At 73.2% G+C, this 56,767-nt stretch carries 51 protein-coding genes and 1 pseudogene (2 of these 52 cut by a window edge); 35 read left to right on the top strand and 17 right to left on the bottom strand.

What is annotated here, in order from left to right; all coding sequences use genetic code 11:
* From dapE to ACIPW5_RS22540, 4 genes are all read right to left on the bottom strand, one after another.
* Nucleotides 1-405: the start of a succinyl-diaminopimelate desuccinylase gene (gene dapE / locus ACIPW5_RS22525; RefSeq protein WP_401247609.1), read on the bottom strand. Its footprint begins 654 nt before the window's first position; the window shows 405 of its 1,059 coding nt (coding positions 1-405); its start codon is at nt 403-405; the stop codon falls past the left edge of the window.
* An 86-nt stretch (nt 406-491) separates the two neighbouring features.
* Nucleotides 492-1,841: a hypothetical protein gene (locus tag ACIPW5_RS22530; protein WP_401247612.1), complete on the bottom strand. Its 1,350-nt coding sequence runs from the start codon at nt 1,839-1,841 to the stop codon at nt 492-494.
* A complete protein-coding gene (locus tag ACIPW5_RS22535) occupies nt 1,838-3,199 on the bottom strand; it encodes an MFS transporter (protein ID WP_401247615.1) in 1,362 nt (453 codons plus the stop codon). Before ACIPW5_RS22535 ends, ACIPW5_RS22530 begins: the two co-directional genes overlap by 4 nt.
* Nucleotides 3,200-3,523: 324 nt before the next feature.
* Nucleotides 3,524-4,522, bottom strand: coding sequence for a helix-turn-helix domain-containing protein (locus ACIPW5_RS22540; RefSeq protein ID WP_401247617.1), 999 nt, complete (start codon nt 4,520-4,522; stop codon nt 3,524-3,526).
* A gap of 460 nt (nt 4,523-4,982) precedes the next feature.
* Here ACIPW5_RS22540 and ACIPW5_RS22545 point away from each other — a divergent pair, with 460 nt between their 5' ends.
* The 11 genes from ACIPW5_RS22545 to ACIPW5_RS22595 all read left to right on the top strand — a co-directional run bounded on the left by ACIPW5_RS22545 (nt 4,983) and on the right by ACIPW5_RS22595 (nt 17,650).
* Nucleotides 4,983-5,369: a hypothetical protein gene (locus tag ACIPW5_RS22545; RefSeq protein WP_401247620.1), complete on the top strand. Its 387-nt coding sequence runs from the start codon at nt 4,983-4,985 to the stop codon at nt 5,367-5,369.
* Nucleotides 5,370-5,465: 96 nt separating this feature from the next.
* Nucleotides 5,466-5,663, top strand: a complete 198-nt coding sequence (locus tag ACIPW5_RS22550; protein ID WP_401247623.1) for a hypothetical protein — start codon at nt 5,466-5,468, stop codon at nt 5,661-5,663.
* Nucleotides 5,664-5,914: 251 nt separating this feature from the next.
* A complete protein-coding gene (locus tag ACIPW5_RS22555; protein ID WP_401247626.1) occupies nt 5,915-6,640 on the top strand; it encodes a TauD/TfdA family dioxygenase in 726 nt (241 codons plus the stop codon).
* Nucleotides 6,641-6,725: 85 nt separating this feature from the next.
* Nucleotides 6,726-7,760 (top strand): diiron oxygenase, encoded by a 1,035-nt coding sequence (locus ACIPW5_RS22560; RefSeq protein ID WP_401247628.1) that lies wholly within the window; start codon nt 6,726-6,728, stop codon nt 7,758-7,760.
* A gap of 62 nt (nt 7,761-7,822) precedes the next feature.
* Nucleotides 7,823-9,133, top strand: a complete 1,311-nt coding sequence (locus tag ACIPW5_RS22565) for a KamA family radical SAM protein (RefSeq protein ID WP_401247631.1) — start codon at nt 7,823-7,825, stop codon at nt 9,131-9,133.
* On the top strand, nt 9,130-10,629 hold the full coding sequence (locus tag ACIPW5_RS22570; RefSeq protein WP_401247633.1) for a GNAT family N-acetyltransferase: 1,500 nt from the start codon (nt 9,130-9,132) through the stop codon (nt 10,627-10,629). Before ACIPW5_RS22565 ends, ACIPW5_RS22570 begins: the two co-directional genes overlap by 4 nt.
* Nucleotides 10,626-11,777, top strand: coding sequence for an Ldh family oxidoreductase (locus ACIPW5_RS22575; protein WP_401247636.1), 1,152 nt, complete (start codon nt 10,626-10,628; stop codon nt 11,775-11,777). Before ACIPW5_RS22570 ends, ACIPW5_RS22575 begins: the two co-directional genes overlap by 4 nt.
* Nucleotides 11,774-14,275 carry a GNAT family N-acetyltransferase gene (locus ACIPW5_RS22580; RefSeq protein WP_401247638.1) on the top strand — a complete coding sequence of 834 codons (2,502 nt, stop codon included), beginning with the start codon at nt 11,774-11,776 and terminating at the stop codon, nt 14,273-14,275. Before ACIPW5_RS22575 ends, ACIPW5_RS22580 begins: the two co-directional genes overlap by 4 nt.
* Nucleotides 14,272-15,192: a branched-chain amino acid transaminase gene (locus ACIPW5_RS22585; protein WP_401247640.1), complete on the top strand. Its 921-nt coding sequence runs from the start codon at nt 14,272-14,274 to the stop codon at nt 15,190-15,192. Before ACIPW5_RS22580 ends, ACIPW5_RS22585 begins: the two co-directional genes overlap by 4 nt.
* A gap of 101 nt (nt 15,193-15,293) precedes the next feature.
* On the top strand, nt 15,294-16,553 hold the full coding sequence (locus ACIPW5_RS22590; protein ID WP_401247642.1) for an ATP-grasp domain-containing protein: 1,260 nt from the start codon (nt 15,294-15,296) through the stop codon (nt 16,551-16,553).
* Nucleotides 16,550-17,650 carry an alpha-hydroxy acid oxidase gene (locus ACIPW5_RS22595; RefSeq protein WP_401247645.1) on the top strand — a complete coding sequence of 367 codons (1,101 nt, stop codon included), beginning with the start codon at nt 16,550-16,552 and terminating at the stop codon, nt 17,648-17,650. The genes ACIPW5_RS22590 and ACIPW5_RS22595 overlap by 4 nt, the downstream gene beginning before the upstream one ends.
* Before the next feature lie 22 nt (nt 17,651-17,672).
* Here the strand turns inward: ACIPW5_RS22595 and ACIPW5_RS22600 are convergent, their stop codons facing one another.
* The 3 genes from ACIPW5_RS22600 to ACIPW5_RS22610 form a co-directional block, all read right to left on the bottom strand.
* A complete protein-coding gene (locus tag ACIPW5_RS22600; protein WP_401247648.1) occupies nt 17,673-18,836 on the bottom strand; it encodes an oxygenase MpaB family protein in 1,164 nt (387 codons plus the stop codon).
* Between the two features lie 66 nt (nt 18,837-18,902).
* Nucleotides 18,903-19,955: a polyprenyl synthetase family protein gene (locus ACIPW5_RS22605; RefSeq protein WP_401247650.1), complete on the bottom strand. Its 1,053-nt coding sequence runs from the start codon at nt 19,953-19,955 to the stop codon at nt 18,903-18,905.
* Nucleotides 19,948-20,229 carry a polyprenyl synthetase gene (locus ACIPW5_RS22610; RefSeq protein WP_401247653.1) on the bottom strand — a complete coding sequence of 94 codons (282 nt, stop codon included), beginning with the start codon at nt 20,227-20,229 and terminating at the stop codon, nt 19,948-19,950. The genes ACIPW5_RS22605 and ACIPW5_RS22610 overlap by 8 nt, the downstream gene beginning before the upstream one ends.
* A gap of 502 nt (nt 20,230-20,731) precedes the next feature.
* Between ACIPW5_RS22610 and ACIPW5_RS22615 the strand changes: the two genes are divergently transcribed.
* The 6 genes from ACIPW5_RS22615 to ACIPW5_RS22640 are packed head-to-tail and all read left to right on the top strand — an operon-like array spanning nt 20,732 to nt 26,255.
* A complete protein-coding gene (locus tag ACIPW5_RS22615; protein ID WP_401247656.1) occupies nt 20,732-21,811 on the top strand; it encodes a polyprenyl synthetase family protein in 1,080 nt (359 codons plus the stop codon).
* Complete coding sequence (locus tag ACIPW5_RS22620) at nt 21,808-23,217, top strand: cytochrome P450 (RefSeq protein WP_401247659.1); 1,410 nt, start codon at nt 21,808-21,810, stop codon at nt 23,215-23,217. The genes ACIPW5_RS22615 and ACIPW5_RS22620 overlap by 4 nt, the downstream gene beginning before the upstream one ends.
* A 25-nt stretch (nt 23,218-23,242) precedes the next feature.
* Nucleotides 23,243-24,010 (top strand): glucose 1-dehydrogenase, encoded by a 768-nt coding sequence (locus tag ACIPW5_RS22625; RefSeq protein WP_401247662.1) that lies wholly within the window; start codon nt 23,243-23,245, stop codon nt 24,008-24,010.
* Between the two features lie 37 nt (nt 24,011-24,047).
* Nucleotides 24,048-24,434, top strand: coding sequence for a nuclear transport factor 2 family protein (locus ACIPW5_RS22630; protein WP_401247665.1), 387 nt, complete (start codon nt 24,048-24,050; stop codon nt 24,432-24,434).
* A 44-nt stretch (nt 24,435-24,478) separates the two neighbouring features.
* On the top strand, nt 24,479-25,201 hold the full coding sequence (locus tag ACIPW5_RS22635) for a hypothetical protein (RefSeq protein WP_401247667.1): 723 nt from the start codon (nt 24,479-24,481) through the stop codon (nt 25,199-25,201).
* Nucleotides 25,188-26,255 carry a terpene synthase family protein gene (locus ACIPW5_RS22640; protein ID WP_401247670.1) on the top strand — a complete coding sequence of 356 codons (1,068 nt, stop codon included), beginning with the start codon at nt 25,188-25,190 and terminating at the stop codon, nt 26,253-26,255. Before ACIPW5_RS22635 ends, ACIPW5_RS22640 begins: the two co-directional genes overlap by 14 nt.
* Nucleotides 26,256-26,291: 36 nt before the next feature.
* Here the strand turns inward: ACIPW5_RS22640 and ACIPW5_RS22645 are convergent, their stop codons facing one another.
* Nucleotides 26,292-26,768 carry a cupin domain-containing protein gene (locus tag ACIPW5_RS22645; RefSeq protein ID WP_401247671.1) on the bottom strand — a complete coding sequence of 159 codons (477 nt, stop codon included), beginning with the start codon at nt 26,766-26,768 and terminating at the stop codon, nt 26,292-26,294.
* 143 nt (nt 26,769-26,911) lie between these two features.
* Between ACIPW5_RS22645 and ACIPW5_RS22650 the strand changes: the two genes are divergently transcribed.
* Nucleotides 26,912-27,775 carry a DUF3592 domain-containing protein gene (locus ACIPW5_RS22650; protein WP_401247674.1) on the top strand — a complete coding sequence of 288 codons (864 nt, stop codon included), beginning with the start codon at nt 26,912-26,914 and terminating at the stop codon, nt 27,773-27,775.
* A 75-nt stretch (nt 27,776-27,850) separates the two neighbouring features.
* Here ACIPW5_RS22650 and ACIPW5_RS22655 read toward each other — a convergent pair whose 3' ends face one another.
* Nucleotides 27,851-29,125 (bottom strand): hypothetical protein, encoded by a 1,275-nt coding sequence (locus tag ACIPW5_RS22655; protein WP_401247676.1) that lies wholly within the window; start codon nt 29,123-29,125, stop codon nt 27,851-27,853.
* Between the two features lie 538 nt (nt 29,126-29,663).
* On the opposite strand from ACIPW5_RS22655, the gene ACIPW5_RS22660 reads away from it, so the two are divergent.
* Both ACIPW5_RS22660 and ACIPW5_RS22665 read left to right on the top strand, forming a co-directional pair.
* Entirely contained in the window at nt 29,664-30,983 is a 1,320-nt protein-coding gene (locus tag ACIPW5_RS22660) for a DNA/RNA non-specific endonuclease (RefSeq protein WP_401247679.1), read from the top strand.
* Between the two features lie 31 nt (nt 30,984-31,014).
* A complete protein-coding gene (locus ACIPW5_RS22665; protein WP_401247681.1) occupies nt 31,015-32,055 on the top strand; it encodes a hypothetical protein in 1,041 nt (346 codons plus the stop codon).
* On the opposite strand, the gene ACIPW5_RS22670 is transcribed toward ACIPW5_RS22665, so the two are convergent.
* Complete coding sequence (locus ACIPW5_RS22670) at nt 31,964-32,728, bottom strand: YitT family protein (protein WP_401247684.1); 765 nt, start codon at nt 32,726-32,728, stop codon at nt 31,964-31,966. The genes ACIPW5_RS22665 and ACIPW5_RS22670 overlap by 92 nt on opposite strands.
* 62 nt (nt 32,729-32,790) lie before the next feature.
* On the opposite strand from ACIPW5_RS22670, the gene ACIPW5_RS22675 reads away from it, so the two are divergent.
* Nucleotides 32,791-34,209, top strand: coding sequence for a PLP-dependent aminotransferase family protein (locus tag ACIPW5_RS22675; RefSeq protein WP_401247686.1), 1,419 nt, complete (start codon nt 32,791-32,793; stop codon nt 34,207-34,209).
* 183 nt (nt 34,210-34,392) lie between these two features.
* On the top strand, nt 34,393-35,457 hold the full coding sequence (locus tag ACIPW5_RS22680) for an NAD-dependent epimerase/dehydratase family protein (RefSeq protein WP_401247688.1): 1,065 nt from the start codon (nt 34,393-34,395) through the stop codon (nt 35,455-35,457).
* Nucleotides 35,458-35,613: 156 nt separating this feature from the next.
* Here the strand turns inward: ACIPW5_RS22680 and ACIPW5_RS22685 are convergent, their stop codons facing one another.
* Nucleotides 35,614-36,723 (bottom strand): sensor histidine kinase, encoded by a 1,110-nt coding sequence (locus tag ACIPW5_RS22685; protein ID WP_401247691.1) that lies wholly within the window; start codon nt 36,721-36,723, stop codon nt 35,614-35,616.
* A complete protein-coding gene (locus tag ACIPW5_RS22690) occupies nt 36,716-37,549 on the bottom strand; it encodes a response regulator transcription factor (RefSeq protein ID WP_401247694.1) in 834 nt (277 codons plus the stop codon). The genes ACIPW5_RS22685 and ACIPW5_RS22690 overlap by 8 nt, the downstream gene beginning before the upstream one ends.
* A gap of 123 nt (nt 37,550-37,672) precedes the next feature.
* Between ACIPW5_RS22690 and ACIPW5_RS22695 the strand changes: the two genes are divergently transcribed.
* The 3 genes from ACIPW5_RS22695 to ACIPW5_RS22705 are packed head-to-tail and all read left to right on the top strand — an operon-like array spanning nt 37,673 to nt 39,659.
* Nucleotides 37,673-38,386, top strand: a complete 714-nt coding sequence (locus ACIPW5_RS22695; RefSeq protein ID WP_401247696.1) for a glycosyltransferase family 2 protein — start codon at nt 37,673-37,675, stop codon at nt 38,384-38,386.
* Nucleotides 38,383-39,003, top strand: coding sequence for a DUF2064 domain-containing protein (locus ACIPW5_RS22700; RefSeq protein ID WP_401247699.1), 621 nt, complete (start codon nt 38,383-38,385; stop codon nt 39,001-39,003). Before ACIPW5_RS22695 ends, ACIPW5_RS22700 begins: the two co-directional genes overlap by 4 nt.
* The gene (locus tag ACIPW5_RS22705; protein ID WP_401247702.1) at nt 39,000-39,659 is read left to right on the top strand and encodes a methyltransferase domain-containing protein; all 660 of its coding nucleotides are present in this window, start codon (nt 39,000-39,002) and stop codon (nt 39,657-39,659) included. Before ACIPW5_RS22700 ends, ACIPW5_RS22705 begins: the two co-directional genes overlap by 4 nt.
* An 83-nt stretch (nt 39,660-39,742) precedes the next feature.
* Here ACIPW5_RS22705 and ACIPW5_RS22710 read toward each other — a convergent pair whose 3' ends face one another.
* Complete coding sequence (locus ACIPW5_RS22710) at nt 39,743-40,150, bottom strand: hypothetical protein (RefSeq protein WP_401247705.1); 408 nt, start codon at nt 40,148-40,150, stop codon at nt 39,743-39,745.
* Entirely contained in the window at nt 40,147-41,289 is a 1,143-nt protein-coding gene (locus ACIPW5_RS22715) for a molybdopterin-dependent oxidoreductase (protein WP_401247708.1), read from the bottom strand. Before ACIPW5_RS22715 ends, ACIPW5_RS22710 begins: the two co-directional genes overlap by 4 nt.
* Nucleotides 41,290-41,403: 114 nt before the next feature.
* Between ACIPW5_RS22715 and ACIPW5_RS22720 the strand changes: the two genes are divergently transcribed.
* Nucleotides 41,404-42,864: a glycosyltransferase 87 family protein gene (locus tag ACIPW5_RS22720; RefSeq protein WP_401247711.1), complete on the top strand. Its 1,461-nt coding sequence runs from the start codon at nt 41,404-41,406 to the stop codon at nt 42,862-42,864.
* Between the two features lie 238 nt (nt 42,865-43,102).
* On the top strand, nt 43,103-44,209 hold the full coding sequence (locus tag ACIPW5_RS22725; protein ID WP_401247714.1) for a C40 family peptidase: 1,107 nt from the start codon (nt 43,103-43,105) through the stop codon (nt 44,207-44,209).
* Between the two features lie 65 nt (nt 44,210-44,274).
* On the opposite strand, the gene ACIPW5_RS22730 is transcribed toward ACIPW5_RS22725, so the two are convergent.
* The 3 genes and pseudogenes from ACIPW5_RS22730 to ACIPW5_RS22740 all read right to left on the bottom strand — a co-directional run.
* Nucleotides 44,275-45,063: an SDR family NAD(P)-dependent oxidoreductase gene (locus ACIPW5_RS22730; RefSeq protein WP_401247717.1), complete on the bottom strand. Its 789-nt coding sequence runs from the start codon at nt 45,061-45,063 to the stop codon at nt 44,275-44,277.
* Between the two features lie 194 nt (nt 45,064-45,257).
* Nucleotides 45,258-46,355, bottom strand: coding sequence for a glycosyltransferase (locus ACIPW5_RS22735; RefSeq protein WP_401247719.1), 1,098 nt, complete (start codon nt 46,353-46,355; stop codon nt 45,258-45,260).
* A 520-nt stretch (nt 46,356-46,875) separates the two neighbouring features.
* Nucleotides 46,876-47,106 (bottom strand): annotated as a pseudogene (locus tag ACIPW5_RS22740) (polysaccharide deacetylase family protein); the annotation flags it as partial.
* A gap of 143 nt (nt 47,107-47,249) precedes the next feature.
* Here ACIPW5_RS22740 and ACIPW5_RS22745 point away from each other — a divergent pair.
* The 8 genes from ACIPW5_RS22745 to ACIPW5_RS22780 form a co-directional block, all read left to right on the top strand.
* Nucleotides 47,250-47,447 (top strand): hypothetical protein, encoded by a 198-nt coding sequence (locus tag ACIPW5_RS22745; RefSeq protein ID WP_401247775.1) that lies wholly within the window; start codon nt 47,250-47,252, stop codon nt 47,445-47,447.
* 963 nt (nt 47,448-48,410) lie between these two features.
* Nucleotides 48,411-49,475 (top strand): guanitoxin biosynthesis L-enduracididine beta-hydroxylase GntD, encoded by a 1,065-nt coding sequence (gntD, locus tag ACIPW5_RS22750; RefSeq protein WP_401247721.1) that lies wholly within the window; start codon nt 48,411-48,413, stop codon nt 49,473-49,475.
* 10 nt (nt 49,476-49,485) lie between these two features.
* The gene (gene vioD, locus ACIPW5_RS22755) at nt 49,486-50,640 is read left to right on the top strand and encodes a capreomycidine synthase (protein WP_401247724.1); all 1,155 of its coding nucleotides are present in this window, start codon (nt 49,486-49,488) and stop codon (nt 50,638-50,640) included.
* Nucleotides 50,637-51,884, top strand: a complete 1,248-nt coding sequence (locus tag ACIPW5_RS22760; RefSeq protein ID WP_401247726.1) for an MFS transporter — start codon at nt 50,637-50,639, stop codon at nt 51,882-51,884. Before vioD ends, ACIPW5_RS22760 begins: the two co-directional genes overlap by 4 nt.
* 119 nt (nt 51,885-52,003) lie before the next feature.
* The gene (locus ACIPW5_RS22765) at nt 52,004-52,693 is read left to right on the top strand and encodes a thioesterase II family protein (protein WP_401247729.1); all 690 of its coding nucleotides are present in this window, start codon (nt 52,004-52,006) and stop codon (nt 52,691-52,693) included.
* Complete coding sequence (locus ACIPW5_RS22770) at nt 52,690-53,526, top strand: SDR family oxidoreductase (protein WP_401247731.1); 837 nt, start codon at nt 52,690-52,692, stop codon at nt 53,524-53,526. The genes ACIPW5_RS22765 and ACIPW5_RS22770 overlap by 4 nt, the downstream gene beginning before the upstream one ends.
* 49 nt (nt 53,527-53,575) lie before the next feature.
* Nucleotides 53,576-56,446 carry a non-ribosomal peptide synthetase gene (locus tag ACIPW5_RS22775; protein WP_401247734.1) on the top strand — a complete coding sequence of 957 codons (2,871 nt, stop codon included), beginning with the start codon at nt 53,576-53,578 and terminating at the stop codon, nt 56,444-56,446.
* A 78-nt stretch (nt 56,447-56,524) separates the two neighbouring features.
* On the top strand, nt 56,525-56,767 hold the start of the coding sequence (locus tag ACIPW5_RS22780) for a pyridoxal-phosphate-dependent aminotransferase family protein (protein ID WP_401247737.1). Its footprint extends 915 nt past the window's final position; the window shows 243 of its 1,158 coding nt (coding positions 1-243); its start codon is at nt 56,525-56,527; the stop codon falls past the right edge of the window.

The raw sequence follows: 56,767 nt of genomic DNA on the forward strand, positions 1-56,767 counted from the left end.
GAGGTGGTGCATGCCGCTGAGGTGGCTGCCGGACTCCTCGCGGTCGTAGAAGACCAGGGTGCAGTCGTACCGGGCCCCGGCCACGGCGTGCTCGGCGAGTGCGAGCAGGACCGCGAGTCCGCCCTTCATGTCGACGGCGCCCCGGCCGGTCACCTCGTCGCCGTCGAGCCCCGTGGGCTGGGGCGGTGCCGTGGCGGGCACGGTGTCCAGGTGCCCGGCGAGCAGGACCCGTGCGGGGCGGCCGCGGTCGCTGCGGGCGATGACGCAGTGGCCCAGCCGGACGACCTCCAGGTGGTCCAGCCTCCGCAGCCGGTCTTCCACGAAGTCGGCGATCGCCGACTCGTCGCCGCTCTCGGACGGTATGTCCACCAGGCGCAGGGCGAGTTCACCGAGTGCCCCGGCCATGTCCGCGCTGTCGGCGGCCCGGGTCCCGGGGGCCGGGGTCCTGGGCGCCGTGGCTCCGGGCGCCGTGGCCCCGGCGGGCGGCGGCGTCACACCGCACCGCTCTCGTCCTCGCGGTGGAAGCAGCAGCCGACCCGCGCTCCCGCCCCCATGCTCACCACGCTCACGTCCGGGTCCCCCACCCCGCGCACCACGGACCCCGCGTAGTGGTCACCGGCCATGAAGACGCCCCAGTTCAGCACCTGCGACCCGGTCTCCCCCTGGCCCGGGAAGGGTTCGGGGGCGGGCACCACCCTGCGCTGCACGACGAACGGGTTCCGGAAGGCCTCGTCGAGCGCTTCGCGCCACTGCGCCGGGCTCATCGACCAGCCGGTGGCGACACCCGCGCCGCCGTGCAGGAGGCTGGGCTTGAGCACGAGGGACGCCTGGTGGTCCAGGCAGTAGGACTCCAGGTCGACGTGCTCCCCCGCCACTTCGACGGGGCCGCGCCGCATGCGCCTGGTCCAGGGGAGGAAGCGGTCGACCAGTTCCCGGTCCCCGTCGGACAGGGTGGCCCTGACCTGCTCCTCGCCGAGGAGCGCGAGGGCCCTCTTGTTGCCGTACATCTCGGTGTCGAGCGGGGCGAACACGGTGACGCCGCCGGCTTCGTGGCAGCGCAGGATCGGGTCGATGAGCTCGATCTCGCCCGTCTCCTCCAGCAGGTCCTCGATGATGAAGAACCGGTAGACGATGTCGACGGGGCGGCCGTCGACGAACAGCCGTCCGCCCTCCTCCTTCAACTGGCCCGTGTGGCAGGCCACCGCGTCGACGCCGTGGTCCGCCAGCATCCGGGCCATGTGGCCGAGCCTGCCTTCGAGGTCCGCGAAGGCACGGGGGGTGTCGACGATCGCGACGAACGGCCGGTCGCCCCACCAGGGGGCGCGGGCGGAGCCGAGCATGACGCGGACGATCTCGCCCAGGGTGTCGGCGTACCGCAGGCGCTCGCGCTCCGCGAAGTCGGCCACCGCGGGGACGTCGAGCAGCGCCCGGTTGATCTCGGCGTTCTCGAAGCCGCCGAGGGCGCTGCTGAGGTTGAACTCCAGGAGCCGGAAGCCGTCGCCGTCGTGGTAGAGGTCGGCCCGGCCCAGCGGTACGGGGTCGGCGCCGGCCGTCCGGCGGACGGCGTCGGTCTGCGAGCGGGTCATCCCCACGAGTGCGCAGTAGCGGGCGAGGTCGCCGTCCGCCACCCGGTCGGGAAGGGTGGTGAGCAGCCGGAACAGTCCCGACAGGTCGCGTCCCAGGCCTTCCTGCTGGGCGTGTTCGAGGAAGAGCGGCCGGCCCAGGAACGCTCCGCCGTACGCGGTGGTGAGGAGGTCCGAGTCGACGGCCTTGTGGATCGCCTCGCCGGTGGTGCGGTGGTCGACGGTGGCGAGGTAGTGCTGTGTGATGCCGTTGGTCACGGCGTCTCCCTGGGTTCGCTGGTCTCGATGACGGGTGTGGCGGACGTGCCGCGCGGGGTGGGGGTGTCGGGTGTGGCGGAGGGGGCGTGTTCCTGGGCGGGGCCGGGCGGACGGTGCGTGCCGCCCCGCAGGCCGAACGTCCAGGCGGCGGCGGTCGTCAGGACGCTGAGCAGGCCGGCCGCCAGGAACACCGGCCGGGGGTCGCCGTGGTTCATCGTGGTCAGCGCGCCTCCGGCGAGCGCGCCGACCGGGCTGGCGGCCAGTGCGGCGACCCTGGCCGTGGCGGTCACCCGGCCCAGCAGGGCCCGGGGTACGAGGCGTTGGCGCAGGGATCTGATCAGCACCACCGCGGTCACGGTCGAGCAGCCCAGCAGCAGGTTCAGCAGCAGCAGCGGGACCAGTGACGTCGCCACGCCGAGCGAGGCCAGCGCCACGCCCAGCCCTGCGGCGCCGAGCGCGATGAGCGTTTCGTGCCGCATCCGGGCACCGAGCCGGACCGCCACCGCCGCCCCGAGCACCCCGCCCACACCGCCGGCGGCGACGACGGCGCTCACCGCGGAGGTGCCGAGGTGGAGGGTGTCGCGCAGGTAGAACACCAGCAGGTAGCCGACGGCGAGGAACAGGTTGGCGCTCGCCTGGAGGCAGGTGACCACCAGGACGACGCGCAGGGACCGCAGGCAGCGGAACCCCTCGGCCAGGTCCCCGCCCACCCCGCGCAGCGCCTGCTTCAACGGCGGGGAGGGGGCCCGTTCCGTACGCTTCCGGCCGCGCAGGACGTGCAGGACGGTGGCGAAGGAGACGGCGAACGTGCAGGCGTTGACCACCAGGGCCACCTGGAGGCCCCAGAGCGCCGACAGCACGCCGACCAGACCGGGCCCGACGACCTGTGCGCCCTGGGTCGCCGCTTCCAGCAGCGAGTTCGTGCGTACGAGCCGTTCCTCCGCGACCAGGTCCCGCACGGCCACCGTCAGCGCGGTCTCGAAGAAGACCCCGGCGCCGGCCGCCACGAAGGCGAGGGCGAGGATCACCGGGACGCGCAGCTGCGAGGTGGCGGCGAGCAGGGCGAGGGTGAGGAAGACCCCGAACCGTACGGCGTCCATGGCCAGCATGACGCTGCGGGGGTTCAGCCGGTCCACCAGGGCCCCGGCCGGCAGGCCGACGAGCAGGTATCCGACGGTCCGCGGGATGGCGGCCAGGACCGCGGCGTACGGGGACCCGCTGACCTCCAGGACGAGCAGCGGGATCGCCAGGATCGCGAGGCCGTCGCCCATCAGGGAGACGCTCTGGCCGCCGAGGAAGATGCGGAGCGCCAGGGGCGAGGGCCGGCCGGGCGCCGCTTTGGTGTTGTCCTTCGCCATTCGGACCGACCGCCTCTGCCGCGCGTTCTGAATTCTTCGGATTCCGGAATTCGTGTAGGGGAATCGAGGCGCGATGGCGGCATCGATGGGCCGCGGAATTTCCGTTATCCAGGGGAATTCACGGCGCCGTACACACAGAACACGATGGGACGGACAGGCATCCCCGAGCAACGGTTTCGCGCTGGACGGTAGCGGCCATGGCCCTCACGGGCCATGGCTATACAAGGGCAAATCGGACACGGCTGGGGAGGCCCGGGAAATCCCGCGGGGCACACCGGTGGCGGGAGCGGGCCCCGTTCCGCCCCGTGCCACCCCCCTGCCGGGTCAGGTGCGGTTCGCGGGCAGCCAGCCGTTCTGGACCGCCTGGACGCCCGCCGCGAACCGGCTGCGCGCCCCCAGGGCCTCCATCAGCTCGGCCGCGAACCGCCGGGCCGTACGGGAGGACACTCCGAGCCGCTTGGCGATGGCCTGGTCGGTGAGACCCTGGGCGAGCAGCCGGAGGGCCTCGTGGTGCTGGCGGGTTAGCCCGTTGGTGTCGCGTTCGACCGTGGGGCCGAGCGGGCTGGCGGCCTGCCAGGTGCTCTCGAACAGCTCGCACAGGGCCGTGCTGATGCCCTGCCCGGTGAGGACCACGGCACCGCTCTGCGCATCGGCGGTGTCCATCGGCAGCACGGCCTCGTTCCGGTCAGCGATGATCATCCTGATGGGCAGGCTGGGAGCCGTACGGACCTGGCCGCCGTGCTGGTGGAGCCAGTCGACGTGGCGCAGGGTCGGCTGGTGGTTGCGCACGCTGTCGAGGTAGATGGTGCGCATGACGACACCGCGCTCCAGCAGGGCCGCGTTGGGCGCGCGACTGGCCTCCAGGTCGCTGTCCGTGTGTGCGCCGCCCGGAGCGAAGGTCATGATCTCGTGCTCCACGTCGGCGGCGAGCCGAGCGAGCCGGGCGCGTATCTCCTGCGCGCCGGTCAGCTGCTCCACGCGGATCCCGGTGGCGGGCCCGCGCAGGGCGGAGCATTCGGCGACCAGTTGCGCGGCTGCGGCCCGAGCGGATTCGACGCGCTCCTGATGGGCGGCGAGCTCGGCCTGCTGGCGGGCGAGCAGCAGGTTCATGGCCTGTTCCGGCCCCATCACCCGGAACGCGCTGTCGGCCTGGCCGGACGGCCGGACGAGTGCCAGGGAGCTGAGCCGGTCGAGGCAGTGGCGCAGCGTGTCCTCCGGCAGGCCCAGGCGCTGGGACAGGGCGGCTATCCCGTCGTCGGGATGGGCCAGCATGGCGCGGTAGAGGCGTGCGGTATCCGTGTCAAGACCAAGCGCAGCCAGCATGGTTGGGGACTCCCGGTCAATGATTGTGTCTGTGGACGGGTTGTGAAGCATCGGTGCGGTGTTCCGATCTTGCCTGAGGGGATGCCCCGGGGCGACGTCAGGTTGCCTGTCGGCGCGCCCGGCCCGCGCCGCCGCCGCGGCGACCTGGGTCCGCCCCGGTGACGGTCGCGTGGGAAAAGAATCACTGCTGCCCCGTCAGAGGTGTATCAATGGACAGTCGCTCCTCGGGGCGACGTCCGGAACCAGCGCGCCCTGCACGACACTTGAGCCCTGGCCACGCCCCCGCCACGGACCTGGCGCCGGCCCGTCCGGCCGGATGCGGGGCGGACGGGTCCCACGAGCGCCGCGCCGGTCACCCGCGGACGTACGGTGCCGCGAAGGGCCCGGCGGGCCAGGCCACGGCACGCCACCACATGACACGGCACAGCACGCAATTGCGCGCGAGAGGTGAAGGGGAACCGTGTACCTCGTACATGTCCGTCTCGACGGACCCGCGGACCTGCCGCTCCCCGAGGAGACCCGCGCTCTCTTCACCTGCTGCGCCGGCCCCGACGACGGCCTGGAGCACGTCAGCCTGCACCCGGACGCCCCCGGCGGACCGGTCGTCGGCCTCTTCCTGACCGCGCCCCTCCTGGCCGCCGCCGAGCTCAGGGCCGCGGCGCTCTGCATGCGCGCACTCGCCGCGCATCCCCGGCTGGCGCCCTTCCGGATGGCCTCCTGCGGGGTGGTGCTGGTCCCGGAGTACTGGGACGTCCTGGCCGCGCCGTCAGCGGTGGACGGGATAGGACACGACATATTCCGTCCACCGGTATCCCCTTCCGGCACCCCCGGCGAGCCGACACAGTGAGAACACCGGCGGGGCGGGAAGAGGAAACACGCTTCCGGGGGCGAACGCCGGTCGTCCAGAGCCAGAACTGAAACAATTCACGAAGGGCCCCTTTCCGTGAGCTTCACACCGACTCTCAGGACCATCGCCGCCGGCTGCACCGCGCTCGCCGCCCTCCTCTTCGCCCTGGCGGCCTCCCCGGACGGCGCGCCGTCCCTGGCGGACGGGCCGCACCGGGCGACCGTGCAGACCGGCGGCACGGCCCACCCCCACCACGGTCCCATCGACCAGAACGACGTGACCTGGGGCGCCTGAGCCCCCGCACCCCTCCCCCGGGCCGGGGCCCGCGCCCACGACCGCCGGTCGAGCCTTCGGCTCCCGGCAGGCCGGCGATGCCGGGCGGGCCCGGCACCGGTTCACCGCGGGCCTGACACCGGCCCGCCCGTCCCGGCGCCACCGAGCCGCCGGCACGCGCGCGGACACCGGGCCCTCCCCGCGGAACGCCGGACCCCGACTCCCTTCAGGGGCCGTGCCCCCGAGGGCAGAGACATGGAGCAGCGCTGAGCATGACGACCGCCACCACACCGCATTCCCAGGAACTCCTCGACCAGGGCTACACCCTGATCGGGGACATCACCACCGACGAGGAGGCTGCCGACGCCCTGCGCGGGTTCGGCACCCTGATGCCCCAGTACGACGGGCAGTTGCGCTACCAGGTGAAGGCCGCGCCGGGCTTCGAGGACCGGCGCTACTCGAAGAGCACCAACACCATCCTGGTGCACACCGAGGCACCCGGCTGGAACCCGCCGCCCCGGTACCTGGCCCTGCACTGCCGGGTCCAGGCCCGCTGCGGCAGCGGACACACGGAGCTGGCCGACGCCTACGCGTTCACCGCCTCCCTCGGTGAGGCGGAGCGCCTCGCCGTGCACGGCGAGGGCGTCGACTGGGTGGGCCACAACACCGGGGGCACCGGCACCGCCGGGGTCCACCGCCCGGTGGTGGAGCGCACGCCCGAACGGCGCGACATCGTCCGGTTCAGCTACAACCTGCTGACGGCGGGCCACTACGACCCGCCCGTCGACGCCGACGTACCCGCCGAGGAGCTGCCGCTGGGCGCCCTCGGCCGCGAACTGGCCGTGCGGGCCGAGGCGTTCTTCCGCGCGCACAAGGTCTCCGTGCTCATCCCGGAGAACTCGGTCCTCGTCTGGGACAACCACCGGATGCTGCACGCCCGCTCCTCCTACGCCGACGCGCGGCGCCACCTCACGCGGTACTGGCTCTCGGAGTCCTGAGCCCCGCCGCGCCGCACCACCGCCGGAAGCCGGCGCCCCGACCACCAGCCGTGCCGACCGGCACCGCTCTCCCGTGAGGAACGTGATGAACGGCGACTCCCCGACCGCCGAACGCCCCGACGAAGCCGCCGCCCAGGAGTTCCCCGGGCCCCCGCTTCCCGAGGGCGTCCCCGACTTCGACCCGAACGACCCGGTGGAGAGCGCCGTGATCCGCCGCCTCGTCGGGAACTGGCACCGCAGGGCCACCGTCAAGCGGGACGAACCCGACCTCGACGAGCTCTTCGACCCGGCGCGGGCGGACTACCCCGAACGCATCCTGCCCTTCCACGACCACCCGACCTACCTGGCCCTGAGCCCGGAGAAGCGGTCCGAACTGCTCAGCTGGGCCTGGATCGCGTACAACCGGCACACCGTCATGGCCGAGCAGAAGGTGGCCAACCCCGCCTTCGCCCTGGTCATGGAGGGCGAGTACCCGGGCCTCGGCGGGGAGGCGCTGCACCTGTCGCTCGCCCAGGCCATGGTCGACGAGCAGTACCACACGCTCATGCACCTCAACGCGAGCGCGGTGACGCGCCGGCGCCGGGGCCGCGCCATGCCGGACGACGCGCTGCCGCTCTCCCACACCGCGCGCGTCCACCAGGAGCTGCGGGACCGGGCCGTGGAGCGGTCGGAGAAGTCCCTGACGACCCTGGCCTTCGCCACGGTCTCCGAGATATCCATCAACGCGTACCTCGACCTCCTCGCCGAGGACACCACGATCCAGCCGATCAACAGCACGACGGCGACGCTGCACAACCGTGACGAGTACTGCCACGCGTCCATCTCGCACGTGCTCGCGGAGATGGTCTACGGGCACCTGAACACCTCTCAGCGCCGGTACTTCCTGGACATGCTGATGGAGGGTCTGGACGCCTTCGTGGCCAACGACTACTCGACCTGGCACCGGATCGTCGACCTCGCCGGCATCGCGGGCGGACACGAGATGCTCGCCGACTGCCAGGCGCAGGCGGGCCGCGGCCGGCTGGTCCGCGACTACACCGGACTGCACAAGCTCGTCGAGCAGATGGGCGTGGCCGACCAGGTGGACTTCGACTGGTCCCGCTCCCGCGTCGACTCCTGATGCTGAGCCCCCGCACGGCCGGTGGCGGACAGCCCGCCACCGCGTACCCCTGAGGATTCCGGGTGAAGACCTACTCCCACGAACGCCTGGCGGCGCTCGCCCGCGACCGCGGCATGTCCGACGAGTACCTGCGCGACCTGCGGATCGTCTCCTCCGTCCTGCCCTTCAAGGTGAACGAGTACGTCGCCGACCAGCTCGTCGACTGGTCGGCGGCGCCCGACGACCCGATCTTCCGGCTCACCTTCCCGCACCGCGACATGCTCCCGCCGGAGATCTTCGACGGCATCAGGGCGCTGCACGAGGCGGATGCGCCGCGCGACGTGCTGCGCAAGGCCGCCGCCGACGCCCAGGAGCTGCTCAACCCGCACCCCGGCGACCAGCTGGAGGCCAACGTGCCGACGCTGGACGGCCGCAGGCTCGACGGACTCCAGCACAAGTACGCCGAGACGCTGCTGGTCTTCCCCTCACAGGGCCAGACCTGCCACGCGTACTGCGGGTACTGCTTCCGCTGGGCCCAGTTCGTCGGCGTGGCCGAACTCCGCCAGGCCCTGCGCGCGCCCGCCGACCTCACCGGCTACCTGACGGCCCACCCCGAGGTCACCGACGTCCTGTTCACCGGCGGCGACCCGATGATCATGAAGACGGAGGTGCTGAAGCGCTGGATCGAGCCGCTGCTCACCCCGGCCATGGAGGGCGTCCGCACCCTGCGCTTCGGCACCAAGGCGCTCTCCTACTGGCCCGCCCGGTTCACCGCCGACTCCGATGCCGACGACCTGCTGCGGCTGCTGGAGCGCTGCGTCGCGGCGGGCCGCCACGTCGCGGTGATGGCGCACTTCTCCCACCCGAGGGAGCTGGAGACCCCCGTCGTACGGGAGGCCATCGCCCGGGTCCGTGCGACCGGCGCGGTGATCCGCGCCCAGGCGCCCCTGATCGCGCACGTCAACGACAGCGCGGACGTGTGGGCCTCGATGTGGCAGCAGCTCGTGGAGCTGGGCGTCGTGCCGTACTACATGTTCGTCGAGCGGGACACCGGCGCCCGCAGCTACTTCGGCGTCCCCCTCGCCAAGGCGCTGGACATCTACAACGACGCCATCCGCGGGGTCTCCGGACTGGCCCGCACCGCCCGCGGACCGGTGATGTCGGCGGCCCCCGGGAAGGTGCTGCTGGACTCCGTCTGCACCGTCGCGGGGGAACGGGTCTTCTCGCTGCGCCTGCTGCAGGCCCGCGACCCCCGGCTGGTGGGCCGGCAGTTCTTCGCCCGCTACGACCCGGCCGCCGAGTGGTTCGACGACCTGCGCCCGGCGGCGGGTTCCTGGTTCCCCGGCCTGCCGGACCCGGAGGCGCAGCGGCCGTCGGGGGCGGGCGGCCGATGAGGATCACCGCGCACGAGACCAGCCTGACGCAGCGCCACCTGTGGCGTTCCGCCCGGGAGGCCATCCCGGTGACGCGGACGGTGGTCGTCGAGGCCGAGCAGGACGGGGTGTCCGGCTACGGCGAGGCGTCCTGCTTCATGACGGACCACTACAACTCCGGCCTGGAGCGGATGCACGCCGACCTGCGGCGGGTCGCACCGCTCCTGGCCACGCTGGACCCCGGCGGTCCGGGGGATGCGGACGGCGTCTGGCGCCGCCTGGCCGCCGCGCTGCCCGCGTCCCCGTTCGTGCTCGCCGCCCTCGACACCGCGGTGAACGACCTGCGCGCCCGCCTGCTCGGCCTCCCGCTGTGGGCCTCCCTCGGCCTCGACCGGCCGCAGGGCCTGCGCTCCAGCTTCAGCATCGGACTCGACACCCCCGAGACGATGGTCCGCAAGCTGCGCGAACGGCCCGGCTGGTGCGCGTACAAGGTCAAACTCGCGGACCCCGGCGACCTGCGCATCCTGCGGGAGCTCAGGGAACAGACGGACGCGCCCTTCCTCATCGACGGCAACTGCGGCTGGGAGCTCTCCCGGCTGGTGCCCGCCCTGCCCGCCCTGCGGGACCTCGGGGTCCGGCTGATCGAGCAGCCCTTCCCGCGCGCCGCCTGGGCCGAGGCCCGCACGCTCAGGGAACTCAGCCCGATCCCGGTCGTCGCCGACGAGAGCATCACCTCGCCGGCCGATCTGGACGCCTGCACGGAGGCCTTCCACGGCATCAACGTGAAGCCCATGAAGGCCGGCGGCATCACCCCGGCCCTCACCCTGCTGCGCGCCGCCCGGGAGCGCGGCCTGATCACCATGCTGGGCTGCATGCCCGAGTCCGCCGCCGGGGTCTCCGCCACCGCCCACCTCGGCGGCCTGGCCGACCACCTCGACGTCGACGTGGTCGACCTCCTCGCGGTCGACACCGGACGGGGCCTCGCCCTCGACGCCACCGGGCACGTCACCCTGCCCGACCGCCCGGGCTCCGGCTACCTCCCGGACCCCGCGGCCCACGGCTGGTCCGTCCACCGCGTACCGGCCGCCCGCGTGCACCCGGTCCGCGAGGAGGTGCTCGGGCCCGGACACCCGGAGGAGGCCCTCGCCCACCCCGGGGACGGGCTCCCCGCCACCCGCCACCTCGCCGCCCTCCGGCAGGGCCGTGCGGTGGGCTGCGCCTCCCTCTACGCCGAGGACCCGCCGGACGGCTGCGCCGTGCCGGGGGCCCGGCCCGGACGCGCACGGCGGCTGGGCGGCCTGGCCACGCACGGCGAAGTGCGCGGGACCGGCGCGGGCGGCGCGCTCCTGCGGACCGCCCTCACCCTCTCCGCCCTGGACGGCGCCGACACCGTCTGGTGCCGCGTCGACGACCCGGCCGCCGGCTTCTACCGCGAGCACGGCTTCGAAGTCCTCGGCCGCCCCCTGGACCTGCCGGGAACCGGCGTCCGACACCTCATGCACAGGAGCATCCGTTGAGCGCTGAAGACCCGACCGGGACCCCCGACGGCGCACCCGCGCCGCCCCACGGGGGCCACGTGATCCACGCGCGGCGGGCACGCCTGCTCGCCCGCGAGGCGTTCGCCTCCGCGGGCCTGCCCGCCGGGGCCGCGGAGCAGGTGGCCGACGCGCTCGTGACCACCTCGCTGCGCGGCGTCGACACCCACGGCCTGCGCCTGCTCCCGCAGTACCTCACGGAGCTGGCCACCGGGGTGGCCCGGGCGCAGGCGTCCCCGGCCGTCGTACGGGACCGGGGCGCCGGGCTGCTGCTGGACGCCGACGGTTCCCTGGGCGTGCTCGCCGGGCTGTCGGCCGCGCGGCTCGCCGCGGAGCGGGCCGCGCAGTTCGGCGTCGCCGCGGTCGGCGTGCGCAACTCCAACCACTTCGGTGCCGCGTCCGTCTACACGCGGCAGCTGGCCCGTCAGGGCCTGGTGGGCATCGCGCTCACCTCGGCCGCGTCCCGGGTGGCGCCGTACGGCGGCATCGAGCCGCTGTTCGGGACCAATCCGATCAGCGTGGCCGCGGGCGGCGGGGACGGGGAGTTCGCCCTGGACATGGCCACCAGCCAGGTCTGCTTCGGCGAGGTCAAGCAGCGCAGGGCCGAGGGCCGCGGCCTGGACACCGGCTGGGCGACCGACCGGCAGGGCCGGCCCACCCCGGACCCCGAGGAGGCGTACGCGCTGTCCCCGCTGGGCGGTTACAAGGGGCAGGGCCTGGCGATGGCCGTCACCCTGCTCGGAGCCGTCCTCACCGGCACCGCACCCGACTGGCGGCTCGCCCAGGTCGGTGCGGGCGGCGCGGGACGCAGCCGGGGGATCGGGCACCTGGTGCTCGCCCTGGACCCGGCAGCGTTCGCCGGCACCGAGGAGTTCGGCACGGGACTCGCGGACCTGCTGACCACGGTCCGCACCTCGGCCGCCGCCGCGGACGGGCCCGTCCTGGCCCCGGGGGACCCCCAGCGCGCGCACGAACGGGACCGGGAGGTCCGCGGCATCCCGCTGGACACCCGCACCGCGGCGGTCCTCTCCGAACTGGCCGAACGGCTCGGCGTGCCGGGGCCCGTACCCGGCTCCGCCCCGTCCGCAGCGTCCGCCCCGTCCACCGCGTCCGAGGAGGTCGCCGCATGATCCTCGTGCTGATCAGCCCCCGCCAGGCCGGGCTGCCCTTCGCCGCCTGGCTCCCGGAGGAGGCGGGCCGGCTGGTCGCGGTCACCGCCGCCGGGGCCGACGTGGGCCCCGGCTTCGCGGAGGTCGTCACCGTCCCCGACTACACCTGCGACGACGCCGTGCTCGCCGCGGCCCGGGACGCGGCCCGTCGGCACCGCCCCCGCGCCGTACTGGCCCTGGCGGAGGCCGACGTCGAACGGGCCGCCCTGCTGCGCGGCGAACTCGGGCTGCCCGGCCTCGACACCACCGCGGCCGCCGCCTACCGCGACAAGGTCCTGATGAAGGAGTACGCGCGGGCCGCGGGGATCCCGGTGCCCGCGTTCGCGCCCGTCGCCACCGTGGGCGACCTCACGGACTTCATGGCCGCCCACCCCGGCCGGGTCGTCGTGAAACCGCGCGGCGGCTCCGGTTCCACGGGCGTGCACGTGCTCGACGCACCCGGCCGGGCGGCCCCCCTCGCCGGCCTGCTCGCGGACGGCTCGTACGAGGTGGAGGAGTTCGTGGAGGGCGTCCTGCACCACGTGGACGTCTTCCGGGTGGCGGGCGAGCCGGTGGCCGCCGTGGCGTCCCGGTACACGGGCGCGGGCTGCCTGACCCACTGGGCCGACGCTCCGCTCGGCTCCCGCAACCTCGACCGCGCCGACCCGCTGCACGAACGGCTGGTCGCGCAGACGTGGCGGCTGATCGACGCGCTGCCGTCCCCGGAGACCCTCTGCGCGCACGCCGAGTTCTTCGTCACCGGCGACGGCCGGATCGTGCTCTGCGAGGTGGCCGCCCGCGTCGGCGGCGGGCCCATTCCCACGATGCTCCGCCACGTCCTGGGCGTCGACCCGCGGGAGCTGTGGGCCCGGGTGGAGTGCGCCCTGCCCGTCGCGCTCGACCGGGTACGGGAACACGCGCGCACCGCACCCCTCGCCGCCTTCTGCGGCATCCCGCCGAAGCACGGCCGGGTCCTGCGACTCCCCGAAGCACCGCCCGGCGCACAGGGCTTCGCCGTCCACACCCACCTCGGGGACGACTGGACCGGAGAGCGCTACCGGCAGCGCAAATCCGGCGACTTCCTCGCCAGCTGGATACTGACCGACCCCGACGCCGCCGCGCTGGACGCCAGGCTCGACGACACCGCACGGCAGGTGGACGCGGACTTCGGCTGGGAACGGCCGCAGGAGACCGCTCCGTACACGGCCCGGCTGCTCCCGCCCGGCCACCTCCCGCAGAGCGGCGGTTCCGCCGGCGCACCGGACCTCGTCTGGGACGACCCCCGGTGGCTGCGGTTCACCGCGCGCACGGACCTCCACGAGGTCCGCTGCCTCGAAGTGCTCGAAGGGGAACGCCCGGTGGCCCTGGCCACGCTCATGGTCACCGCCAAGCCGGGCGGACTGCTCTTCTACGACGCCCCCCGGCTGGCGGGCACGCCGTCACCCATGGCCGAACCGGAACTCCTCGACCCGGCCGACCGCGAACGCTGGGACGCGTACACGGCGTCCCTGCCCGAAGGCCGCCCGGACCACTACCCCTCGCTGGCCCTCGCCACCTTCGGCAGCCACCACGGCGTGGTCCACTCCCCCGGCCGCTCCCCCGGCCAGCGCACGGCGGTCATGGCGGCGCTCCCCGCCCTCCTCCAGCGGGCCGCGGCCGAACTGGGCTGCCGCAGCACGGCCCTGCTGTACGTGGGCGAGCCCGACGCGGAAGCGGTGGACGCCGCCGCCACCCGGGCCGGGTACCACGCCACGCTGCTCGGCGCAGAGGCCGTGCACCAGCTGTACCCGGACACCGCCGGCGTCCCCGGCACCGACGACGCCGCCGACCGCTGGGAGTCGTACGTCGCGGGCATCGGCAGCCGGCGCCGCAGGGGCCTGCGCAAGGAGGTCGGGCAGTACGAGCGGGACGGCTTCCGCACCGTGGTCACCACCGGTCCGGGCGCCATCGACGACACCGTGGTCGCGCTCCAGGTGACCCACCGGGCAAAGTACGGGCTGCCCGGAGGGCACGAGCGGGTCCGCCGCGACTTCGACGCGCTCCGGGAGGAGATCGGCGAGTCGTGCGTGGTGCTCGGCGCCGTGCGCGAGGGCCGGACGCTCGGCTTCGCGCTGTTCCTCAGGGCGGGCGACTCGCTCTTCCTGCGGACCGTGGGCTTCGGCCCCGAGGCCGCGGGCTGCTACCTCGCCCTCACCTACCACGAGGCGACCCGCTGGGCGCTGGAGAACGGCATCCGCCGCATCCACTACGGGCTCGCCACCTACGAGGCCAAGTTCCAGCGCGGCTGCACGCTGCGGCCCCGCTGGGGCTGGTTCGCCTTCCACGGGCCGGACGCCGACGGCTACCGCGAGGTGCTGGCCCTCCAGTCCCGGAGCGTCGAACGCCGCCTGGAACGGGTGGGCAGCCCCGCCACCCCCGTGCCGTCCCGCCTCCCCTCCCCCGCCACCTCCTCGAACCCGCCCCACGGAGCCGCCCGATGAAGCTCACGCCCACCAGCGACATCTGGATGGACGGCAAGTTCGTCGCCTGGGACGAGGCACAGGTCCACGTCCTCACCCCCAGCCTCCACTACGGATGGGGTGTCTACGAGGGCATCCGCGCCTATCCCACCGCCCGCGGCACCGCCGTCTTCCGGCTGCGCGACCACCTCCGGCGGCTGCACGACTCGGCGCGCGTCTACCTCATGGACCCGGGCCACAGCGTCGACGAACTCACCGGGGCGAGCGTCGAACTGCTGCGCCGCACCGGCCTGGGGGCCGGCTACCTCCGCCCGCTCGTGTACCTCGACTACGGCACCATGGGCGTGGCACCCCGGCTGGACAGCGCCAGGGTCGCCATCGCCGCCTGGCCCTGGGGCTCCTACCTGGGAGAGAAGGCCGAGCAGGAGGGCTGCCGGCTGGCGGTCAGCAGCTGGCAGCGCAACGGCGTCCACTCCGTGCCGCCGCTCGCGAAGGCCACCGGGGCCTACGTCAACTCCGCGCTGGCCAAGGTCGCCGCGGTGCGCGCCGGGTACGACGACGCCCTGATGCTCACGCCCGGCGGGCACGTGGCCGAGGCGTCCGCCGCGAACGTCTTCGCCGTACGGGACGGCGTGCTGTTCACCCCGCCGGTCAGCGACAACATCCTGCCGGGCATCACCCGGGACACCGTCATCACGCTCGCCCGCGAGCTGGGACACGAGGTCCGGGAGCAGAGCCTGACCCGCAGCGAGCTCTACGTCGCCGACGAGGCGTTCCTCACCGGCACCGCCGCCGAGATCGTCCCGGTCGCCTCCGTCGACGACCGGCCGGTCGGCGCCGGGGGCTGCGGGCCGGTCACCCGGCGGCTGCGCGAGGCCTTCGGGGACGTGGTGCACGGCCGGACGGACACCCACGACGACTGGCTCACGTACGTATGACGGCCCTGTTCCGAACCAGGCCGGCCGAGAGCCCGCCCCGGCAACCCGCAGCGCCCCTTCCGCCCCTCACTCCCCCGACCCCGACCCCGAGGTGAAGAGTCATGTCCGAGCACGTCCTGGTCATCGGCAGCGGCCGAGACCTGCCCACCCGCCTCCGCCGGGCCCGGCCGGGCACCCGGACCACCGTCATCTGCCGTCTGGACTACCTGTCGAGGCTCCGCGAGACGACGGAGCACACCCGGATCCTCGGGGTGGGCACCGAAGCCCCGGCCGAGGAGTGGATCGCGCTCGCCCGGACCGTGCACGCCGCCGATCCGTTCACCCGCATCGTGGCCTTCGGCGAACGCGACCAGGACAAGTGTGCGCTGGTCGGCGAGGCGCTGGGCCTCGCCGCGCACTCCCCGCGGACCGTCGCCCTGGTGTACGACAAGCAGGCCATGCGGGCCCGGCTGCGCGAGGCCGGGATCGACTCCACCGCCAGTGCCCTGGTCTCGGACGCCGGCGAACTGCGGGCGTTCCTCGCCGCGCACGGCACCCCCTGCATCGTGAAGCCGGCCGCCGGCTCCTTCAGCAAGGGCGTCGCCCTGGTCCGCGAGGCCGACGAGGCCGAGGCGGCGTTCGCCAGGGCCGGCGGTGAACTCGGGGACTGCGGCGGGACCGCCGGGGTCCTGGTGGAACAGTTCCACGAGGGGCCGCAGTTCAGCGTCGAGGCGTTCTCGGAGGCGGGTGAGCACCAGATCGTCGCGATCACCCGCAAGTACTCGGACCCGCTGACCTTCGTCGAACTGGGCCACGTCTCGCCCGCCGACCTCGACCCCGGCCGGCAGAAGCAGGTGCACGGCTACGTGGAGCGGATCCTGGACGCCCTGGGCATCGAGTCGGGGGCCACCCACACCGAAATCGTCCTCGGCGCGGCGGGACCGCAGGTGATCGAGACGCACGTACGCATGGGCGGGGACGAGATCCCGGCGCTGGCGCACGACGTGACCGGCGTCGACATCGCCGAATGCCTCATCCGCCACACCCTCGGCGAATCGGTCCTCCCCGGCATCCGCGCCACGCTCGCCGAGCCGCGCACCCCGAGGAGTTCGGCGATCTGGTTCGCCGCCCTTCCCGCACCCGGCGTGCTCGCCGCGGCCTCGGGTCTCGAAGACGCCCTCGGCGTGCCCGGGGTGACCGAGGTGCAGCTGCTGGCGCCCGCCGGGTCCGCCGTCGGCGTCCTGGAGTCCTCCGAGTCCCGCGTCGCCTACGCCCGCGCGCTCGCCCCGACCGCCGAAGGGGCGCTGTCCGCCGCCCGGGAAGCGGTGGACCGCCTGGGCTTCGAACTGCGGGTGCGGGCCACGGGCCGGGGAACCCTGTGACCCCCTCCGCACCCGCGCGGGCCGCCGCCCGGCAGCCCCGGCCCATCAGTCTGGCCGACTTCCGCGCCGCCGCCCGCGAGGTCCTGCCCGCCGCCGCGTTCGACTACCTGGAGGGCGGCGCGGCGGACGAGCACACGGTGCGGTGGAACGCCGAGGCCTACGAACGGCTGGCGCTGCTGCCCCGGGTCCTCACCGGCACCTCGGGCGTGGACACCCGCCGCACCCTCCACGGCACGGAACTCCCCTCGCCGGTGCTGCTGGCACCGACCGCGGCGCACGGGCTGTTCCACCCCGAGGCGGAAGCGGCCACCGTACGCGGCGCCGCGGCCGCGGGGGCGCTCACGACCGTGAGCACCTTCTCCACCCTCACGCTGGAGGAGATCGGCGCCGCGGCCACCGGGCCGTGGTGGTTCCAGCTGTACGTGCAGAGGGACCGGGCGCTCACGGAGGAGCTGGTGCACCGGGCCCGTGCGGCGGGGGCCGGCGCCTGCGTGGTCACCGTCGACACCCCGGTGACCGGCCTCCGGGAACGGGACCTGCGCAACGGTTTCGCCCTCCCCTCCCACGGGACCCCCGCCAACCTGGCCGGATCGCGTCCCGGTGCGCCCGGATCCGCGCACCGGGGCATCCACGACCCGCGGATCGACCCGGCGGTCGGCTGGGCCGATCTGGAACGGCTGCGTACGGTGTCCGGGCTGCCGGTCCTGGCCAAGGGCATCGTGCGCCCCGACGACGCCCGTCGGGCGGCCGAAGCCGGGATCGGCGTCTGGATGTCCAACCACGGGGGCCGCAACCTGGACACGGCGGCACCGCCCCTCGCCACGCTGCCCGCCGTCGCCGCCGCGGTGGCGGGCCGGGTTCCGGTCGTCGTCGACGGCGGGATCCGGCGCGGCACCGACGTGGTGAAGGCGCTGGCGCTCGGCGCGGACGCGGTGGCGATCGGCCGCCCGTACGTCTGGGGCCTGGCCGTCGACGGCGCCGACGGCGTCAGCGCCGCCCTGCGCGCCCTGCACCGGGAGACGGAGCTCGCCCTCGCCCTGCTCGGCGCCCCGGACCTGGCCTCGCTGACCCCGGACCTCGTGGCTCCGGCCCGGTGACCCTCCGCCGGCGGCCGTCGGCTCAGGGCATCGGGGCGGGGGCGGGAGGGGTCCAGCGGCGGGTGGGGGGCACCGTGCTGCCGATGCCGAAGTCCTTCTTCAGCTGTTCGGGGATGGCGTAGTGCATGACCCGGCCGCGGGTGAGGGAGGACAGTTCGAGGACGGTCGTGAGGTGGCCGAGGCGGTCCAGGGCCCAGGCTCCCAGCGGCGAACGGTCCTCGATGGTCTCCAGTACGCCGAGCAGGCCGGGGACGGCCTTGACGACGCGGTCCCAGCCGGTGCGGGGGACGTGGAGCCAGTCGGCGCAGGTGTCGCCGACGAGGTGGCGGATGAGTGCGGAGACGATCGGGTCGAAGAAGGTGCCGGGGACGACCTCTTCGTAGAGGTCGATCAGCTGCCGGGTCAGGTGGGTTCCCTCGTCGGAGGGGCCCATGTGGCGGATCATGTAGAGGTCGAGGAACTGCCGCGCCTCGTCGAGGTTCGCGGGTACGGCGTCCTGGTCGACACCGAGCATGGCGCCGACGACGCGCCAGGCGTAGTAGTACGCCTCGGCGCCCTCGGTGGACATGTGGATGCCGAGCCGGTGCAGGCTGTCCAGGACGAGCAGGGAGAAGAACATCTGCCCGCCGATCATGTCCTCCTGGCAGATCGGCGTCCCCAGGGCCCCGGTGTCCCAGCGGCCCTCGCGTCCCAGGTGGTGGCGGATGGAGGCGTGCAGGAGACGGACCTTCTGGGCGGCGGGGATGAACCGGCTGCCGGCCTCGAAGGCGTCGGGCTGCATCAGGTAGACCGTGAACTGGCCGGTCTCCGCCATCCGCTTGGAGGGGTAGTTCAGGCCGTGGGTGGCGGACAGCAGCTTGGCCACGTGCGGCACGAGGTAGCAGGCCGGCATGGCGGCGAAGGACAGCGCGGTGCTGATGTGGACGTTGTTGTCGACGAAGAACAGCCGTGCCTTCTCCATCTCGCCCCAGTCGACCCAGGACGGGGGTGCGCCGGTGGTCTCCAGGTACTCGCGGGCGACGTCGGGCAGTCCGTCCGGCAGAGGTGAGCCTGCGGTGGAGACGTAGCGCATCAGGGTGTTGAACGTGCCGACTTCGCCGCGCTCGAACAGCGTGGCCACGACGGCGTCGGCGAGCTCGTCCCCGCTCCGGCGCAGGGCGTTCATCGAGGTCTCGGTGTAGGTCATCTCAGCGGTCCTTCCTTCCCGGACGGGCCCGCGCGGCGGTGGGCGGCGGCCGTCGTCCGGCGTGGGTCATGCGCGCCGGTCGGCGGCGCGGTGCGCGAGGGCCTCCAGGGCCTGCCGGGCCTGGGGTGACACGTCGTTGGTGCCGAGGTGGCGGACGGCTTCCCGTACGCGTGCGGTGATCAGGTCCTCCACCTGTTCGGGGGCCTTGAGCGCGACCATCAGCTCGCGGACGTCGCGCAGGTGCCCGTCGTCGAGGTCGCTGCGTCCCAGGAGGGCTGCGAGGTGCTCGCGCTGGGCGGGCAGGGCGGCCCGCCAGGCCATGGCCAGCAGGGCGGTGGGGCGGTTGCCCCGGATGTCGTCCAGGCTCGCCTTGCCCGTGCGCCCGGGATCGCCGAACAGGCCCAGGAGGTCGTCGCGCAGCTGGAACGCCTCCCCCAGCGGAAGCCCGTACGCGGTCAGGGTCTCGCGCAGCCGGGGGGAAGCGCCGGCGAGCAGGGCGCCGATGAGCAGGGGGTGTTCGACGGTGTACTTGGCCGTCTTGTAGCGGATGACCTTCAGGGACACCTCCGGGTCGGGCCGGGAGCCCGTGGCGAGGATCTCCAGGCATTCCCCGGCGATCAGCTCCCGCGCGAGGGCCGACCACATCGGGCGGGCCCTGGCCAGGTAGCCGGAGGGCAGGCCGCTCTCGGCGAACAGCTGGCCCGCCAGCGCCATCAGGTGGTCGCCGACCAGCATGGCCAGCGAGCGGGCGGCGCCGCGCGCCCCCGGCCTGCCGGCGAGGGCGGAGCGCAGGGAGACGTGGGGGGTGGGCAGGCCGTGGCGCAGCGGGCTGTCGTCGATGAGGTCGTCGTGGACGGTCGCCGCGGCGTGGACGAGCTCCATGGAGACGGCCGCGCGCAGCAGGGCTTCGCTGTCGGGCTGGCCGGCCGCCCGCCACCCCCAGTAGCAGAAGGCCGCCCTCATGCGCTTGCCGTGCCGCGGGGCGGTCCGCAGTTGTTCGGCGACCGGGTGGAGCGCGTCGTCGATCGCGAGGAGCCGTTGTGCCTCCGCCGCCAGGAACTCCTCCAGGAGCGCGTCGACACGGTGTTTGAAGCCGTCCGGGTCCCAGCCCTCAGACATCGGCGGCGGGGGCGGCGGCCTGCCGGGCCAGGACGTGCCGGGCCAGGATCTCCAGGTGGGCGGGGGCCGCCGGGGCGACGCGGTCCAGGGCGATGCGGCCCCGGGCCATCAGGTCCTGCTGCGCGTCCTGCACGAGCTCGGGGCCGTCGGACCGGCGCAGCAGCCTGTGCAGGGCCCCGACGGCCGAGCCGACGGTGCCCACCGCCAGGTCCGCCAGGCCGGCGGCGAGCAGCACCGCCTGCTCTTCCAGGCCCGGGTCTTCCGGAGACTTCATCCCGATCCTCCTGAACCGTGGGGCACATGCGGGCCCGGGGCACTTCCGCCATCAAGGTAGCGCCGTGCCCTCCGCGGCCCGCCGGGATTACTCCATCGAGTGAACGTACGAACAGGTGCGCATCGGCTACGGCGTCGCACGGAGCGGGCCGGTGGGAGGGGGGCGTACGGCTGCTACCGCTGCTGCGGACGGCCTGTCCTGCGAAGGGGCTGGGTGAAGCGTCCCCCGTGTCGTACCGGTGGAGTAGGCGCCGACGGGGCGCGTGGTGCGACAGGAGCCACCGCGACCGGTCGGGCCTCATGGGGTGTTCCCCGTCGCGGGCCGCCCCGGTCGGCGGACGCAGGACCGGGCCGGCGGCCGCCGCGGGGGCTGGATGGGGCGGGCCCCCGCTGGTTACATGACCCCCCGGGCCGTCTGCGGTCCGTACCCCCCGCCCCTGCTGCCGCTCGCACGGCCCGATGTGGCCGACCGCCGCCCCTCGTGCCCGTGAAGGACTGAGACCATGGCTGCCACCGCGTCGGCACGGCATTCGCTCGCGGCCGTCCGGGCCGCCGTCGACGCCCACCTGGACGACTACTTCGCCGGCAAGGCACGGGCCGCGGCGGACGACGGCATGCCGCCCGAAGTCATCGACGTCCTGCGCGGGTTCGTCCTCGGCGGCGGGAAGCGATTACGCCCCCTGCTGTGCGCCTGCGGCTGGTACGCGGCCGGCGGGACGGGCGACACCGGGGAGGTCGTCACGGTGGGGGCGGCGTTGGAGATGTTCCATGCCTTCGCCCTCGTCCACGACGACGTCATGGACCGCTCCGCCACCCGGCGCGGACGGGCCACCGTCCACGAGACGTACGCCGGCCGCTTCCGCCACGGCCGGACCCCCGGCGCCGCCGAACGGCTGGGCACCGGAGCCGCCATCCTCACGGGCGACCTCGCACTGGCCTGGTCGGACGAGATCCTGCACTCCGCCGGCCTGGACGGCAGCCGGCTCACGGCCCTCCTCGCCGTCACCGATGCGATGCGCACCGAGCTCATGTACGGCCAGTACCTCGATCTGTGTGCCACGGGACGGTTCGGCAGCGAACTCGGGTCCGCCTTCAGGATCCTGCGCTACAAGACCGCCAAGTACACCTTCGAACGCCCCCTGCACATCGGTGCCATCCTCGCCGGCGGCGACGCCCACGTGCTGCAACGGCTCACCGCCTACGCGCTCCCGCTGGGAGAGGCCTTCCAGTTGCGTGACGACCTGCTCGGCGTCTTCGGCACCCCCGGTACGACCGGCAAACCCTGCCTGGACGACCTGCGGGACGGCAAGCACAGCGTCCTCGTCGCCCTCGCCCTGCGGCACTGCGATCCCGCCCAGCGCGAGGCACTGCACCGGCTGGTCGGCCACCCTGCCCTGGACGAGAGCGGTGCCGGCGAGATCCGCGCCATCCTCGTCGCCACCGGCGCCCGCGCACGGGTCGAACGCATGATCCGGGCCCGCCGGTCCCGGGCCCGCCGCGCCCTGGCCGACTCCGGGCTCCCGGCCCCGGCCGCCGATGCCCTGCACCGGATCGCCCGCGCCGCGACGGTGAGGTCCTCGTGACCGGCGACCGGGACCACCGGGTCCAGGGCCCGCCCGACACCGCCCCGGAACCCCCGGACGGGTCCGCCGTCCCGCCGGCACCGGGCCAGCTGCCGGTCCTCGGCCACCTGGTCCCGATGCTCCGCGACCCGCTGGCGTTCCTGTCGTCCCTGCCGGCCGTCGGCGACGTCGTCGAGATCCGGCTGGGCCCGGTCCGGGCGGTCGTGGTGTGCGATCCGGGCCTGACGCACCAGGTCCTCACCGACGACCGGACCTTCGACAAGGGCGGGGAGTTCATCGAACGGCTGAAGGAGGTGATCGGCGACGGCGTGGGCCTGTGCCCCCACGGGCCGCACCGGCGTCAACGGCGCCTTGTGCAGCCCGCGTTCCACCCGGACCGGATGGCGCGCTACGCCGACGTGATGAGCGGGCGGATCTCCGACCTCGTCGGGGCCTGGCGGCCGGGACAGGTCCTCGACGTCTACGCCGAGATGACGGACCTCACCGCCGGCGTCCTCCTGGCCACCATGTTCTCGAACCCCCGGGCCGGCCGGGACGGGTTCGACGGGCTGCGCCGCGACACCACGGTCATCGTGGACGGCGTGTACCGGCGCATGCTGACCCCGCGGCCCCTGCTCCGGCTGCCCACCCCCGCCAACCGCCGCTACCGGCGGGCCGACGCCCGGCTGCACGCGAGCGTCCACGCCCTGCTCGCCGAACGCCGCGCCTCCGGCGTCGAGCACGGCGATCTCCTGTCCGCCCTCCTCGGCGCCCACGACGACGTCCCGGGGGCGGCAGCGGACCGGACCCTGTCCGATCCCGAGATCATCGCCAACGTGCTCATGTTCCTGCTCGCCGGGACCGAGACCACCGCCTCCGCCCTGGCCTGGGCACTGCACCTGGTCGCCGCGCATCCGCGGATCGAACACGACCTGCAGGCCGAGGTCGACTCCGCCCTGGACGGCCGCTGGGCCCGGCACACCGACCTGCCCCGCCTCGGTCTCGCCGGCCGGATCATCACCGAGAGCCTCAGGCTCTACCCGCCCGGCTGGTTCCTGACGCGGACCGCTGCCACGGCCACCCGGCTGGGAGGCCGCCGCATCCCCCGGGGTACGACCGTCGTCTACAGCCCCTACCTGCTCCACCGCCGTCCCGACCTCTTCGAGGAGCCGGAGCGGTTCGACCCCGACCGCTGGCTGCCCGACCGCCCGCCGCCGGACCGGCACACCCTGATTCCCTTCGGCAACGGGAGCCGCAAGTGCATCGGCGACACGTTCGCGACCACCGAAGCCACCCTGGCCCTGGCCGGGATCGCCTCCCGGTGGACGCTGCGGCACCTCCCGGGCCCGCCGGTGGCTCCGGCCAGGAGCGCCAGCCTGTACCCCCGCCGTCTGCGCATGCGCGCCGAGGCGCGGAAGCCCCTGTGATCCGGACCGTGCAACGGAGGTGGCCATGAGCTCGATACTGGACGGCAGGACTGCCGTCATCACCGGTGCGGCAGGCGGGATCGGTGCGGCCGCGGCCCGTGTGTTCAGCGCGTACGGGGCCCGTCTGGTACTGGCCGACGTCGACGTGGAGGGCGGGCGTCAGGCGGCCGACGCGGTCGTCAAGAGCGGCGGAGAGGCCGTGTTCGTCCGGGCCGACGTCACCTCGGAGAGCGACGTCGCCGAGCTGGTCCGCGCAGCGGTGGGCCACTACGGCCGGCTCGACTGCGCCTTCAACAACGCGGGCGTCGACGGGGAGACCGCCCCGCTGCACGAGTCGACCCGGGAGAACTGGGAGCGGGTGCTGCGGGTCAACCTCACCGGCGCCTGGCTGTGCATGAAGCACGAGATCGGCCAGATGCTCCGGCAGGGCGGCGGGACGATCGTCAACACGTCCTCGGTCGCCGGCCTGGTCGGCCTCGGCACCACGCCCCAGGCGGCCTACTTCGCCGCCAAACACGGTGTGGTGGGCCTGACCAGGCAGGCCGCCCTCGAATACGCAGGGCAGGGCATCCGGGTCAACGCCGTCTGCCCCGGGGCGGTCCGTACACCGCTGCTCGAATCCGCGATCCGGGCGGAGGTCATCACGGAGCGGGACGCCGTCGCGTACACCCCCGTCCGACGGCTGGCCTCACCCGAAGAGATCGCCGAGGCGGCCGCCTGGCTGTGCAGTGGCCTTTCGTCCTTCGTGACCGGCCAGGCCGTACCGGTGGACGGCGGCTGGACGGCGCAATGAGAGCCCGGGACGAACGCATCCGACGAGGGGAAGAAGCATGCCGCAGACGCCGATGAAGATCATGGGCGAGTTCCTCACGGCCCTCACCACGGGCGCCCTCGCAGAGGCCCTCGCCCTGGTCCACCCCGAGGCCACGTTCCGCATCGCGCCGGGGCTCCCCCACGCGGCGGACCACCGCGGTCCCGAGGGCCTCGCCGCCATGTACCGGGCCCTCTTCGAACACTACGACGTGCAGGTCCGGGACACCGACATGTGGCCCCTGGGCACGGAGCGGGTCCTCCTCAACGCGCGGGTCGTCTACACCTCCAGGGCCTCGGGCAAGGCCCTGCTCACCACCACGGCGGAGATCTACACCGTCCGGGACGGACTGGTCCGCGATCTCGACGCCTATCACAAGGATCCGGCCGCAGTGGCGGCACTGTGACCGGCGAGAACCGCCCGCGCTGGCCGGAACCGACGGCGCGCACCGTGCGATCGGTACTGGAGGGGGCGGCAGCCGCGCCCGCGCTGGCCGGCCTTCGCCCGCAGGTCTACGAGCTGGGCGCCGAGGGCCGGGGCCCCCACGTCCTCGGACTCGGGGCGCGCCTGGGATCCGCCCACCGCCGGCCCGGGTGGTCGACGCACGCGTTCCTGGAACTCACGGACCCCGATTACCCCAACCTCGGTCTGATCACCGTCTGCGACCGCCGGGACGCCGACGGCCGGCCGATGGCCGACCGCCGGCACCCCGTGCTGAGCACGCGCCTGGACGACCGCTTCGTCCGGCGGTTCATCACGACCGCCCGGCTCGCCCTGGCCGAACTCGATCCGACGGGTCTGTCCCGCGGTGTCGCGGTGATCCGCAACCCCGGCCGGACGACGGCCGGCGACACGCTGATCGTTCCCCTGTGGGTGGCGCTGCTCCTGCGCGGCTGCGCCTGGCGGACCCAGCTCGCCCTGGTCATCGTCGACTTCGGCGGATTCGAGCGCACGGCGCGGACCGCGGTACGGCTCGTCGGCCGCCACCCCCTCCACCTGTTCCCCGCGACGGGCACCCCCGCCACGGCACCGATGAGGCTGCCCGCCACCCTTCCCGGCCGGCCGCCGGACGACCTGGTGTTCTCCACGGCCACGAACGCGGGCCTCGCCGCCGCCCGCCGCCACCTCGGCCGGCACCGACGCGCCATGGAGGAGACCCGTGCCGGCAGATGAGCTCACCCACCTGCTGACCCTGCCCGAGCTGCGGCTCGTCCCCGGCGAGCGGGAAGCACCCTGGGGACCCGAACTCGACCGTCACGTGATCGAGTTCGCCCGTACGACGGGCCTGCTGACGACCGGAGCCGCCCTCCACCACTACGGGACCCAGCGGATCGGGACCATGTGCGCCCACGTCGTCCCGGGAGCCGTCGCCCGGATGCGGTTCCGCACCTACGGCGAGCTCATGATGTGGTTCTTCGTCTACGACGACTGGGCGGAGCAGCTCGGTCACCACCTCACGCCGAACGAGGTCTCGGCGGTCACGGACACCGTGCACACCTGGTTCGCCGAAGAGGACCGGGACGTCCGCGCCCCGGACCTGCCCGCCGCGCGGAGCATGCGGGGCATCTGGCACCGGCTCCAGCAGGACACCTCGCCCGCATGGCGCCGCAGGCTGCGTACCGAGCTGAAGCCCTACCTCGACACCGCCTCGCACGAGGCGGCCCTCGTCCGGAGCGGCGCCGTGAGCCCCTTCGGAGAGGCGAAGGAAACACGGCCGCTCGCCACCGCCGCACGGCCGGTGTTCACCCTCGCGGAGCACGCCTACGGCATCGAGATACCGTCGGACGTGGTGCGGCATCCCGTCCTGGTGCGGGCCGGGCACGTCACCACCCTCGGGATCGCCCTCGCGAACGACATCATCGGCCTCAAGGCCGACCTCCTGCGCGGCATCCGGGACAACCTCGTCCTGTCCCTCCAGGAGGAGTACGGCGGCGACCTGCAGCGCAACGTCGACCGGGCGGCCGCCCGGTACCACCGCGCGGCCGCCGAACTCAGTGCACTGCGGGCCCGGTTCCACTCGTCCGGCGGGCTGTCCGAGCCCGCCCTCGACGGAAGGAGCGACGTCTCCGTCCACCTCCAGATCCTGGAGGACTGGCTGTACGAAGGCATCAAGTGGCAGCTGGACAAGACAGACCGCTACAGCACGACCGTCCGCCTCACCGCGCGCGAGCACCCCAACCAGCTACTGGCCGTGGCCGCTGCGACAGGGACCCCGCCCCGCCCGTGAGCCCGGTGCCGGCGGAGTCGGCGTCGAGGCAGTGGTTCAGGCGTGCTCGTCCGACACCTGCCGGGCGGGCTGGACCGACCAGCTCGGCGGCTCGTCGCTGCCCGAGGCTTCGTCGCGCTCCGCGTCGGCGAAGGTCGCGTGGACCTTGTCCGGGGCGTGGTGGACCGGGGCGTAGACGGCGTAGAGCTTCAGGGGCTCGTCACCGATGTTGGTGACGTTGTGCCAGGTCCCGGCGGGGACGAAGACCGCCCAGCCGTCCTCGACCTCCCGGTCGAAGTCGAGCCGGTCCTTCGCGGTGCCCATCTGGACGCGTCCCCGGCCCGCGTCGAGCCGCAGGAACTGGTCGGTCTCCGGGTGCGCCTCCAGGCCGATGTCCTCGCCCACCGGGATCGACATGAGGGTCAGCTGGAGGTACTTCCCCGACCAGGCGACCGAGCGGTAGTCCGTGTTCTCGACCGTCGCCTTTTCGAGGTCGAAGCTCTGAGGGTCCGGCCCGATGTCCTTGATGGTCATGCTTCTCTCCCGGTCGGTGCAGGTGGTACAGGTGCGGGGCGGCACCGATGTGGCGCCGGGCCAACCCTCCCAGATCCGCGGGGATGTCGTGCCCGGACGCCAGCGACACACGAGCCGGACACGATGGGGTCGGAGGAGGACACATGGGCTGGTACGGATACCTGGCACTGTGGTGCGGGCTGTTCGGCTTGGTCGCACTGATCGGGTACGGACGGTCACTGGCCGGGGTGAACCGGGCCCGGCGGATGGTGCGGGTGGTCGGGCGGATCGAGCGGGTGGAGGAGCCCCGGCACGGGAGCTCCCCGAGCTCGGGGATACCGGTGGTCGTCTCCTTCCGCGAGCCGTCCACCCTGGAGGAGTTCACCGTGACCAACGACGGTGAGCGGGGCGACAGGATCACCGCGGCCTGGACGGGCCGGGAGGTCGGCGTCCGCTACCCACCCGGGAGCCCGCAGGCCTTCCGGTTCACCGGCAGCCCGGGGGCAGACGTGCGCGGGCTCGGCCGGCCGAACTTCGCGGCCTTCCTCGTCTACGCCGGCGTGGTGGTCGTCGTCGCGGTCGACCGGGGCTGGCCGTGGGCGCTGCTCGGCTTCGGCGGGCCGTGGGCCCTCTCCGGCATCTGGCACCTGCCCGGGAACGTGCGGGACATGAACCACCGTCTCGCCACGCTGGACTCCATGACCGCCGTCCCCGGCAGGGTCGTCGCCGTGATCACGAGCGTCAGCGCGGCCGACGACGACGGCCACGTCTCCACCCGCCCGGTGCCGGTCGTGGCCTTCGGCACCCGCGACGGCAGGGCCGTCACCGCCTACTGCGGCTCGGGGCTGCCGGACCCCGCCGGCTCCCGGGGCCGGGACGTCACGATCCACTACGCGCCCGACGACCCGGCCGACTTCACCCTGGACCCCGCGGCGGAACGCCGTTCCTGCAAGCAGGACATCGCCCACCACCTCCTGGGCCTGCTCGTCGTGCTGGCCACGACCGTCGTGGGGGCGGTCGCGCTGTGAAGCGGGCGGCGCTCACCGATGCCCCCCGGTGGGGCTATCGGGACCCCCCTGCCGTGGCACCCTGTCGCCGAGCCGTCATACTCCGGTCAGGGTGTACGTACCCGTGCCGTCCTGCCTGCCGCTCGAGTACTGGCGGATCAACTCCCCGTCCGCGTAGCGGTCGTAGCCCATCATGGAGCCGGTGTACTTGTTCTGCAGACCGATCTTCGGGCTGCCGGGTGCGTCGCGGTAGATGTAGAAGCGCTGGAGGTCGTCCTCCGCACAGGCGGCCGTCGTCAGGTAGGCCTGCTCCTGGTTGGCGATGGCCGCCGGGACGGTCGCGCATCCGCCGTTGCCCCAGTTCCACAGGGACGCCTCGAGGACTCCGTTGTTCTCCGTCACGTTGCACAGGCGCCAGTTGTCCAGGTGGGCGCTGAAGAACGTGGATTCGCGCAGGCGGATGCCGTCATTGGCCAGGAGCGGTGCGCTCCAGTTCAGCGGCTTGCCGGGGACGTCGATCCGGTAGGCGCCGGGCTGGCAGTTCAGGGCCGCGCGCGGGGCGGGTTGGGCGGCCTTCGTGTCCTGGGCGGCCGTGGCGGCGGCGTCCGCGTCGCGCTCGGCCCCGTCGGCCTTGGCCGAGGGGACGGGGCCGGCCCGGTGCTTCGCGGTCGCGGCCGGGGAACCGCAGTCGAGGAGGTCCTGTGCCTTGCGCATGATGCTGCCGGCCGGGACGGTGTCCTCGCAGCGGACCGCGCCCTCTTCGAGGGTGGTGTAGGTGGTGTAGCTGCCGCTCTCGGGCCCGTCGATCCACCGGGTGGCGTAGGTGCCGTTGCCGGTGCCGACGCGGTTGCAGTTCAGGCTGCCGTACTGCCCGGTGACCTTGCGGGTCCCCTCGTACAGAGCGTAGTAGCCGGGCCTGCGGAAGTCCCAGGAGATCGACTTGGACTGGCTGCTGGTGGTACTGGAGGAGATCTGCACGTTGAGGCCCAGGCTCCCGCCCACCTGGCCGAGCAGCTCGACCTGGAAGCTGCCCTGGATGTTGGCGGAGAGGCCGACCTGGACCGTGACCACGGTCTGTGTACTGGTCTCGATCGTCTGGGAGCCCGTTGACCCCTCGGTGACGTACCAGCCCTTGAAATGCGTGATCGTCGGGACGACCTGCGTGGACTTGATGTACGGGTAGCGCTTGCCGAGGTCGGCGGACGTACAGGAATCGCCGAGCCTGGGCTGACCGGCCGCCGGAGCGGCCGGCTCGGCCGGAGCCGCCGTCGGCATCGCCGTCGCCGTCGGGGCGGCCAGTGCGAAGGCGGCGAGCGCGGTGAGGACGGTCAGCCCGCTCCTCCGGAGTCCGGATGATCGTGAATGACGCATCGTGTTCATCCCCCTTCGACCGGTCTCCGCGTCGGGGCAGGCGGGAGTCCCGGCCGGTGGTGTGGTCGATGTGATGGTGAGCGGTTCTTGATCAGGTCGAACCTAGCGTCGGCAGCGGCGGAGTGACGACGACGGAATCGGACGGTCCGGGGGCGCGGCCCCTGTCCGGTCATGGCCCGTTCGGCAGGATGACCCCGAGTGGTTTCACCGGGATTTCATTGCGCAGCCCTAAGTCCCCGCAATCAGCGTGCGGAGGGCCGGTCGGCCGTGGATCCGCCGCCGTCCCCCGGCGTTCGGCGAGTGGCGGATCGGTTCCTCGTCATCCGCCGGCGCGGCCGACCCTCCCTCACATGATCACGGCATTCGGCCAATTCGCGGACTCCGAAACCAAACGCCTTGGACGGCCGGGGCGGCCCGGATGTTTGTGCGGTTTCCCGAATGGCTCTATGAACGACGGAAGCAGGCCGCCATCAGCACGGCGAGGGGACTCCGGCGAAGGCGGCCGGCCTGACCGGCTCACACGAAGAAGAGGATGAACATGTCCATATCTGGCTTACGTCGCCACCGCCCAGGGCGGGTCCGCAAGCCGAACAGGCTGCGCCGCGCCCTGTCAGGGGCGGCGGTGGCCGCGACGGCCGCCGCCGTCGCGTTCAGCGGTGGCACGGCGACGGCCGCCTCCACGCCCGCGCAGCCCGCCGACCGCGGGAGCGCCGTCACGGAGGGCACGACGGAACGCACCATCACGTCCGAGATGACCACGGTGCGGGTGACGGAGCTGGTCACCGCAACACCGGACGGCGCGGGCAACGTCACCGTGCGGCTGGCCGACGGGAAGACCCTTCCCATCCCGGCGGCCCACAAGGACCTCGTCATGCGCCGCGCCGCCCAGCAGGCCGAGAGCCGGCTCCAGGCCGCCGAGCCAAAACCGTGCGGCATCACCTGGGTCAGGCTCAAGGAGAAGCCCAACCACCACCCGTTCGCCATGGAGACCGGGTTCGACGTCCTGGGCGGGTCGGCCATCGGCTACAGGTGGCTCGTCACCATCAAGGGGCCGAACAACTACACCCACGAATACACCAGTCAGGGCAACCTCGCCCTGCGCGGCAGTTGGCAGGGTGGCTACACGAGCGACAAGAACCAGGACGAGGGTCTTTACACAGCTGAACTCGACGCCGGCGTGTCCCACTTCCAGTTCCTGAACGGCGACATCTGTGTAGCGGAGCCGGCGCGCAGGACGGAGCGCCTCACCAAGCCGAAGGCCGCGTGCCTGAAGATGCTGCAGGCCAATTCCGGCGACGGGTGGATCCTCAACAGCACCCAGCCGGTCAAGCACCGCAACCGGACCGACCCGACCAGCCCGGCCGGTACCCGAGCAGCCGGAGCCCAGGCCTGCCTGCGCAAGACGCTCGGCGACGGCAGCCTGGCTTCGGGGGACATCACCGGCTGGCAGGACGCGCAGGCCTTCGCCCGCCCTTACGCCGCTCCCGGCGCCCCGGCTCCGTACGGGCTCGCCCGGTGCCATCTGATCGCCAAGGTCCTCGGCGGGAAGGGGCAGACGGAGGACGGCGGGCAGAGCAACCTCGTCCCCTGCTGGCAGGTGGGAATGAACACCGGAACGCCCAGCATGCGGACCTTCGAGACGGACGTGAAGAACGCGGTCGATGCGGCCACCATGGGGCCGGATGACGCCGTCTACTACCAGGTGACCCCCCTCTACAAGGACGACGCCAGTACGATCCCCACGGGCGTCGCCATGAGCGCCGCGATCCAGCGGGCAGACGGTACACAGAGTTTGCTGCCCATCACCGGCGTCCCCAACACCAAGGGGAGCACCGGGCTGCTCAACCTCGGAAACTGACGTCAACCGGTTGGTGGTTGCGGGAGCCGGCATGCATCGCACCACCCCGCCGCGGCCGTTCGACGTCACCGCGCTCTTCCCCCGGCTGGCTCCGCTGGCGCGCACGGCGACCCGGCTGCACCCCCGCCCCGGATCGCCGTCCGTGCACGACAGCTCCGTCGGCGGGCCGCTGCTGTGGCCCGCCGACGAGCCGTGGCCGCACTGCGACGAGCCGCACGAGGGACACGGTGCGCGCACCGGCCCCTCGCCGGCGGACGTGCGGCTGCTGCGTCGCCACCGGGCGGCGATGGAAGACCGGCGGCGCCGCGAGCCTCAGGGCCCCTGGACCACTCCGGAAGAACTGGCGGCCGACGAGCGGCTCCAGGCCGGCCGGCCCTGGCCCGAGGGCCCGGCCGCCATGCTGCCCGTAGCCCAGCTGTACGTGCGGGACGTTCCTCGGCTCCGGACGCTCGGGCCGCCCGGGGCCGATCTCCTCCAGGTCCTCTGGTGTCCCTTCGACCACCCGGCGAACCCCCGGCCCGTACTGGTCTGGCGGTCCGCCGCCGAGGTCACCGATGTCCTCGGCGCACCTCCCGAGCCCTCCGCGATCCAGTTCGCCGACTACCTGCCCGATCCCTGCCTGCTCGCACCGGAGCAGGTCACCGAGTACCCGAACCCCATGGAGCTGAGCCGGGAGCTGCGGGAGCAGGTGGGCGACCGGAACCAGTGGCAGGCGGCCGGACCGGCGGTGGGCAGCTCCTACGGGCCCGCCCCGGAGGAGTTCTACCTGAACCACCTCTCGGTCTCCCCCGGCTGGAAGGTCGGCGGCTGGAGCAACTGGGGGCTCACCGACCCCGTGCCCCGGCGCTGTCCCGCGTGCGACACCGGGATGGACCCGCTGCTGACGATCGCCTCCACCGAATGGGACGGTGGCAGCGAGAGCTGGGCCCCCGTCGAGGACCGGGCCGGCGACCTGCCACGGGGAAGCCCCCCGGCGAACTTCACCGGGGTCGTCCTCGCCGGGGGCTACGGCATGCAGATTCACCTCTGCCCGGCGTCCCCGCTCCATCCGCACATCGCGCTGATCCAGTGAGCGTCGGTTCCGTGGGGAGGCTGACGGTCACGCGGGGGAGGAAGAAGCCGATCAGGGGTCCCAGGAGCAGGGCGACGAGGACGGTGCCGACGCCGACCGTGCCGCCGAGGAGCCAGCCCGCGGCCGCGACGGCGACCTCGATGACGGTGCGCACCGCGGCGACCGGCCGGCCGGTGAGGCGTACGAGGCCGGTCATGATGCCGTCGCGCGGCCCCGGACCGAACCGTGCGCCGAGGTAGAGGGCGTCGAAGAAGGCGAGGGCGACGAGGCCGAGGGCGAGGTAGCCGGCCTGGGCGGGCAGTCCGTGCGGGACTGGGAGCACGGTGGCGGTGGCGTCCGCGGCGAAGCCGACGACGGCGATGTTGAGGAGCGTGCCGGGGCCGGGTCTCTCGCGCAGGGGTATCCAGGCGAGGAGCACGAGGAGCGAGATCAGGTTGGTCGCCCAGCCGAAGGAGACGCCGAGTGTCCGTGCGGTGCCCTCCGTGAGGACGTTCCAGCTGGCCGCGCCGAGTCCGGACTGGACGAGCAGCATGACCGAGGCCCCGTACCCGGCGAGGCCGACCAGGAGCTGCGGGACGCGGCGGGTCGTGCGCCGCGTGCGGATCCGGGCCCCGGAACGGGTCCGGGAGGAGGCTTGTCCTGGGGCGGTGAGAGGAGGAGCTGAAGGTGCCATGCGGCAACCTTCCGTGGCATCTGGACCTGGATTCCATAGCCAGATTGGCTACGCTGGCCCGGGTGAAGACCAGTTCGCACGCGACCGCCCGCATGCTGGGGACCTGGCAGGAGGGGGCCGGGCCCGCGCACCAGCGCCTCTCCGACCGGCTCCGGCTGCTCGTTCTGGACGGCCGGCTGTCCCTGGGCACCGCCCTGCCGGGCGAACGCGACCTCGCCGCCGCGCTCGGCATCAGCAGGACCACAGTGGGCGTCGCGTACCGCACGCTGGTCGAGGACGGCTACCTCGCCACGCGGGCCCGCGCCAGGGCGACCGTACGGCTGCCCGACGACACACCGGCCGAGGAGGTCACGCGCACCGGCGTCGGCACGGACCCGGCGGTCATCGACCTGTCGATCGCGGCCCCGCCCGCACCCGTCGAGATCCTCCACGCCGCCTTCGCGACCGCACTCGAACAGCTGCCCAGGCACCTCGAGAAGCACGGGTACGACCGGTACGGAACCGCGGAGCTGCGTGAAGCCGTCGCCCGCTGGTACGAGCGGCGCGGCCTGCCCACGGCCCCCGACCAGATCCTGATCACCAACGGGGCGCAGCACGCGGTCGCCCTGCTGGCCCGCGCCCTGCTCTCCCCCCGCGACAAGGTGCTGATCGAGCACCCGACCTACCCGCACGCGATCAAGGCGTTCACCGAGGCGCGCGCCCGCCTGCTTCCCGTGTCCGTCGTGCCCTCCGGCTGGGACGTCGAGCAGTTCCTGGCGGCGGGCCGCGCCGCGCGTCTCGCCTACCTGGTTCCCGACTTCCACAACCCCACCGGGTCGTGCATGCCCACGGCGGTGCGCCGCGGTCTCAGGCTGGCCTGTCCCGCCGTCGTCGACGAGACCCTGACCGACCTCGTCCTGGACGGGGGACCGGGCCCGGAGCCGTTCGCGGCGCACACCCCCATGCCCGGGCCCACGGTCATCTGCGTCGGCTCCGTGTCCAAGAGCATCTGGGGCGGCCTGCGCATCGGCTGGATCCGCGCGGTCCCGTCCCTCCTGAAGCGCATCGAGCAGCTCCGGCCGGCGACGGACCTCGGCACTCCCGTGGTGGAGCAACTCGCCACGGCCGTCCTGCTCGACGCGCGCCGGACCCGGCGTTCCGACGCGCTCGCGCGGCTCGCCGCCCAGCGGGACGCCCTGCGCGGGGCGCTCGCCGAGCACCTGCCCGAAGTCCACGCACCCCGGACCGCGGGCGGCATGACGCTCTGGGCCACCTTCCCCGAGCCCGTCAGTTCCCGGCTCGCGGCCGTGGCCCCGGACCACGGAGTGGTCATCGCGGCCGGCCCGCGGTTCGGGGTGGGCGGCGCGTTCGAACGCAACGTCCGGCTGCCCTACACGCTCCCCGCCGACCGACTGGCCGAGGGGGTACGCAGGCTCGCGCGGGCCGCACAGGCCCTCGGGCGCGGCAGTACGGGGACCCACACACCGGCGCCGGTGGCCTGACGGGCTCGGGCGGCGCATCGCGTGGGTGTTCGCCCTCCACGCCGCGCCGGGGACCTTCAGGAGCTCGGCACGGAGCCGTGGGCCGTCAGGGTGGCAAGGGTGCCGTCGCGTCCGTATGACGGAAGTCTTACGTCCGGTCGTGGAACACCTCCCCGGCTCCCGGCACTGCGTAGCGTCCGGAGCATGCGCGTACTCGTCACCGGCGGAGCCGGGTTCATCGGCTCCCACATCGTCACCGCCCTCACGGACCGGGGGCACGACCCCGTCGTCCTCGACGCCCTGCTGCCCGCTGCCCACCCCGACACCCCGCCGCTGCCCGACGCCGAGTTCGTCCGGGCCGACGTACGGGACCCCGAAGCGGTCCGGGCGGCGCTCCACGGGGTGGACGCGGTGTGCCACCAGGCGGCGATGGTCGGGCTGGGGAAGGACTTCGCGGACGCGCCCGACTACGTCGGCTGCAACGATCTCGGGACGGCGGTGCTGCTGGCGGAGATGGCGGCCGCCGGGGTCCGGGAGCTCGTGCTCGCCGGGTCGATGGTGGTGTACGGGGAAGGCCGCTACACCTGCGGGCGGCACGGAACGGTCCGCCCCGGGCCGCGGCTGACCGAGGACCTCGACACGGGCCGTTTCGAGCCCCGCTGCCCCGCCTGCGGGGCGGAACTCGCTCCGGGCCTGGTCGGCGAGGACGCGCCGACGGACCCCCGGAACGTCTACGCGACGACGAAACTGGCCCAGGAACACCTGGCGGCTTCCTGGGCCCGCTGCGTGGAGGGCCGTGCGGTCTCGCTGCGCTACCACAACGTGTACGGACCGGGCATGCCGCGGGACACCCCTTATGCGGGAGTCGCCTCCTTCTTCCGCTCCGCACTGGCCCGTGGCGAGGCTCCCCGGGTCTTCGAGGACGGGGCCCAGCGGCGGGACTTCGTCCACGTGAGTGACGTGGCCTCGGCGAACGTCGCGGCCCTGGAGGCCGTCGGGGGCACGGCCGGCGGGGCGCTGACCGCGTACAACACCGGCAGCGGGGAACCGCACACGGTCGGCGAGATGGCGTCGGCACTCGCCTCCGCGTACGGCGGGCCCGCGCCGGTGGTGACCGGCGAGTACCGCCTGGGCGACGTACGGCACATCACCGCCGACTCCGCCCGGCTGCGCGCCGAGCTGGGCTGGCGTGCGGAAGTCGGGTTCGCCGACGGGATGGCCGGGTTCGCCCGGGCCGGTCAGCGGGCCTCGGCGGGCGTCATCGGCTGAGGCCTCCCGCGGACCCGGGGACCCGCGGGAGGCGTGGCGCGGGCCAGGCGACGGCGTTGCCGGTCGGCCCGCGCGGGGTTCGGGCCTTCGCGGGGTTCCGGCCCCCGTGCGGTGCCGACCTCCGTGCGGGCGGCCTCGGGGGACGACCGAGAGGGCTTACGCGGGGGCCGGGAGGGTCAGTTCGAAGCGGCAGCCGCCCGGCACGTTGCGGACGTCCGCGTGGCCGGCGTGCGCCTCGACGATGCCGCGGACGATCGCCAGTCCCAGGCCCGCGCCCGAGGGAGGCGTACGGGCCCGGCTCCCCCGCCAGCCGGTGTCGAAGACGCGGGGCAGGTCCTCTTCCGGGATGCCGCCGCAGGCGTCGGTGACCGACAGGACCACCGCGTTCGCCCGGCGTTCGGCCGCGATGGCGACGGTGCCGTCGGCCGGGGTGTGCCGGATGGCGTTGACCAGCAGGTTGGACAGCACCCGTGTCATCTCCTTGCCGTCGACCTCCACCGGCACCGGCTCCACGGCACCGCCCGCCAGGCGTACGCCGTGCTGCCGGGCCAGGGCGTCGGCGCCCGCCAGGGCATCGCCCACGAGGTCGTACAGGGAGATCCGGGTCGGGCTGAGGGAGAGCGCGCCGGCATGGATGCGGGACAGCTCGAACAGGTCGGTGACCATGGAGTTGAGCCGGTCCACCTCCGCGCGCATCTGCCGGTGGTACCGGACCGGATCGGCCACCACGCCGTCCTCCAGCGCCTCCGACATGGCGCGCAGCCCGGCCAGCGGGGTCCGCAGGTCGTGCGAGATCCAGGCGACGAGCTCGCGCCTGGAGGTCTCCAGGGCCCGCTCGCGTTCACGCGAGGCGGCCAGGCGCTCGCTGGTGAGGGCCAGTTCACGGCTCAGCGCCGCGAGTTCGGCGGGGGCCTGCGCGGCAGGAGCCGTGAAGACGCCGTCCTCACCGAAGTTCCTGGCCGCGCTGAGCAGTTCCCGGCAGCGCAGGACGACCTGCCGGCCCAGCAGCAGTGCGGTGCCGAGCGACACGGCGGCTGCCATGGCGACGACCGTGGTCACCACGGTGAGGTCGTGGGAGGACAGGAACATGGCCCAGGCTACGGAGAGGGTCCCCGCGAGCATCGCGGACACGGCGACCACCGTGACGACGGCCAGGGACGCGGCCACGCTGCGGCGGCGCAGTATCCGCAGGGCGACGGCGCCGAGCAGCCCGGCCGCCGCCGCGCCGAGGAACGCGTAGAGGGCGATGAGCAGCAGGTCACGCACGGCCGTCGTCCGTCCCGGGTCCCGTCGCGGTTGCCGTCGCGGTTGCCGTCGCGGTCCGAGACCGGTCGGACGGGTGCGGGCCCGCCTCGAAGCGGTATCCGGCGCCCCAGACCGTCCGGATCAGCTGCGGGTCGGCGGGATCCTCCTCGATCTTGGCCCGGAGCCTGCGGACGTGCACGGTGACGGTGGACAGGTCGCCGAAGTCCCAGCCCCAGACGTCGCGCATCAGCCGCTCCCGGTCACAGACCTGCCCGGCGTGCCGGAGGAAGTAGGCGAGCAGGTCGAACTCCCTCAGGGTGAGGGCGAGTTCCGCGCCGTCCTTCGTCGCCCGGCGAGCGGCGGGATCCACGGACAGTCCGGCCGCGGCGAGTCCGGGCTCGTCCTCCGGGAGCACGGTGGAGGCCCTGCGCAGGACCGACCGCACGCGCAGGACCAGTTCGCGGGGGCTGAAGGGTTTGGTGACGTAGTCGTCCGCGCCGACCTCCAGGCCCAGGATGCGGTCCTCTTCGTCTCCGCGCGCAGTGAGCATGACCACGGGAAGGGTGTGCGTCGCGTTCCCGTTCGCCCGCAGCCGACGGCAGACTTCCAGGCCGTCCATGCCCGGGAGCATCAGGTCGAGGACGACGAGGTCGGGGCGGTGGCGGGCGGCGGCCTCCAGCGCGGCCGGGCCGTCCGCAGCCCGGTGCACGGTGAAGCCGGCCCGCTGCAGGTACCCCGCCACGACCTCGGAGACGGTCGGGTCGTCGTCCACGACCAGGATCCGGCCCGCGACGCCCCCGCCCGGGGCGGGGCCGGGAGCGGAACCGGTGTCATTGCTGATTGCCATGCCCCCAGGGTGTCACCGCACCGTGCCGTGCGGAGCCGCGGCTGCCGCCGGGCGGCGCGGTGTCCGCGTTTCGTAAGGTCTCACGACGCCCTTCTCCTCCTTCCGGTTCCTACGGTGTGGAGGGTGACTCCTTCTGCTCGTCCGCCCCGCGCGGACCTCGTACTCCCCTGCCTCGACGAGGCCGAGGCGCTGCCCTGGGTGCTGGCGCGCGTGCCGTCCGGGTGGCGGGCCGTCGTCGTCGACAACGGCTCCACCGACGGCTCGGCCGACATCGCCCGCTCCCTCGGTGCCACCGTCGTGCACGAGGCCCGGCGCGGTTTCGGCGCTGCCTGCCACGCCGGGCTGCTCGCCGCCCGCGCCGAGTTCGTCTGCTTCTGCGACTGTGACGCCTCCATGGACCCCGGCCTGCTCGCTCCCATGGCCGAGCGGGTCGCCGCCGGGGAGGCGGACCTGCTGCTCGGCCGCCGCCGTCCCCAGGCGAGGGGTGCCTGGCCCGCCCACGCCCGGGCCGGGAACGCCGCCCTGGCGCGGATGCTGCGCCGCCGTACCGGACTGCGGCTGCACGACCTCGGCCCGATGCGGGTGGCCCGCCGCGAGGCCCTGCTCGGCCTGGAGCTGACCGACCGGCGCAGCGGCTACCCGCTCGAAATGGTCGTACGGGCCGCCGACGCGGGCTGGCGGGTGGCCGAGACCGACGTCCCCTACCTGCCCCGTGCCGGCAAGTCCAAGGTCACCGGCACCTGGCGGGGCACCTGGCACGCCGTCCGCGACATGCGCAGGGTCCTGGCCGAGCCGCCGGTCGCCCGGCCCGCACGCACCGGAGGGATCTCCGCATGAGCACCCTGCTCGTCATCGCCAAGGCCCCCGTGCCGGGCCGGGTGAAGACCCGCCTGACCGCGCATTTCACCCCGCAGCAGGCTGCGGACCTGGCGCGCGCCGCACTGGAGGACACCCTCGCGGCGGTCCTGGCCACCCCTGCCCGGCGGCGCGTCCTGGTCCTCGACGGACAGCCGGGGCCCTGGGTCCCGGCCGGCATCGAGGTCGTCGCGCAGTCCGCCGGCGGCCTGGACGTCCGGCTGGCCGCCGCCTTCGCCCTGGCCGCGGGACCGGCCCTGCTGATCGGCATGGACACTCCGCAGGTCACCCCGGGCCTGCTCGCGGCCGGGCTCGACTTCGCCGAGGCGGACGCCTGGTTCGGGCCGGCCGACGACGGCGGGTTCTGGGCGCTCGGCCTGGCCGACCCCGACCCGGCCCTCCTGCTCGGCGTCCCCATGTCCGTGGCACACACGGGGAAGGTGCAGCGGCAGCGGCTGACCGACGCGGGGCTGGCGGTGCGCGACCTGCCCGGACTGTGCGACGTGGACACCCCCGCCGATGCCCGGCGGGTCGCCGCCGCCGCACCGTGGACCCGCTTCGCCGCACTGCACTCCGGCCTGTGCGCGGTGACGGGATGACCGCCCAGCTCACCGAACCGTCGAGGTCGGCCTGGCAGGCCGACCCGTACTCCCACGCCCTGCGCGCCGGCCAGGGCCCCCTGTTCCTCCGGCGTCACGACGGCTGGCTGCTCCCCCTCGAAGTCGAGCGGTGGTGCGCCGGGCCCGACGCGGCCGACGACACCGTGCTGGCCCGGTGTACCGGCCCCGTCCTCGACATCGGCTGCGGGCCGGGCCGTCTGGTCGCCGCACTCGCCGGACTCGGACACGCCGCGCTCGGTGTGGACGTCACCCCCGAGGCGGTGGCCCTCACGGTCCGGGCCGGCGGCAGCGCCTTGTGCCGGTCCGTCTTCGAACCGCTTCCCCGCGAAGGAGGATGGGGCACCGTCCTGCTCATGGACGGCAACATCGGCATCGGCGGGGACCCCGGCGCACTGCTGCGCCGGACCGCCGCACTGGCCGCACCCGGCGGATCCCTCCTCGTCGAGGTGGCGGCCGCCGACGTCGACGAGCGGGTCGAGGTGTACGTCGAGGACGGCGCCGGCGGGCGCGGGGCGTCCTTCTGGTGGGCCCGGCTCGGCACCCGCGCCCTGTGCGGCGAGGCGAAGCCCGCGGGCTGGACCCCGTACGACAGCTGGCAGGCGGCGGGCCGGCACTTCGTGCACCTCACCCGCTGACCGGCGGGCCGCACGGTTCCGCCGGGCCGGGGTCCGCAGCAGTGCGGACCCCGGCCCGGCGGCCTGCGTCGCGGGGCCGGCCGTCAGGTACGGCGGCCGGCCCGCCGCGTCAACGCCCGCAGGACGGTGTACGCGACGGTGAACAGCACGGCGGCCCCCATGGCCAGCAGCCAGTTGCGCGGGTAGTCGAGGGGCAGCACGGTCGCGTTGGCCACGGGGCCGGGGCGCAGCAGCGGGGGGAGCGCGATCACCGTCAGGGAGCCCGCGACGATGAGCGCCGCACGCGGAACTCCGCGCAGGCGCCAACCCGCGACGGCGGCGAGGGCCCCGACCGCGCACACGAGCGGCGCGACGAACGCGTCGTGCACCACGACTGCTCCCCCGAGCCACACGGCGATCCGCCACGGCTCGGGCTGCCGGAGCAGCAGCCATCCGCCCCAGGCCGCGCACAGCAGCCCGATCCCGCCCGTCACGTACCGGACGCTCCTCACGCGACCTCCAGCCGGCCGACCCACTTGGTCTGGAGCACACCGGGCCGGTTCGGCGCGATGATCCGCGCCGGATAGCCGTGGTCCAGGGACAGCACGGCGCCGTTCAGGCGCAGCGCGAGCAGCGTGAGCGGGTCCTGCGCGTAGAGCCGGCCCATCTCCATCACCCGATAGGCGCCCGCTTCCTCGAGCGATACCACCCGGGCCCGTGAGCGCGGACCGCCACCGGCCCGCTCCAGGAGGTCCCTTACCCGTACTCCGGTCCAGTGCGCGGACTTGCTCCAGCCCTCGACGCAGGCGATGGGCAGCGTCACCTCGTACTGGGCCATCGCGCGCAGTTCGTCCAAGGTCAGCGCGTACGGGCGCGGACCCGTCACGGTGAGCCGCCAGTCGGCGAGCGAGGCCCGGGTGACGCGTGCGGCTGCCGCGGTCCTGTTCACCGGGAGCCCCTGTACCCCGTGGGAGGGGCTGCGGGGGGCGAACAGATCCAGCGGGCCCAGTGCGGTGACGGACTGTCCGACGGTGGTCAGCGTCACCGCTCCGACCGCGGCCGTGACGCCGAGGAGGAGCTGGCGCCGGTCCGGCCCGTCGGCTGCGGGCAGGGCCAGGGTCCCGGGGGACCGCCGGGTGAAGTGGTCCCGGATCTTCGGCCCTTGTACGGCCAGGTGCAGGAGCAGGGAACCGAGGAGGAGCCAGGCGACCGCGTAGTGCACGGGAACGAAGCTGAACGGCCACGGGTACCACTGGAAGGTGTTCAGGAGTCCGGTGAAGAGCTCGAACAGGGCGGCCGCGACGAGGACGGCCACGGAGATCCGCTCCACGGCGTGTCGCAGGGACCGCACCGGCGGCCAGGCGAACAGCCGCGGGTAGACCGTCCACAGCTTGGCCAGCAGCAGGGGGACCGCCGCGATCCCGGACGCCACGTGGAGGCCCTGGGTGACCCGGTAGCCCCAGTACGGGCGGCTCGGCAGCCGGTCGGCCAGCCACCCCGGCGGGTGCTGGAGGACGTGGCTCAGCACGCCGGTCGCGAAGCAGACGACCACGGCCAGGCCGAGGAGGCGGCCGATCGCGGTCGCCGTACGGGCATCGTGCAGGCGCGCCTTGAAGGTGACGGGCGGCCCCGGGGGCAGGGTGAGACGCATGCCCCCATCACACCCCCGGCGGGGCCCGCGCAGGCCGCCGAAACACCTTACGAAACGGGGACGCCCGCAGCGCCACCGATCACCGGAGGTCCGCCTCCTGGGACCCTTGCCCGGGTGAAAGCCCTCTCCGTACGCACCGCGCCCGTTGCCACCCTGCTCGCCCTCGCCGCCCTCACCGTCCTCACGGCGCTCCTCGCCCTCACCGTCCGGTACGGGGGGTACTTCAGCGACCCGGTGGGCCTGTTCTGGTGGTACGCGGCCTCGTGGGCCCTCTTCGCCACGGCCCTGGCCGCGCTGCGCCGGGTCCCGGGCCGTCACGTCGGGTGGCTGGTCGTGGCGGGGGCCGTCGCCGTCACGGTGACGGGGCTGCTGGGACCGCCCCGCACCAGCACCGACTCGTACCGCTACGCCTGGGACGGCCGCGTCCAGTCGGCCGGCATCTCCCCGTACGACCACGCCCCGCAGGACCCGGCCCTCGACCGGCTGCGCGACCCCTGGCTCTTCCCCACCGGGGTCGCGTGCCGGGAACCCGGTGTCGCCCCGATCCCCGGCGCCGGGGGCGCGCCCCACTGCACCCGCATCAACAGGCCGGCCGTCCACACCATCTACCCTCCCGTCGCCGAGGCGTACTTCCTGGCCGTCGACCGCCTCTCCCCCGCCGGCGCCCGGCACAAGCCGCTGCAGATCGGTGCGGCGCTCACTTCACTCGCCGTGACGGGCGCACTCCTCCTCGTCCTGCGACGGCGCGGCGACGACCTCGGCAGGGTCGCGTACTGGGCCTGGTGTCCGGCCGTCCCCCTGGAAGCGGTCAACAACGCGCACATCGACGTGCTGGGCGTACTCCTCGCGGTTGCGGGCCTCGGACTCGTGGCCTCGCGCGCCCTCACCCGGCGGGCGGCGGGCGGGGTGCTGATCGGCGCCGCCGTCGCGACCAAGCTGATGCCGGCCGTCGTCCTGCCCGGCGCACTGTCCGGGGTCCGGCGTGTCCGTGACGCGGCCGCGGTACTGCTGCCGGCCGCCGCCTTCGCCGTCCTCGCCTACCTTCCGTACGTCCTCCTCTCGCACGGATCGGTCTTCGGCTACCTCGGCGGCTACGTCGAGGAGGAGGGCTACGACGACCCCTCGGCCGGGTCCCGCTACTCGCTCCTGCGCCTCGTCCTGCCCGGAACCTGGGCGCTCCCGGCGCTGGCCCTCGTCCTCGCGGCCGTGGCCCTCCACGTCATGCGGCGCGGCGATCCCCGGCGCCCCTGGAGCGGCGCCCTGCTGGTCACCGGCTGGGCCTTCGTCCTCCTGACGCCCGGCTACTCCTGGTACGCCCTGCTCCTGATCGCCCTCGTGGCCCTGGACGGACGCTGGGAATGGCTCGGCATCCCCTTCGCGGGCGCCGCCGTCTACCTCCTCGGCCCGACCTTCGGCTTCCACCAGACCTTGACCAACCTCGCCTACGGCTCGGCAGCCGCCCTCGTCCTCGCGATGAGCCTGCTCCGACGCCGCCCGGCCTCCGGAGGCGGAGGCCCTGCCGCGACTCCCCGTGCCGCCGCACTCGGATCCGACCACATCCGGGGGCGGACATGAGCTGGAGGACCCCGGCGGGTCGAGCGGGGGACGGCCGGTACCCCGGTGCGGGGCCGGCAGCGCCGCTCCGGCCAAGGCCGTGATACCCCGGGGAGCGTTGCCGAGGAAGACCGGGCACAGCCCCGGCACGGGGCGGTGGCGGACAGCGACGTCCGCATCAAGCCGATTCCACGACCCGTTGGGGGGCCTGCCGGGCCGGCGCGGTTCGCGGGTGCGGCATCCTGGACAGGATCGACGCATGTACTCCGTGAAGACCGTCCTGACTGCCGCTGCCGCAGCGTTCCTCGCCCTCGCTCCTCCGGCTACAGCGGTCCCCACCGCCCCCACCGCCCCCTCCTCCGCGTCCGCCGCGCCACGCGCCTGCGACGGCGCCCCGACGTGCTACGTCGACGTGACGGTCGCCCAGGTCTGGGTCAGCCCCGAACAGGTACGCCCCGTGGACGCCCCGGCGACCACCAATCCCGCCGACGTCCGGGGCTGGCTGGCCGGCATGACCCTGGACGAGCGGCGCGAGGTCGCCGGGGAGACGCAGGCCCTCCACGGCATCCGGGTGACCGTCGACCGCAGCGAGTGGCACGGCGGTCTGCTCTGGGACCACGTATGGGTGCACGGCCAGCCCACCCCCAGGGACCAGGCCGGACGGGGCGCCTACCCCGGCTGGATCCCCGACCGCCAACTGACCTCGGAGCACCGGCGCCCGCCCGGCGGTACGCACGAGGAACGCGTCGCCCGCCCCACCGCCCGGGGCTTCGCCACCGCCCGGGCCGCGCTCGACGGCCCCGGATCCGGGCAGACCGGCGAGTACTCGTACAACACCTCCTTCCCGGTGGAGGCCGGCCCGCTGCCCGGAGTGGTCACCGCCCACTCCCCGAGCGGCGGCCGGGTGTTCTTCCGGGCCGGCGACCTGGCGAGGGTGCCGTCCGCGCCGAGCGGCGCGGACGTGGTCGCCGCCGCACGCGCCTTCCTGGGCCTGCCCTACCTGTGGTCGGGCACCTCCGGATTCGGCTACGACTGCTCCGGTCTCACCTCTCAGGTCTACTCCGCGCTCGGCGTGACGATCCCCCGCGACGCCCAGCCGCAGTTCGACGCGGGCGGCGGACAGGTACCCGCCGGATCGGCCGCGGGCGTGAGGATCAGCCGTACGGAGGACCTCCGCCCCGGCGACATCGTCGCCTTCCGACCCGCCACCGGCACCGAGGTCACCCACGTCGGGATCTACACGGGGACCCGGAACGGCGAACCCATGATGATCAACTCGCCTCGGACGGGCGACCCGGTCAGGGAGGAGCCCATCGGCTCCACCGGCCGCGTCTACGTCGGCGCCACCCGCTTCCTCACCCGCTGACGCATGCACCCTGGAGGAGAACACACGCGAGTCGGACGTCGGCTCAGCCGGCTCGACGGCCTCGGTCACGTTCTCACTGCCGCGAGTACGGCCTGCGGTGACTCGGGAAGCGTCTGACCCCCGTCGATGGTGATGACCTGTCCCGTGATGTAGGACGCCTGACGGCTCGCGAGGAAGGCCACGGCGTCGGCGATCTCCTGCGGCCGGCCGAGCCGGCCCAGGGGGATGGTGGCCGCCATCTGGGCTTGGTACTCCTCCCCCAGGCCGGTCAGGCCGTCCGTCGCCACGTTGCCGGGCGCCACCGCGTTCACGGTGATTCCGTACGGGGCCAGTTCCAGCGCGGCGGTCCGCATGAACCCGAGCTGCGCCGCCTTGCTGGCACCGTAGTGGCTCCAGCCCGGATAGCCGGTGACCGGTCCGGTGATCGAGGACGTGAGCACGACCCGGCCGTGCGCCGACTCCTTCAGCAGGGGCAGACAGGCGGCGACGGCGAGCATCTGGCTCTCGACGTTCACGGCGAACACCTCCCGGATGTCGCGGTGCGACATCTCGGCCAGCGGCGTACTGGGAAACACGCCCGCGTTCAGACACAGCACGTCCAGCCCCCCGAGCAACGAGCGCGCCCGCTCCGCCAAACGGCACCCCGAATCCGGATCCGCAGCGTCGAGCGCGACCATCTCCACGACCTGACCGGGACGCTGCGCCGCATCGCGGAGCGTCGCACCGAAGACTCCGGGAATGCTCCGCCCCGTGCACATCAGGTCATCACCGGAACGGGCGAACGTCGCACTGATCGAGGCTCCGATGCCACGCGTACCGCCGACCACAGCGGTCCTGCGAGGGGTGTCGTTCATTCGGGTTCCCTTCTCGACAAGGCCTGGCGCTCAAGCCGGGCGCACGCGCCGCAGGCCGCCGCGAGGGACGGGATTCGACGGAGCGTTGGCGCGGCGGTCCTCGACAACCGGGCGTCCTGGTCGGATGTAGTGGCGGATGAACTGCCGCCGGGATGCGATGGTTCCTCGGGGTGGATCTTGACGAGAGCGGCACTTCATGCCATCGCCGAATGCACTGTCGGTGTCTCCGGAAGGGCTGGGGTGGGGTTCCGCCATCGGGGACTGGCTCCGAGAGCTGCGGCGACCAGGGCGTGGATGGTGACCAGACACAGTGCCGTGCGGAACACGATCTGCTGGAGCGGGACGAGCCACAGGTGTCGCGTGCTCTCCTGGTCCGTGCGCAGCGCGTAGGCGGCGAGGGCGAGTTGGGCGAGGCAGAAGACGATCAACGTGAGCGCGGGTACGGGCGTGGTGCCGGAAGCGAGTCCGTACAGGGCGGCGGCGTCCATGAGGGGTGCCGCGAGGGGCAGGAGCAGCTGGAACACCAGCAGGTAGGGGATGGTGCGGCGGCCGAGGTGGCCGGCGGTACCGGTCTCCTTGACGGCGTGACGGTGTTTCCAGAGGGACTGCAGGGTGCCGTAGGCCCAGCGGTGGCGCTGGTGCCACAGGCCGCGGACGGTGGTGGGAACGTGCGTGTGGGCGTGGGCGTCGCTGCGGTAGACGACGCGCCAGCCCTGGCGGCACAGGGCCATGGCGATGTCGGTGTCCTCGGCCAGGGTGTCGGCGCTGATGCCGCCGCAGGAGGCGAGGGCTGATCGGCGGAAGGCCCCGATGGCTCCGGGGACGGTGGGACTGGCGCCGACCAGGTCGAAGAGGCGGCGTTCCAGGCCGAAGCTCATGACGTACTCGAGGTGCTGCCACAGGGACAGCAGGCCGGTGCGGTTGGCGACCTTGGTGTTCCCGGCCACGGCGCCGACGGTGGGGTCGGCCATGGCGGCGGCCAGGTGTGCCACCGCCCCCGGGGCGATGACGGTGTCCGCGTCGACCATGAGGATCACGTCGTGGACGGCGTGGTCGACGCCGGCGTTCAGGGCGGCGGGCTTGCCGTGGTTGGGCTGGGTCACGACCCGCACCCTGGGGTCCGCCACGGTGCGGGCCGCGGCCGCGGTGCCGTCGGTGGAGCCGTCGTCGACCACGACGACGTCGATGTCCGGGCAGCCGCCGTCCAGCAGGGCCCGTACGCAGGAGGCGATGGTCGCCCGCTCGTTGTGGGCGGGCACGACCGCGGAGACGCGGGGCAGGGGAAGGGGCACCGCCTCGGGGCGGGTGCGCCTTCGGTGCGCTGCCGCTGCCGCGCCGAGCAGGAGCAGGCGGGCGGTGGTGAGCAGCGCGACGACGTACAGCAGCCCCGCGGCGGCGGGGGGGCACGGCGACGGCTGCCTGGATCAGGCCGATCAGGGCGGTGCCGTACCAGCGGTCGAACGCGGGGGCCGGGGCCGTCTGGGGCGGCAGGCCGACCGCCTGGGTCAGGGTGGTGAAGCGGTATCCGCGTGCCTTGAGGGTGTCGATGAGCCGGCCCAGGGCGGCGACGGTCCGGGAGCGGTCGCCGCCGCCGTCGTGCAGGAGGACGACGGCTCCGCGGCCGTCCTGGGGTGCGGCGCCGTCGACGATGTCCTGGGGGGTGTGTGCCTCCCAGTCGAGTCCGTCTCGGGTGGACAGGACGGTCAGGTATCCGAGTGCGCCGGTGCGCAGGGCCGCGTGCCAGTCGCGGTTGCTGACCGCGTCGGGCATGGACGAGTACGGCGGTCGCAGGAGGATCGTGTTCTGGCCGGTGGCTCCGGCCAGGACGGCGCGGCTGGCGGCGAGTTCCAGGCGGGTCTGCCACACCGGCGCGGTGGCCAGGTCGGCGTGGGTGAAGGTGTGCAGGCCCACCTCGTGCCCGGCGGCCGTCTGCGCCCGGACCAGCTCGGGGTGCTCGGCCACATGCCGGCCGACGACGAAGAACGTTGCCGGCACCCGCTTTTCGTGCAGTACCCGAAGGATCTGCAGAGTCCAGGCGGCCACGCAGCATTCGGCGGTGCCGCTTCCCGCGAGTCGGCCCTCCTCCCCACCGGCTCCCTCACGGGTCGAGAGGTGGCGGCTGTGTGGTGGTGTGGCACACAAGTCGGCCTGTGAATGTGATGGTCCGCCACATACGACGCTGACCTATGGACTTCTACGTTGCGGCGACACCCGACGTCCCCGCAGACACCCTGGAAGTGGTGCACACGGTCTCCCCCGCAGCCAGCAGAACGAGTCCGTCCGGCATACGCAGGATCGTCGCCGCCAGTCTCGTCGGGACCACCATCGAGTGGTACGACAACTCACCGCCCCGGGCTATGACCTGGTGTTTTGTCCTCACCTAGACGCGGAAGTCAGCACCGAACCAGCACCGGAAACCGGCGTGCCGACTGGAGGCTGAAGGCGGGTGCCCCGAATTGCTCGAACGTTGGCTCCCCCAAGGCGCCTACCGTCACTAACGGTAGACGGCGGACTGGAGTCGCCGCGTCCAGCGCAAGCGCGCCAACGCCCGCTTCTACGACGGGTTCGACGCCGGAGCCCACCGCGTGCAGCAGGACTTCACCGAGGCAAGGCTGTCGCTGAAGCCGGCATCGGCCAGACGGCCGCCGGCTCGAGCCGGCGCATCCGACGGAACCGACGGCGTGGTCCGCAATGCGGAAACACCCGAACTCCTGCTGATGGGCCAGCCGTTCGCGGCGCTTGAAGCCCTGGAGTCCATCGGCGGCGCTTGTCGACATCAGTCGATCACACAGAAGTTCGGAGGAGCGGCTTGGCTATTGCATCAACCATTCGGAATTCGGTTGACCCCCTCACCTACCGTCGCTAGGTTTCCGACATACGGAAGCTCAATTCCATTCTCGGGGGAGGATGTTGGCTGCGGAATCCATGCCAGCGCCAGACGTGGCCCCTCTGATGCGCTTGGGCCGCGGAACCGTTCGACCGCAGAGCTCCTCGAGCGCACACCACACCGCTCACGTCCGGCCCTGAGCGTCGGCCGCCCGCCGCAGACCCGCGGCACTGAGGCCATCCTGACTAAGGCAACCTGACACCGTCGCACCCGCAGGGCAACACCCTGCCGAGTCGGCCGGCGCCCCGCGCCTCCGCGGGAGCTTGCCCGGTACCCGACGACCACTGCCGACGCGCCGATGTCGACGCGTGCGCAGCTCGCACCGTACGGCTCAGCGGCCCTCCCTTCGGCACGCTCGGCACGCTCGGCACGCCGAAGTGACCAGCCCGAAAACTGCTCCACCGCAACCGACGACAGGCCTGCGCGGCTCACGCTGCCGCAGGCCGGGGGTGAAACAGCAATGACCAAGAGCGTGACCGACCCATCCATCTTTCTCGCGAGCGACGATCAACCGCCTGTGGTCACGTACGGTCTCTCCGAGGAGGAGGCGGCACAGGGCCTCGCGCTGGCCGAGACGTGTCTGTCGGCGTACGGGAGCGCGTCAGCCCCGGAGTTCCAGCGGGACGCTCCGGTCCTCGCCGCGGATCTGCCCAGATCCCTGAGGACCGCCGTCAACTCGGCGCGGCTGCACGACAGGTTGCACGCACTGGTCATCAAAGGCAATCGCGTGGACGGGACGGCTTTGGAGGACACGCCGACGCACTGGCGCGACGCGGATACGCCGGAAAGTCGGGTGCACGCCGTACTGCTGTCCCTGTACGCGGCGTTGCTGGGAGACGCCATCGGGTGGGCCACTCAGCAGGACGGCAAGGTGATCACCGATGTGCTGCCCATCCCGGGGTACGAGGACAGCCTGGTCAGCTCCTGCAGCGAGCAGGAGCTGGGATGGCACACCGAGGACGCCTTCTCCGTGTCGCGTGCCGACTACGTCGGGCTCTACTGTCTGCGGTCACCGGAGCGCATTCCCACCACGCTCGCGGGTGTCGACCTCGCGCGAGTTCCGGATGTGATTGCCGACGTCCTGGCGCAGGAACGGTTCCACATCCTCCCCGACTCCTCCCACGACGCGGCCAACAACTCCGATGGCGGCGGGGCGAATCCGGAGGCCTTCGCCCGGCTCGCGCAACAGCAGAAGGAGCAGGAGCCGGTGTCCGTCCTCGGCGGAAGCCCTGACGCACCGGTGCTGCGGATCGACAGGGACTTCACGGTCGCCCGGGACGGGGACGCCGACGCGTCCGAGGCGCTGCGCTGGATCATCGCCCACCTCGACGAGCAGCTGTACGACTTCGTCCTGGAGCCCGGTGACATCGCGTTCGTCGACAACCGCAATGTGGTGCACGGCCGGCGTTCCTTCCGCCCGCGCTACGACGGCCGGGACCGCTGGCTCAAGCGCGTCAACGTCGTCGCGGACCTGCGGCGCACCCGTGCTGATCGCGCCGGCGCGGCCACACGTGTGATCGGCTGAAGGAGAGCACGTGACCCTGCACGACATCGCGCCCGCCCTGCTCGAGGACTGGCTGCGCAACCGCTACTTCTCCGCCCGCTACGACATCTCCAGTTCCGGTCTGACCCCGTGCACGCTCGGCGAATTGCGTCGGAGCCTGGGCATCGACAGCGCGGAGCTGGACGCCATTCCGTTCCGGGACAGCCCGTCGACGGGCAGTGAGCGACTGCGAGGGGCCATCGCCGCTCGCTACGCGCCGGGACATGCGGACCGGGTGATGGCAACCCACGGCGCGAGCGAGAGCCTTTTCCTCGCCATCGCCGCCCTGGTGAAGCCCGGGGACGAAATCGTCACCCTGCGCCCCGTCTATCAGTCTCTCTCTTCCATCGCCGAAGCCCTCGGTGCCCGTCTGCGGACGTGGGAACTGCGCGCCGAGGACGGATTCGTTCCGGATCTGGAGCTACTGCGGGCGGTGCTGACGCCGCGCACTCGCGCCGTCGTGGTCAACTTCCCCCACAATCCCACAGGGACGACCCTCTCCCGCACGCAGTACGACGAGCTCCTCCGACTGGTCGACAGCCACGGCTGCCACCTGCTCTGGGACGCGTCCTTCGCAGAGCTGGCCCACGATGGCGATCCGCTGCCCGAGCCGACCGGTCGGCTGGAGCGGGCGCTGTCCTTCTCGACGCTGTCCAAGGCCTACGGTCTTCCCGGCCTGCGCGTCGGCTGGTGCGTCGCCCCGCCGCGGCTGATACCCGAGATGGTGCGGCTTCGCGACTACCTCACCATCAGCACGTCACCTGTGGCAGAGCACTTGGCGGCGGTGACCCTGGAGCAGGCCGACAAGGTGCTGGCCCCGCACCGGGAACTCGCTTTCGGGAACCGGGCGTTGCTCCTCGACTGGGCCGCACGGAATTCCGGTCGGATCGAGCTGCCGACCCCTCTCGGCGGCGTGACCGCCTTCCCCCGCCTCGTGGGAGTGCCGGACGTGACCGCATTCTGCGACGCCCTCGAAGCGGAGGACGGGGTTCTCGTCGTGCCGGGTGACTGTTTCGACCACCCCGACCGCATCCGGGTCGGATTCGGAGGGTCGGCGTCCGAGCTCTCGGCCGGCCTCGATCTGCTGGCGGCGCGCGTGCGCCGGATGTCCGGGGTGCGCGTGCCGGGCGAGCAGGAGGCGGTATGACCACCGGAGCGCCGGCGCCGGAGCGAACGGCCCCCGCCCGTCCCGTCCGGGAACTGCTCGGCCACCGGCCCTATTGGGTCTGGACCCTGATCGTCCAGCTCGTGAACGGGCCCGCCCTGATGGCGGCCATCGCCTTCGCGGGTCTCACCGCGGTGAGTACCGGTTCCGCGAAGGACGGCGGCGTCATGGTGGCCTCGCTGATCCTCGCCGACGTCGTCTCCTCCGGCCTCATCGGCAAGGTCGCGGACCGTACGTCGGGCCGGACCGTTCAGGTGGCCTCCGCGTCCCTGGCGGCACTGGGGCTGGCATCGGTCGGTCTGGCGGCCGGCCTCGGCGCGCCGCTGGCAGTGCTGTGCCTGCTGTGCGCGGTGGCCGGCCTCGGCCTCGGCGGCCTGACCGGACTCACCCGTACGCTCCTCAACTCGGCTGTTCCGGAAAGGCTGGTGCAGCGCGCGCTCGCCATCAACGCCACCGTGATGGAGCTGCTGGTGGTCGGAGCCCCGCTGATCGCGGGGGCCGCGATCGTGCTGTTCGGCCGGCTCGGCGGCGTGGCCGCGATGGCCGGCGGCTGTGCCGTACTGGCCCTCCTGCTGGCCTTCTCGCGTACGGCGGCACGTCCGTCCCCGACCGACCCGCCCGAGGACGACGACCAGGGTGAGCAGGACCGCTCCGAGAAGCAGCGCGAACCGCTGTGGAATCTGGGATTCATCGCCTGGGTCGCGGTGGGCGTCGCCTTCAGCCACACCCTCGGCGCCATCGAAACGGCAGCCCTGCCGTTGGCCCAGAGCCTGGGGTCGGGCACCTTCGGCGGCGGGGCGATCATCACGGTCCTCGCCGTGAGCAGCGCCCTCGCCGGAATCGGCTACACCGTCCTGACGGACCGGCTCCCCGGCGGCCCCGGAACGCAGGCGGGGGCACTCCTGGCGGTGGTGGCCGTGGCGGCCGTCGGGGTGGGGCAGGCACGCGGCTGGGCCTCGCTGCTCGCCGTCGTGGTCGTCGCGGGCCTGTGCACCGCTCCGCTCAACGCGATCCGCTCCTACGCAGTCGAGAAGACCATTCCGGAGCACCGGCGCTCCGAGGGGTTCGGCTGGCTCTACACGACGGGGGCATGCGGGTTCGCGGCCAGCGGTCTGGGTCTGACCGCGCTGCCGTTGCACATCGCGCTCGCCGCGCCCGCCGTGAGCTGCCTCGTGGCCGTGGCCCTCCTCACCGCCACCGCGGTGCGACGCCGGCGGGCGGCCTGACCGTCGGTACCCCCGCACGACGGTGCCCGCCAGGAGGGGCTGTCCCCCGTCCGCGGGGCCGGCTCGCGCTCGCGGCGGCACCCGTACAGCCCCATCGATTCACAGGAAGGCGATCCAGCATGTCGAAGTCATTGGTCTGTCTGCCGTTCGCGGGAGGAGGGGCCGGCTTCTACCGGGCCTGGCCCAAGAACCGGTTGGCGGGAACGAGCATCCTTCCCCTCCAGCTGCCCGGACGCGAGGAGCGGTTCGGAGAGCAGCCGCACACCGACGCGCAGACCGCCGCCCGCGATCTGTTTCGGTCCCTGGAAGTGAGGGCCGAAGGCCCTGTCGCGCTCTTCGGCCACAGTCTCGGTGCGGTGCTCGCCTTCGAGTTGGCCAGGGAGTTGGAAGCCCGTGGAACGGTCGAGCTGTGCCACCTGTTCGTCAGCGGATCGCCCGGCCCCTGGACGGGCCGCAGCGAGCGGGCCACCGGTCTCGGCGACGACGAGTTCGTCGAACAGGTCGCGCGCTTCGCCGGATACCGCCACCCCGCCCTGGACGACCCCACCCTGCGCGAGGTACTGCTGCCGACGTTGCGGGCCGACACGGAAATGCACGAGGACTACAAGCCCTCCTCGGCTGACCCCCTCTCGGTCCCGATCACGGCACTGCGCGGAGCCGAGGACACGCTCGTCTCTGAGGGGGAAGCCGGGCAGTGGGCGGCGGCCACACGGGGTGGCTTCACGTACATGGAACTCCCGGGAGGCCACATGTACCTGGCGGAGTCCGCCGAGCGGCTCCTCGACACGATGGGCGGGGTCCTGGGATGAGCGGGGGCCGCGCCCTGGAAGGCAAGGTCGCTCTCATCACCGGCGCGGCCCGGGGCCTGGGCCGCGCCTGCGCGGTCCGGTTCGCGCGCGAGGGCGCCTCCCTCGCCCTCGCCGACATCGGAGGTGACATCGACGGCGTGCCCTACCCGCTTGGTTCGGCGGCACAGCTCACGCACACGGCTCGGCTGTGCCGACAGGAGGGCGCCGCAGTGCTCTCCCTGAGTCTCGACGTCCGCGACAGCGGGTCCGTCGCGGCCGGCGTGGAGCGGGCACTCGACCGCTTCGGGAGGGTCGACGTGCTCCTGAACAATGCCGGGATCGCGGCTCCTTCCGGCAAGGCCGTCCACGAGATCACTGATGACGAGTGGGCGATGATGCTCGACGTCGACCTCTCGGGGGCCTGGCGCATGATGCGGGCCGTGGCACCGGGGATGATCGCGAACCAGTCCGGCAGCGTGCTCAACGTCTCCTCGACCGCCGGCCTGGTCGGCTACCGGCACTTCGCAGGGTACGTGGCCGCGAAACACGGTCTCGTCGGCCTGACCAAGGCGGCCGCCCTGGACTACGCCCCCCACCGGGTCAGGGTCAACGCCCTGTGCCCCGGTTCGGTGCGCGACGACCCGGCGGTGGACGGGCGCATGCTGTCCGAGATCGCCCGGTCCCTCGACGTGTCGGTCGAGGAGCACGAGGAGGTCTTCCTCCAAGCCCAGCCCATGAACGCGCTGATGGACCCGACGGACATCGCCGGAGCCGCCCTGTGGCTGGCGGCCGACGACTCCCGCCGGGTGACAGGGAGCGTACTCACGGTCGACGGCGGTTTCACCACTCGCTGAGACCCGCTCCGGTACCCGTACCACCTCGCAGTTCGAACAGGAGATTCCCATGGTGGCCATCCACCGACCCCTGCGGGCTCACGCCTCCCTCCACAGTCTGGTGGCGCCCTGCCCGAACCCGCCGACTGCGGAAGTTCTGCACCAGCGCCTGACGGGCATCGCCGGAGGCGTCGCGGGCTGGAGCTTCTGGGAGTCCCCCGCACCGGTCTCGTCCACTGATCCGGCGGCGCCGCGGTACGTGCGGCGCGAGGCCGAGCGCCCGCTGCACTCCGCACAACGCCTGCGCGTCGTACTCGTCCGCTACGGCGACGGAGCCGGTGTGCTGGTCCTCGTGGCCGACCGCGCGACCCTGTCCCGCACGGACCTGGACCGGACGGCGAACGCCCTCGCCACGGGCGCCGAACTGCGCGTCACGCCGCACTCCGCCCCCGCGCTGCCGCGTTCGGCGGCCGTGCCCGCGTGGGGTTTGGGCGAGCCGCACACCCCGGGCCCCGTGGAGCCCATTCCCTTCGAGGTGCCGGCCGGACGGCCACTGGACGTCTCCCTGCTCGCCCTCGCCGCAGCCGTCGTCCTTTCCCGCTACGAGACGGCCGAGTCGCCTCGCGTAGGAGTGTTGGACCCGGACGGCGGCCCGCACGCGCGGGACATGATGTGCGTCTACGAACTCGGTCTCTCTCCCGTCGAGGGGGAGCGGCCGGCCGCCTTCGCGAACCACGTCTCGTACACGCTCGGCGGCGCCGGCACGCCGTCTGCCGAAGCCGTCGGAGCCGTCCTGCCCTGCGTCGGAGTGGTTCTCGGCGACGCCGTGGCCGGGCAGGTCTACCGGCCCTGCCTCGCGCCGTACTTCCCCCTCACGCTGCACGCCGTACGGCAACCCGACGGGTCCGTTCGGGGCAGCTGCACGTACGACCCGGCCGTCGTGGCGACCGCGGTGGCCGAGGCGTTCACGCGCGGGGTGGCGCGAGTCGCCGCGCAGCTGGCCGCCGGCGGGGACGACACCGCGGCGGTCACCGTCATGCCGATGGACGCTGCCGAGGCATCGCACATGGCCTTGCTCGGCACCGGACCCGCGCGGGAGCGCGCCCACGCGACCGAGCCGCAGGCCGGTATCCATGACCGGTTCCGCGAGATGGTCCGCACCCGTGCCGACGCGGTCGCGGTGAGCGGCGCGGGGACGGAGCTGACGTTCCGCCGACTCGACGAGCTGGCGGAGGACATGGCCGTCGCACTGCGCGGGCTGGGCGCGGGGCCGGGCCGGATGGTGGGCGTGTGCCTGGAACGGGACCCCCTGCTGGTGGTCACCCTGCTCGCGGTGCTCAAGGCAGGCTGTGCGTACGTTCCCATGGACACCCGCTATCCGGAGGATCGGCTGCGCTACGTCACCGCGCACGCCGACGTCGCCGTGGTGGTCACCGATCTGCCGGACTTTCCCGATGTCGGAGGTGTCAAGCGCGTCGGTCCGCAGGAGCTGTTGGATCTCGCCGCCACGGCGCCGCCCGGAGCCGATGCGGCACCCCGAGGGGACGGGGACGCGCCCGCTTACGTCATCTACACCTCGGGTTCCACGGGCCGGCCCAAGGGTGTGGTGGTACCCCACCGCAACGTCCTCGCCCTCGTGGACGCCACGGAGGAGGACTTCGGGCTCGGCCCGCACGACGTGTGGACGATGTTCCATTCGAGCGCCTTCGACTTCTCGGTCTGGGAGATCTGGGGTTGTCTCCTCACGGGCGGGCGGCTCGTGGTGGTCCCGTACTGGATCACGCGTGACACGGACCGCTTCCACGAACTCCTCGCCGAGCAGCACGTGACCGTGCTCAGTCAGACGCCGTCGGCGTTCGGGCAGCTCGTGGCCGCCGACCGGGATTCGGATGTCCGGCTCGCCGTGCGGCTGATCGTCTTCGGCGGCGAGCCGCTCGACACCCGCATGCTCCTGCCCTGGTTCACCCGGTACCCGCCCGCCTCCTGCCGTCCGGTCAACATGTTCGGGATCACCGAGACCACCGTGCACGTGACCGCCGAGACGATCACTCCGGAATCGGCCCTGCGCGGCTCGCGTTGCGTCGGCCGCCCGCTACCCGGATGGTCGGTGAGCGTGCGCGACGACCGGGGGCATCTGCTGCCGGCCGGTGCCGCGGGCGAGATCTGGGTCGGGGGCGCGGGGGTCGCGGACGGCTACCTCGGACAGCCGGAGCTGACGGCGGAGAGGTTCGTCCTCGCCCCGTCCGGCCGGGGACGGATCTACCGCAGCGGCGACAAGGGCCGGCTTCTGCCCGACGGCCGCCTGGAGCACCTGGGCAGGATCGACAGCCAGGTCAAGCTTCGCGGCTTCCGCATCGAGCTCGACGAGATCCGCCACGTACTGCTCTCCTCAGCCGACGTCCTCGCCGCGGCCGTCGCCCTCGATCCCGGAGACCAGGGCGATCCGACGACCGCGCGCATCGACGCGTACGCCGTGCTGAGGGCCGGCGCACGCCCGGCGGAGGTGCTGTCGCACGCGCGGAGGACTCTCCCCGACTACATGGTCCCGACCACCCTCACTCCCGTGGAAGCCATCCCCCTGACGATCAACGGGAAGCTGGACGCCTCCCGTCTGCCCACCCTCGGCAGCGGGCCGACACCGGCCGTCGTCCGGGACGGCGGGCGCAGCACTCCGGCCGACGCCCCCTCGGCGGATCCGCTGGAGGAGGCCGTGCTCGACCTCTGGCGGCGGCGCCTCGGCACCGAGGTGGGCGTCCAGGACAACTTCTTCGAGCTGGGCGGCAATTCGCTGCTCGTCGTGCGCGTGATCGCCGAGCTCAGGGAGCTGGGACTGCCGAAGGTCTCGGTCCAGGAGTTCTACGGCAACTCGACCGCGGGTCGGTTCGTCGAGCTGGTGCGCAGCCGCAGCGGCGGGGCCACGACCGCGGATCGGACGAACTGATCCCCGCCACGCCCGCACGTACACCGCTGCAGCGAACCGAACACTTCTCCACTCACACCAGAATCACGAGGCCCACGCATGCTGCCCAAGTACCGTCTGATGGTCCCGGGACCCACGCCGCTGCCGCCCGCGGTCACCATGGCCGCGGTGCGACCGATCGAGGATGAGCGCACCCCCGAATACGCGGCTGTCTTCCGGCGGATCCTCGACAACCTGAAGAAGATGTTCCGCACCGAGAACAGCGTCCTGGTCTTCACCTCCAGCATGACCGGCGCATTCGAAGGGGCCGTGCAGAACCTGCTCTCGCCGGGAGACCACGTC

It is taken from the genome of Streptomyces sp. NPDC090077 (genome assembly GCF_044747545.1).
Taxonomy (GTDB): Bacteria; Actinomycetota; Actinomycetes; order Streptomycetales; family Streptomycetaceae; genus Streptomyces.

Excerpts from the sequence above, each read along its gene's own strand:
- ACIPW5_RS22535 (WP_401247615.1), bottom strand. The coding sequence starts at position 3,199 with ATGGCGAAGGACAACACCAAAGCGGCGCCCGGCCGGCCCTCGCCCCTG.
- ACIPW5_RS22540 (WP_401247617.1), bottom strand. The coding sequence starts at position 4,522 with ATGCTGGCTGCGCTTGGTCTTGACACGGATACCGCACGCCTCTACCGC.
- ACIPW5_RS22555 (WP_401247626.1), top strand. The coding sequence starts at position 5,915 with ATGACGACCGCCACCACACCGCATTCCCAGGAACTCCTCGACCAGGGC.
- ACIPW5_RS22560 (WP_401247628.1), top strand. The coding sequence starts at position 6,726 with ATGAACGGCGACTCCCCGACCGCCGAACGCCCCGACGAAGCCGCCGCC.
- ACIPW5_RS22570 (WP_401247633.1), top strand. The coding sequence starts at position 9,130 with ATGAGGATCACCGCGCACGAGACCAGCCTGACGCAGCGCCACCTGTGG.
- ACIPW5_RS22580 (WP_401247638.1), top strand. The coding sequence starts at position 11,774 with ATGATCCTCGTGCTGATCAGCCCCCGCCAGGCCGGGCTGCCCTTCGCC.
- ACIPW5_RS22585 (WP_401247640.1), top strand. The coding sequence starts at position 14,272 with ATGAAGCTCACGCCCACCAGCGACATCTGGATGGACGGCAAGTTCGTC.
- ACIPW5_RS22590 (WP_401247642.1), top strand. The coding sequence starts at position 15,294 with ATGTCCGAGCACGTCCTGGTCATCGGCAGCGGCCGAGACCTGCCCACC.
- ACIPW5_RS22600 (WP_401247648.1), bottom strand. The coding sequence starts at position 18,836 with ATGACCTACACCGAGACCTCGATGAACGCCCTGCGCCGGAGCGGGGAC.
- ACIPW5_RS22605 (WP_401247650.1), bottom strand. The coding sequence starts at position 19,955 with ATGTCTGAGGGCTGGGACCCGGACGGCTTCAAACACCGTGTCGACGCG.
- ACIPW5_RS22610 (WP_401247653.1), bottom strand. The coding sequence starts at position 20,229 with ATGAAGTCTCCGGAAGACCCGGGCCTGGAAGAGCAGGCGGTGCTGCTC.
- ACIPW5_RS22615 (WP_401247656.1), top strand. The coding sequence starts at position 20,732 with ATGGCTGCCACCGCGTCGGCACGGCATTCGCTCGCGGCCGTCCGGGCC.
- ACIPW5_RS22625 (WP_401247662.1), top strand. The coding sequence starts at position 23,243 with ATGAGCTCGATACTGGACGGCAGGACTGCCGTCATCACCGGTGCGGCA.
- ACIPW5_RS22630 (WP_401247665.1), top strand. The coding sequence starts at position 24,048 with ATGCCGCAGACGCCGATGAAGATCATGGGCGAGTTCCTCACGGCCCTC.
- ACIPW5_RS22645 (WP_401247671.1), bottom strand. The coding sequence starts at position 26,768 with ATGACCATCAAGGACATCGGGCCGGACCCTCAGAGCTTCGACCTCGAA.
- ACIPW5_RS22650 (WP_401247674.1), top strand. The coding sequence starts at position 26,912 with ATGGGCTGGTACGGATACCTGGCACTGTGGTGCGGGCTGTTCGGCTTG.
- ACIPW5_RS22655 (WP_401247676.1), bottom strand. The coding sequence starts at position 29,125 with ATGCGTCATTCACGATCATCCGGACTCCGGAGGAGCGGGCTGACCGTC.
- ACIPW5_RS22660 (WP_401247679.1), top strand. The coding sequence starts at position 29,664 with ATGTCCATATCTGGCTTACGTCGCCACCGCCCAGGGCGGGTCCGCAAG.
- ACIPW5_RS22665 (WP_401247681.1), top strand. The coding sequence starts at position 31,015 with ATGCATCGCACCACCCCGCCGCGGCCGTTCGACGTCACCGCGCTCTTC.
- ACIPW5_RS22670 (WP_401247684.1), bottom strand. The coding sequence starts at position 32,728 with ATGGCACCTTCAGCTCCTCCTCTCACCGCCCCAGGACAAGCCTCCTCC.
- ACIPW5_RS22680 (WP_401247688.1), top strand. The coding sequence starts at position 34,393 with ATGCGCGTACTCGTCACCGGCGGAGCCGGGTTCATCGGCTCCCACATC.
- ACIPW5_RS22690 (WP_401247694.1), bottom strand. The coding sequence starts at position 37,549 with ATGGCAATCAGCAATGACACCGGTTCCGCTCCCGGCCCCGCCCCGGGC.
- ACIPW5_RS22700 (WP_401247699.1), top strand. The coding sequence starts at position 38,383 with ATGAGCACCCTGCTCGTCATCGCCAAGGCCCCCGTGCCGGGCCGGGTG.
- ACIPW5_RS22705 (WP_401247702.1), top strand. The coding sequence starts at position 39,000 with ATGACCGCCCAGCTCACCGAACCGTCGAGGTCGGCCTGGCAGGCCGAC.
- ACIPW5_RS22715 (WP_401247708.1), bottom strand. The coding sequence starts at position 41,289 with ATGCGTCTCACCCTGCCCCCGGGGCCGCCCGTCACCTTCAAGGCGCGC.
- ACIPW5_RS22725 (WP_401247714.1), top strand. The coding sequence starts at position 43,103 with ATGTACTCCGTGAAGACCGTCCTGACTGCCGCTGCCGCAGCGTTCCTC.
- ACIPW5_RS22730 (WP_401247717.1), bottom strand. The coding sequence starts at position 45,063 with ATGAACGACACCCCTCGCAGGACCGCTGTGGTCGGCGGTACGCGTGGC.
- ACIPW5_RS22745 (WP_401247775.1), top strand. The coding sequence starts at position 47,250 with ATGGACTTCTACGTTGCGGCGACACCCGACGTCCCCGCAGACACCCTG.
- gntD (WP_401247721.1), top strand. The coding sequence starts at position 48,411 with ATGACCAAGAGCGTGACCGACCCATCCATCTTTCTCGCGAGCGACGAT.
- ACIPW5_RS22760 (WP_401247726.1), top strand. The coding sequence starts at position 50,637 with ATGACCACCGGAGCGCCGGCGCCGGAGCGAACGGCCCCCGCCCGTCCC.
- ACIPW5_RS22765 (WP_401247729.1), top strand. The coding sequence starts at position 52,004 with ATGTCGAAGTCATTGGTCTGTCTGCCGTTCGCGGGAGGAGGGGCCGGC.
- ACIPW5_RS22770 (WP_401247731.1), top strand. The coding sequence starts at position 52,690 with ATGAGCGGGGGCCGCGCCCTGGAAGGCAAGGTCGCTCTCATCACCGGC.
- ACIPW5_RS22775 (WP_401247734.1), top strand. The coding sequence starts at position 53,576 with ATGGTGGCCATCCACCGACCCCTGCGGGCTCACGCCTCCCTCCACAGT.